Origin of the sequence: Bacterioplanoides pacificum, from assembly GCF_042648445.1 — a bacterium.
GTDB lineage: Bacteria > Pseudomonadota > Gammaproteobacteria > Pseudomonadales > Oceanobacteraceae > Bacterioplanoides > Bacterioplanoides pacificum.
This window is the reverse complement of record NZ_JBHRYB010000005.1, coordinates 747,680-805,350: the sequence shown is the minus strand read 5'-3', so window position 1 is coordinate 805,350 and position 57,671 is coordinate 747,680. Positions and strand designations below refer to the sequence as shown.

The window sequence follows — 57,671 nt, the reverse complement described above, 5'->3', positions numbered from 1 at the left end:
GATTGCCGGTTAATAATGACCATGGAACGACGGAAGCATCCTGATAAGCCTCCAGGGATTCAATCAGTGTTTTCATCCGATACAGGTTTTCCAGCCGAACATCGGTATTTAGTGTTCCAGATGAAATATCAATTTTACTGCCTGAATAGTTGGTATAGATATCTGATAGTGCTTCTCGGTCACTATTAAACAGTGCGGTGAGTCCCACCAGAGCTACGAAGGTCAAAGCACCGCTGATACCAAATGCATAGCGTTCGAATGCTCGGCGTAAGCGAACGGCACTGGGTAAATTTATCAGTAAACTGCGATCTGAGGGCATGATTCGGGTGAAAATGTCGTGCAGGAATAATCCCTCGCGAACGGTTTTCCCCTGATCATCATGCAGGCTGGAGGAAAAATAAAGGCCACGAAATGGCGGTGCTTCCTGGTAAGCGTTTCCTTTTAGTGCCGTTTTGATAAAGGTCTGTAAACCATTGCGCAATTGCTCAAGAGAAGAGGGTAGCATCAGGACCTGATCGCTCAGGTCGCTGTTTTGCTCAAGCATCATTAATCTCAGATCTTTAACCCGCTCTATAACGTTATCCAAAGCAAGATTAGTTATAGCTGAATAGTCGCCTGAGTCTGATTCATTGAGATATCCCATGGCCTGCATTTTGACTTCATCAGGTAAATGGCCTGCCCAATCGGAGAATCCGGGAATGAGGTCAGACTTAGTTACCATCAGATAAACCGGAACCTTAACTTCCAGCTTTTCCATCATACGATTAATGCTATTACGAACCTGACGGCCTTCTTCCAATAATTCGTCATCACCGGCGTTGAGCAGGCGGTCTGCGGCAACAACAAGAATAACGCCATTAATAGGTTCCTTTTGCTTATGGCGTGCAACCATACCCAGTAGCTGAGTCCATTCCTTACGGTCGCGCTCCATGTTGTCCGGAACGGCGTAACGTCCGGCCGTATCAATAACGATACCTTCTTCATGTAGCCACCACTCAATATTAAGTGTTGAGCCTTCATTTTTTTCGGAAAGATCAATGGAAGGTAATAATAAGCGGGCATTCCGTAAGCTGGTGCTTTTTCCTGATGTTGGTCGACCAAAAATCATATACCAGGGAAGAACGTAAAGCGGATCTCCCTGAAATTTCAATTGTGATCTTTTCAGTGCCCGTACCGTGCGGTTCCAACCTGTGCGAAGCGAACGGCTGAGTTCTGCTGGTGTCATTCCAAGGTCGTCCTGGTCTGCTTCACCAGAGCCGGCATTTAGAATGTTCTTAACCTGATTTCGTGCGCGGTAACGAATAAAAAGCTTTCGTATGATGAGAATGCTCAACCATATGCCGAAAATGGCTGAAAGTGCGTAGGCACCTTCAATCATTGGCCTTTCCAAAAGGTAAGTGACACTCATCACAACGGCTGATATGAGCAGGATGATAAATAACCAAAGCAAAATTTTAAGGAATGTTTTCATGTCACTTTACCAGGCCAATAATGTCGGAAATCCAGTTGTCAATCTGGGCTGCATAAAAAACAAACATACTGATGACGGTAATGAAAGGGATGGCCGTGAAAATGGGAAGGAGATTTGTTCGACTTCGCATGAGTTTATTCTCGCGCATATCTTTCTGATAAGCCTGAGAGAAAAGAATGGTCTTATCCAAACGTGAGTGTGAGTCTTCGGGTAATAGAAGGGACAGGTTGTAACCCCTTGCTTCTTCAATTCTTGGCCGGTCTTCGGGCATAAAAAACTTGCCTTTAAAACCCAAGCCAAGGCAGATTAGAAAAACCTCTCGGATATCACTATCTTCTCCTCTGCGATTTAGCAGATTAAGCCGCTCGTAGAATTCGCTGCCTGCACTGGTTGTATTAAAGTAATGACGCTGCAGGGATGCATTTTTCCACTCACTTTTTTCTGGCCATTCTGAAGTGAGAACCAGTTCGTCGATCAGTGCAGCTACCGGGAATAGTGATTTGATGCGTATTTCCTCAGTCACACCTGCTGTTGCTGCATTAGTGTGTGCATTGCTGATCATGCTAATAAACTTACTTTTAAGTTCGTCGGCACTCAGTTTGTCTGTATCGCTTAATTGACCAATTATTTGGCGAATTGACAGAAGATCTTCAAGATAGTAATCGACTAATCGCATAAAAAACTCTTATTTTTTCAGAATAACCAGTTCAATCGAAAGATCATTCGGAGCTTCATCCCACTGTAAGCCAAGGCTTTTCTTGTTAATCACCTGACCCCATTTGTCGTCGTGAATATCGATGCGAGCATAGTTGGCATGAGCTTTTTTGGGTAAACCTGCTGGTGGGCCTGGCATATGTAATACACCGACTCCTGGAAGAGATCGTTCAATAAGCGTTTCCACCATGCTGACTTCTGCAAGTTTTGCTGTTGTGAGAAAGGACTGTGAATGATCGGACCACGGGGATTCTGTATTCAGAATCAGATAGAAATCAACATGGTCTTCAAAGAACTCCGGTGGAATATCAACTTCGAAACGCTGTTCATTACGGGTAAACTCGACCAGAAATTGAGGCCCGATAGAAATTTCATTAAGTAGCTGAGTTATTAATGTCCGCGCAGCACTGAAGCATTCCCATATATTGGAGTGCCGGTACGCTGGTATTAATGCTTCTCCATCTTTATTCTCACCCAGAAAGTTAATTCCTCGAGAAAAAATACTGACTTCACCTACGAGTTCGCGCATATAGCCGTAAACGTCCCATGGCGAAACTGAGGTGGCTTCAGATAGGTGAGTAAAGCGGGGCACATAGCGAGCCAGAGCCTGTAAACCTAATCGATAGCGCATCATATTGGGGTCGAAGCCTTGGGATGAAGCACTGTCAGTCATGCTGTTTAGCTGGAATGCACGTCCACTCAGTTCGTCTTTGAGTTCTTTGACTAGTCGCCTGGCGGTATCCGAGGCCTCAATATTGATTAACGGCGGGATAAAGTTGTGGTCGTACGTCAGTTTCTCGCCATCCAGTACAATACGGGTGACAGGGATGAGGTGGTAATCTGAATGTTCTTTAAGTTCATGAGAAAAAACAATTTTCAGTTTATAGGTCAGGGTTTGAATGTCCGCAGGTTTTTCATTTGCATATCTGTCAGCAGCGGTTTCTGGAGCCGCATGGGTGAAAAAACGCGTCTGAATTGACTCAATCTCGGTATTGTTATGAATAACGCTGACATTAGGGTCGAGTTGACTCAGTTTACGTAGTCCAACATATACAGACAAAGGTTCTTCCGGATCAACCTCAATGCCTTCCAGTGAGCGGCTGTGTATTAATGCATTCTTGTCGATTTCTGCAATAGCACCGTCCTGAAAAATGAAACTACCAGATTCGATTTCTACCTGACGATTGATCAAGGACTCTCTGGCAACAGAAAGTTGTGTAATGCCCCAGAACCAGGGACGGCTTTGTTCGCGAATCTGATTCAGTTTTTCTGCCTGGCAGAGCTCGGCTAACTGGAAATGTTGTGGTTGCAGAAACATTCCCTGACGCCAGAAAATAGGTTTAACCGTTGGCATGCTTTCCTCTTGACTTACCAGATTAGAAAAATTTGGTATCTTCTTGGCTGACCAAGTTGATTTCCCGGGTGCTCTTTCGGCCCAGAGCAATATCAATATACATTTCATCAGGGATTGCTTTTGCCTCATCAGCAATTAACCCCAGATTGGCCAGTACCAGGTCAACCGCACCTCGTTTTGCGGCTTTTACCGGAATGTTGAATATATGGACATCCAGTTCTGTATTCAGTCCGAAGTAACCGGATATTAATCCGACATACATGGCACTTTGTGCGCGATCAATGGAGATAACTTTTTCTTCACCAGACTGAATAATAAGGCGATCAAATTGCGCGACAGTGTCATCAACCCGGCCTTCATTAAGTAACTTCACCGCACCTTCGCGAGTAGCTGATAACCCCTGAAAAGTATTTGGGTCATTGAGTTGGAAAACCCCGATCATCAATGTGTGTGGCCGGCCACTGATGGAGTTCAAATCTGTTGGCGCCGTCGTGTGTACATGAATGGCCCTGTCATGATAGGTCCAGTCTTCTGGCGCAACTTCCAGGATGGTTTTACTGGCACATGACGCTAATAAAAAAGACAGTATTAGTGTAAAAAATTTCACAATGCATCCTGCGATAAATTAAAACCTGCGCCTTATGGCGCAGGTCTGAGGCACAGCAATTAAGCAGTGGTAGAACCGAAGCGGTATGCGCCTTCGGTACCAGCAGCTTCGTGTGTCCAGGTAATAGAACCCGGGTTGATGTGCAGCACTTCCATGTGACCCAGGTGAGCCTGAGTCGGATCGCCAATGCTTGGCAGAACAGTTTCAATATCGATCAGTACGGCATTTTCCATTTCCATCACGTAGTACAGCTCTTCTTCGCCGCTGGCGGAAATACGGTACCAGTTGATAGTAATGTTCAGCTGCTCACCTGAGGTCAGGGCATTGTGCAGCAGAGGGGTTGCTTTATCGATCATTTTTGTGATCTGCATTGGGCGCATCGAAGGCATGCTGGTGATCTGACCGTTTTGCTCATTCGTGCCACGCGGTACATGGTGATGGAAAGCCTGAACCATGATTTCATCTTCGTGGCCATCCTGAGTAGCCGTACCTACGGAATCTTCACTCAGTGCACCAGAGCTGATTTCGCCTTGGTTCTGTCCTTCAATCATCATATAAGCAGGAATTGCCATGTATTATCTCCTAGATAATGTTGTAGATAGCTTTATATAGAGAAACAACAGATCGAATTAATACCCGACCAAAGCTGTACTCCTTCACTCTTTATCCAGTTTCCCGGCCAGAGAGAGCGTAAAACTTGATCCCATATATTTGAAATGCGGTCTTACGTTCATCTCGACACGGTAAAATCCTGGATTTCCTTCATCGTCGGTCACAACGATACTTGCTTCACGCAGAGGTTTACGACTACGGACCTCTGGCGGCGGGTTGTCCTGATCGGCAACATATTGGCGGACCCATTGATTTAATTCACGATCGAGATCGTTTCGGGTTTTCCAGCTGCCGATGTGCTCCCGCTGTAGAACTTTGATGTAGTGGGCCAGGCGATCGATCATAAACAGATAGGGCAGTTCGGTACCCAGTTTATAATTGGTTTCTGCCTGTTTGGCTTCCGGACTGTTGCCAAAAAACTTGGGCTTCTGGCAGCTGTTGGCGGAAAAGAAGGTTGCGTTGTCTGTACCTTTTCTGGCGACCAGGCCTACAAATCCTTGCTCGGCCAGTTCAAATTCCTGACGGTCAGATACCATGACTTCACTTGGTGTGTAAATACGGGTTTCACCGTTTTCTTCGTATTTGTAAACCGGTAAATCCAGAACTTCACCGCCGCTCTGTGGGCCGATAATATTAGGGCACCAACGGTACTCAGCGAAGGAGCGAGACATGTTGGCGGCAAAGGCATAAGAGGCACTACCCCAGCATAATTTTCGGAAGTCCTTATTGATACCTTCCTGGTAATCAAACTCTTTGACCTTATTATCTTCACCATAAGGTGAGCGCAGCATAAATCTTGGAACTGTCAGGGCAACATTGCGTGCATCATCAGACTCACGGAACCCTTGCCACTTAACGTATTGTGGTCCTTCGAAAATAGATTCGAGATCCTTGAGGGCAGGTAAGCCAGAGAAATCTTCCAGGCCAAAAAACTTAGGGCCAGCCGAAGCAATAAAGGGAGCATGCGACATTGCCCCAATTGATGCCAGATCCTGTAACAGTTTCATATCTTGCGCATTCGGATCGATCGAATAGCCGGAAATGATGGCACCGTAAGGTTTGCCGCCGAATTGACCGTACTCTGCTGAATAAACATGTTTATACAGGCCTGACCGGGTAACATCCGGTGAATCTTCGAAGTCTTCAATCAGTTCGTCTTTACTGGCACTGATCATTTCAATCAGAATGTTTTGCTTAAAATCCGTGCGGTTTACAAGAAAATGCAGCCCCCGCCATGCTGATTCAACCTTTTTGAATGCATCGGCATGAATAATTTCATCAAGTTGATCACTGATTTTTGTGTCAATGGCACTGATCATATCGTCGACCAGTTTTTTTTCTATTTTGTCGACGTGACGGTTGTTCTTAACCAGGTCTGAAATAAATGCTTCAACTCCCTGGCGAGCCGTATCAAAACCGTCATCATCAGGAGACATGCGGGTCTCCAGCATTACTTGCTCCAGTAATGAATTGCCTGCCTCTGCAAGTTCGGGGACGGTATTATTTTCTACGGATGTGGTCATGGCCTGTTACTCCTCATTCAGACCCAGTTCGCTCATGATCTGAGCGCGGGTTTCTGAATTTTCCAGGATGGATTGAATGGTTTTCCGGAAGGCTGGGACATTACCCAGGGGGCCTTTCAGTGCCTGAAGTGCCCGACGTAGCTCGAGTAAACTGGCCAGCTCAGGAACCTGTTCAGCTACCTTCGACGGGCCGAAATCCTGTAGGCTATCCATCTTCAGTTCGACGCTGATGTCGTCGTCAGATTGCTCACGCAGTTTATTCGGTACGCTGAAGCTCATAGACAGGTTGTGACTCTTAATAACATCATTAAAGTTGTCTTTATTGACGTTAACCGGCTCACGATCTTCAATGACTTCATCGCTTTCGCGTCCAGTAAAATCATCCATTACCAATAATTTAAGTGGCAATTCAACGCTCTCTGACGCACCGCCAGTATTAGATTTGTAAGAAATGTTGATGCGCTCTTTAGGCGCGACGCTGCCATTTCCAGCCATATTGCTCTCCCTTTATTACTCGTTTGGAACTTAATTAAACACTGGTTGCCAGAATCGGATTTAACCAGCATAAACGGCTGAAAGCCTGGCTTCGGGCTTCCTGACTGTCGTTATCTTCTGTGCGTCCGTATGCTTTAACTAACAAATCGTAAGCACGTGCTACAAAATCAGGTTCCCAGTCACTCACTTGAGTGGTATCAATGTTTTCAACTAACTGCTGTAGTAATGGGATAGCCACTTCGGTATGGCCGGCATTAGCAATCAGCTCTGCTTTTGCGAGCCTGACACGGAATTGATCGCGCATATTAGCCGGAACAAAACCGGCCTTTAAACGTCCGAGAGCTTCCTGAAGCTTTCCCGAGGCTGTAAGTTTCTCGGCCTCTTTGATAATTTCCGACAGCGTGTCAGCGGCGGCTTTCGGCACCGGAGTGTCCTGCTTGTCAGCGGCTAGTGTTGATAGCCAGAATCGTGTCTGATCATCAGCGAATGGAGTACCGTCGCTGTAGTGCAGTTCGATTATCTTAGGCACGCGACGTAAAAACTGAGTCAGTTCTTCGAGTAAAGCATCCCTGGCTTTCTGGTATTCGGCGCCCAGTGCTTCCAGAGCACTGACGATTAAGCGTGTTCCATCAAACCAATAAGGCATTTTGCAGGCAGAGGTTTCAGCCTGCTGAATGACTTCTAAATAGTCACCTTGCTGCAGTAGTTCCTTCAGCTTTTTTAACTTATCCGTAGGTGGTTTTGGTAACTGAGTTTTGCCATCTTTATTGGGTGGCAGTTTATCAATGGAATCCCACAATGCGGAGCGGGAGAGGCGGTAACGGCGAGGGTCGGAAGGTTTTTGCTGGGCATGGAAGTCAGCCAGCTTACGCATGCCTTCCTGGATTTGTTTATAAGCCTTGCGTGCATCGGCATCACTTGATATATCACTGACAATGTCCTGTGTCAGTGCTGTCCTGCCGGGTTTTGGTGGCTGCTCTTTTTTTTCTGGCAGGCTGTGGGCCGTTGCCGATTGGATTGGGGTTGTGTCCGCTACTGACTCTGTGACTGGTTGATTAGGCACTGGTGTGCTGGAGTCTGTTGTTTGTTGCTGGCTACCGGGGACAGATTGAACCGGCTTATTGGTCGGGCCTTCCTGTACTTTGTTTTTAAGTTCGAATTCAGCTGCCTGCCTGGCTTGTTTGAGGGCTCGGCTGAGGTCAGTGATAGCTGGTGCCGAATCCCCCATCTTTTCTGCTAATGAATAATCCAGATCCTTTAGTAGCTTAGCGCAATCGATAATGTGCTGTTGATCGTTAACGCCGACAGGATTATTTGACAGGTAGTGGTTTGCTTTTTCGGCAAACCATTCAATTGCAGTTTTTCGTCCACGCAGGCGTTTCACTGGGGGAAAAGCGGTTTCCCAGTAGTTCTCATTGAGCTGGGTCAGAATATCTAGGCCATAAAGCAGGCCGGCATAACCCTCAAGCTCCTGCAATGCTACCGCCAGGTAGGCGGCAACTGAAAAATCTTTTGTGGTGTTTTTTAACAGATCTAAGGATAAAGTACGGATGACACTCCAGTCGATCTTGGCAGAACTGATTGATTCAAGCTTGTTTAGCTCACTCATGAGTTCTTCGTAGGTGTGTTCGTATTTTGCGTTAATGCCAGCTGGATTTTCGGCATTAATGGGAGCGCGGCCCAATTCCGAGTAAGGATGAGAAATATCAGCCATTTTAATCTTCCGTGTTGGCTATGGTCCTGAAATTCAGTCGGGCTACGACCGTATTTGCGAGGCGGAGTATCTGGAGTTTGGACTGCTTTGTCAACCGTTTGTCATGACGATAGGCTGTTGAAATTTGTATTCATAATTGATGGAAAAAAAATCGGGAGTCGATATAATCGCCGCCGAAAAGGAATGCTGTGTAATAAAGGGATTTTGTCATGTCTTGGCCGTGCCGTGAAAAACTGTTACTGCTTTGGATGATGGTAATTTTATTACCATCCTGTGGTGGTTCCGGTTCGGGACGGGTTACGGATGATCCGGCTGTCATCAGTAATGGCCACTCTGAGGTTGTCGAAGGAAACCAGAATTCAGCGGAAATTGTATTAACTTTTGTCGCTCAGCGCAGCGGTAAAATTTCTTATCAAACGTTTGATCTTGAAGCGGTCGAGGATAGTGATTTTTTGCCATTGTCCGGTAGTTATTCCGTTCAGGCCGGTAAAGAATATGCTGTTGTAGTTGAGGTTTTAGCTGATACGCGTGTTGAAGCGGACGAACGCTTTGGTGTGCTTTTGTCAGATGAAAATGGCAGTGAAATTGCCACGCTGTACGGTAAGATTTTGAATGATGACTTTCCCCGGTTCAGTGTGGCTGATGCTGAAACGACGGAGGTCGACTTTGGCAGTTCAAAATTAATCTTTACGGTCACCTTATCCGAAAATACTATCGACGATTTTCCACTGCATGTTTCAACCCTTGCACAGCAAGGGATTGGTGTCGCTGAGGCGGATCAGGACTATACGGTAGTTGATAGTCAGATTACTTTTACCCGTAACATGCTGTCACAGGATGTTGTGGTAATGGTCGTGGGTGATTCCCTGGTTGAACCTGATGAAGTTATGACGCTTCAGGTGAGTCATTCTTCGCTGGTGCGTGAGGCGTCGGGTCTGATTCGAACAGATGATGTACCCGGTCAAGACGGATATCCTACCTTTGAAATTAATGGTGGAAAATCTCAGACTGTAGCCGAGTCAGCTGAAGAAAAAGATGCGCAAGGCTATTCGGTCTATCAGATTCCATTCGTCGTTGATAATAATTTTTCTGGTGAAGTCAGTGAACCATTTGAGTTGTTTTACCAGTTACGACAGGCGGAAAATAGAAGTGAACATGAAGCGGCAGGAGTTAGTTTGGCTGGTGCGGAGGATTATGATGATACACCCCGCGGTGTCATTATTACGCCAGGTACATCGGTCTATCAGGCTACTGTTCGCATTAAAGATGATAATGAATTAGAAGGAACTGAAGTTGTTCAGCTACAACTGCTGAATGATCAGGGCGCAGAGTTCGGTGCAACATCGTTGTATATCCGCGATAACGAATCACCTAGATTTCAGGTGTCCAGTGCCGACGATATTTCTGATGACCTCGCATTCTGGGAAGGCACAGGCACAAACCGTAATCTGGAGGTTAATATTGCCTACCAAGAGCAGACCAACGGTGCTGAGGCTGATTATTTTTATGTGTTATATACCGATGGTAAAAAATCGGATTTTAATGATTTTGATTCCCCTGCGTCTGAAACAGAAATTTCCCGCGAAAGAATCACTATCAGTTCTGAGATGGCTGCCAGCATTCATTTGCCTATCAGTGCCGATTCGGATGTCGAAGCTAATGAAGTATTTTATCTGCAGTTGCTTGATGAATTTCAGAATGAGCTGGTCGATGAAAACGGTTTGCCACTGATTTATGAACTGACTATTGTGAATGATGACTTGCCGCGGGTGAGTTGGTATCAACGGGGTATTGAAGACGTATCTCAACCCATTTCAGAACTTGTGATTTCTGAAGGAGAGGCCGCAGTAACGCTGTACCTGCAGCTTGAAGATGACTCTGGTCAATATGCTTCAGCATTGCAGCATTTTGATGTAGTCATAGCTGCACAGGTACCTGACAGTGATCAGCTCAATAACTGTAGTTGGGTCAGTAAGACGGTGTTGACCCTGGATGAAGATTTTTCACTCAGTAATAACGATGCGTTGGCAAAAGGTGAATCTCGGATCGCTGTTACTTTTGATATTAATGATGATGAGTTAGTTGAGTGTGATGAACGCAGCATTGTTTCAGCGTCATTGCAGTCGCGTTATGGTGCCTTAAACAGTACGGCCGGACATGCAGACTTATTGTTGACGGTGCAGAATAACGATACAGCTCAAGTTACCGTTAATGGTTTTAGTGAAATAGAAGATGCTGCCAGCCACGCCTTTGACTTGTCGCTGAATGCCGGGGTTACCGTTAAGCTGAAGTATAAGCTGCTATTTAATGGTACGGATGACAACGACTTCAGTGACGTTCAGGTGCCAAAGCCCGAGCTAGATGCCAGTGCGGGAGAGTGGCATGAACTGATTCTGGCTCCTCAAAATTCAGGTTTGCCACAGGCTGAGGTAGCGCTGGCAGTTGAACGTGATTCTCTGGTAGAGCTGAATGAAGAGGTGACTCTGCTGCTGCAGTTTGATCATGTCGCGGAAGACTTTCCGGTTCGCATGAGTATTTGCCCTGTTGGCCAGTCGTGTGTTGATGCTGGCCAGCCAGTTGATGATGACTATGCGTCGGTGGCAGGCACTCTGGTGAATGATGATCGATTAACCATTTGGCGTAACGAGTCGCCTTATATTCGTGATGGCAACCATATTTCTGGCAGCGAGACCAATCTGAGTGGGCTGCAGCCGATGTCGTTTCTGGTTGAGGGAATGCTGGCGGCGAACTTTCCGCCGGTAACCATCTCACCGTCTACAGAAGTCTGTTCAGCCAATAAATGTACGACCAAAGATAAGGACTTTCAGGAGGTTGCTGTTAATCTGGAGCTAAACCCCGATGGCAGTGTGAAGCCTTTTAGTGTTTCTTACTTTATTCAGGATCAGTTGGTTGAGCCGGAAGAAAAGGGGGCGGTATCGCTTCGGTTGGCGATAGACGGAATCGCTGATGATGATCGTGCTTTGTATATTAGCGGCGAAATGGCGGCCCAGGATCTGCGTTTCAGCTATGAGGTCAATGATGATGATGTTATCAGCCCAGATCTGACTCTAACGAATAATGCTGGAGATGAACCTGCATCGTTATCTGTAACAGAGACATTAACACTGAAACTTAACGGACGTATCGCTGATAATGTTGATGATCTGGTGCTGGTGCTATCGGCAGAATGTGACAACTGTGGCAATGAAGGTCAGGATTTTAACTCGGGCTTGGGAAATAGTGGCGATGATTCCGAGGTTGAGCTTTCTGCCAAAGAGGGCGAGTTGGATCGTGAGAACCACTTCTACGATATGGAGATTCTCAGTGACAATGTGGTTGAACCTGATGAAACAATTACATACCGTTTGAGCCTGAAGGCCGGAAGCAATGCGCGCTATTTGAATAGTAAGACCGGCGTTATTGATGAGGTAAGTTATGTCATTCGTAAAAATGGTAAGCTATCTCCTGCTGTTTCACTATCGGAGACTGAAATAGAGGAAGGTCCAGGCAAGGCGTTAACCGTTACAATCGATCTGGGTGGTAATCGTGTCGGCAGTAATATCACAGATATGATTTTTGAATTGACTTCTGTCTGTAGTGGGGGATGTGATAGTCACGCTGGGAGTGGGGAAGATGATTATTCCGATGATGTTCCGATGTCCATTAACCTGGCGGGGATTCCATATAATCCAAGCTATAAAATTACCATTCTGAACGATAACCTCACTGAGCCAACAGAACGGTTTACTTATAAGCTGGCTCTGGCCAGTAATGGTAACGCCAGTTATCTGGCTTCAGATATCGTTGATAAGTTCGCTATTTCCTTTGCCGATTTTACACTGAAAGACGATGATAAACTGAAACCGAGGGTTTATTTTCGTCATCACTCAGCGGCTGCAGAAAACTCAGAAGCTTCACCAGAGCTGATATTTAAACCAGGTGGTTTGATTGCAGACAATGTAGTCAAAGAAGACCTGACGTTTGTTGTTGTCGGAGAATGTTCCGGTTGCGGTAAGAATGTAAACGATGATTATTCTGAGTCTTCGGATGCAGTAAAACGGTTTGATTACACCAGGGAGAAGCCTTTGTTATCCCTGGTTATAAAAGATGACTCGGTTGTCGAACCAGATGAAGAAATAACCTATACCCTCCATCTGGCTGCCGGTTCTGATTCGGATTATCTGCATGAATCCGTTACGGAAGCGGAAATAGCCACAGCCAGTTATACCATTAAAAATAACGACCTGATAAAGCCATTGATTGAATTCAGTAAGAGTAGTGGCCTGGAGTCGGATACTAAGTTAGCACTCAAGCTCAGCCTCAGCGATCAGGAAGATCTGACGATTGGGGATAATGTGGAAAACCTGAAAATGAAACTGGTGCCGAGTTGTGGTAATGGCAGTATTGGTTGTGGCTCCAACTTTGATGATGACGACTCCGATAGCAGTCACGTTGATATTGATTTGAAGGGCGTCGGCCACTCTCATGATATTACTCTGAAGATAGAAGACGACTCGGTTGTCGAACCGGATGAAATAATAACCTATACCCTCCAGCTGGCTGACGCTACTGGTTCGGTTTATCTGGATAAATCCGTTACGGAAACGGAAGTGGAAACGGAAATAGCCACAGCCAGTTATACCATTAAAAATAATGACCTGATAAAGCCATTGATTAAGTTTAGTAAGAGTAGTGGGCCGGAGTCGGATACTGAGTTAGCACTGAGCCTCAGCGATCAGAAAGGTCTGACGATTGGGGATAATGTGAACAATCTGAACATGAAACTGGTGCCGAGTTGTGGTAATGGCAGTATTGGTTGTGGCTCCAACTTTGATGATGACGACTCCGATAGCAGTCACGTTGATATTGATTTGGGCGATGATATTACTCTGAAGATAGCAGACGACTCGGTTGTCGAACCGGATGAAATAATAACCTATACCCTCCAGCTGGCTGACGCTACTGGTTCGGTTTATCTGGATAAATCTGTTACGGAAACGGAAGCGGAAGCGGAAACGGAAATAGCCACAGCCAGTTATACCATTAAAAATAATGACCTGATAAAGCCATTGATTAAGTTTAGTAAGAGTAGTGGGCCGGAGTCGGATACTGAGTTAGCACTGAGCCTCAGCGATCAGAAAGGTCTGACGATTGGGGATAATGTGGAAAACCTGAAAATGAAACTGGTGCCGAGTTGTGATAATGGCAGTATTGGTTGTGGCTCCAACTTTGATGATGACGACTCCGATAGCAGTCACGTTGATATTGATTTGAAGGGCGTCGGCCACTCTCATGATATTACTCTGAAGATAGAAGACGACTCGGTTGTCGAACCGGATGAAAAAATAACCTATACCCTCAAGCTGGCTGACGCTACTGGTTCGGTTTATCTGGATAAATCCGTTACGGAAACGGAAGCGGAAACGGAAACGGAAACGGAAACGGAAGCGGAAATAGCCACAGCCAGTTATACCATTAAAAATAATGACTTTGTTACAATAAGCTACGTCGGTGGTTCTCGGGCAGTACTTGAATCCACTTCAGAAACACAGCCATTAGCTCTTGAAGTTTGTATTCCTGATGAAGGATCGGTCAGCGATGAAGCAAAAGAATCTGATTTTACAGCCAGGGCGCAGGAATTGAGTGTACTAAGTCAGGGAATGGCTTCAGGTGTTGAAGAGCGTTTGTCTTCTGCGACTCTTGGTCAGGACTATTGGCTTAGTGACAGTAATGATACAAGTTCAAATAGTGTTGAGCTTAAACTCCTTAAGTTCGAATTTGGTTCCGATAACTGCTATTTGAAGGAGCTGGTCAATTTTAAAGACGATGCTCTGCTGGAACGAAATGAGTGGTTCAATATTAATGTAACCCAGTCAGATTTGTGTGAGGGTGGAAATTGTTTTGGTTATGGAATGCCAGTGCCTGCGAGCAGCTATGAATCAGGTGATTTCAACGATGAGGGGCTGTTTGTCATTGTTAATGATGACGATGTTATTTCAGCCGTTGATAGTGGTCTTTCCCGGTGCCTGATTATCAATTCTGATGTTGCAGCTGTGGATTGTGATGCCGATGGCAATATTCCCTTGCATGACGCACAAGTGGTGTTTCCGGAACGAAGTTTTACCTTTGTCACCAATGATGGGGAGCCGGTTCCACCGATCCGGCCAGTCGACGACGGTAGCACTCCACCGTCTATTGGTACAGAAGAATACCCATGCCTGCATGATAGTAATACAGGATACATGTGGGCGATCAGCAAAGAAGAGAATGTGCCCATTGAAGTTTGTGGTTATAGGACTGATCCGGAGGGTTACCGCTGGCAGCGTCCATCGGTTGCTGATTTCTTGAATCTTCTTGACTTGTCCACTCCGGATGCCGCTCCGCTTTCATTGAACGGTTATTTTATTACTGCAGATGAATGCCTGGTTGACGGGAAATGGGTCGTTGATGCAGATAACGGACTTACCTATTGTCATAATGAAGCGAGTCCTGGCACTGTACCGTTCGGACCTTCAGATCTGAAGACTATGTATGTGTATCACTGATGGCATAAGACAACATAGTTTGTTAACCAAGAGCTAAATCAGCACATAACAGATTCAATAAATTAATAAGTCAGGGATGTTTGATGAAAATTCCATTTCGGTTGCCAGTGGCAAACTGTGTAATCAGCGGGGAGTAACATGGTGATGAAATTAATGTCACGGCTTTTTGTCAGCCCTTTCGTCTGGCTGCTGGCTGTACTTTCCTTGGAGGTTGCAGCGATGTCAGGAGGGGGAGCTACCTCTCCGGGTGATGCCGAATTCCTGCCGGCGAAAATGATTGCCTGTTCGGCTAGTCAGATTTACAGCGATAATAAGGCGGAGCACTCAAGTCATTATTGCAGTGTGGCCGGCAGGTATGTTGTTAAAGCGCACTGGAACGAAGATGTTGACGTCGTATCCGATGGTATTGTGGAAAATGCGAAAACATTGATCTCGCTGACTGAGTATGCAAACGCAAGAAGTGCGATGTCAGATAAGGGGTATCGTTTACCTACGTTGAAAGAGTTAACGCAGTTGGTGAAATTTAGCGGTGCCAAAAAATTTGATGATGTTATCGACAATTGGTTTCGTAATCGCAATGCGGCCCAGGATGGCGGGAGCCGGCCATATTATACGGGCTATATACCCAGTAGCAGCTTTAAGGACTTAGGCTCGGGCTATAATATCTATGCTTTGGATATTCAATCAATGGTAATCCAGCTTTTGGACCCGGTTGAAGCTTTGGGTGCTGGCAAGCCTTTTTACGTTCTGGGGGTACAGGACTACTTTCAGATTATTAATCGTTCCAGCGGGAAGTGTATTGAGATTAATACTGCAGCGAGAGCTGAGGGCGAAGATGCCCGCGATCTGCTGGCCAGATCATGTAATGCAATATCCGTTGCTCAACGTTGGCGATTTGATAATTCTTCTTCTGGCAGTGGCAGTGGCAGTTGCAGAGATGCGATAAATATTGTTTCTCAGTTCCGGGGCGATAATGACTCCAGATTTTGTATGGATAATGGCAATGATGATGAGACTAAAGCCCAAGCCTACTTGTGTCAGGACAGCCTTAACCTTAAGTGGGATGTATGTCCGCATGGGGATGGTGACGTGAAAATTAAAACGGAAAGAATAAAAAATGATGAAGATCAATACTTTCTGATACAAACAACCGATGGCTTGTCGGATTATACTACGATCGCACCTTCTGATTCAGAGGCCCAGCGTTGGGTGATACAGTATTAACTCGTATCTGTAGGTTATTGATTTATACTTGTTGGTTATTTTTTGAGTGATATTTCCTTATCTTGATATCGCCTTAAATTCCAATGTTGATGCTTATTTTTACAGGGATGTAACATGGCAGAACCGAATTTTTCATTTGTCACCGATAGTTATCCGGGTGAGTTTACGCTGATCGGGTTTAATGGCACTGAAGGGATGTCACAGATGTTTCAGTTCACACTGAAACTGAAAGTGGAGAAGAAGGTGGCACAAGGGATTGATTTTCAGGCAGTGTTGGCCGAAAGTTGCTCACTTGTTGTTGATGATGCTGATAGTTCAAATGGGAAATATGTTATCAGCGGGATGTTACAGTCAATCGATGAAGAATTTCATGGCTCTAATACCCATAAGTACTATACGGCAGTTATGGTGCCAGGTCTTTGGCGGCAGTCTAAAAATAAGTCTTATGACATTTATGTAAAGCAAGCGGCACCACAGATTCTGGAAGCTGAACTGCGCGATGATGTTATGATAAAACATAGCATGAAAACTACCCAGACTTACCCTGAAAAAAATTTCGTGTGTCAGTATGCTGAATCAAATTTTAATTTTGTCAGTCGCCTGGCCAGTCATTGGGGAATTTATTTTTATTTTGATCATCAGCAAAATGGTGAACTGATATTTTCGGATAACACCAGTTACGATCAGGCTGTTATTGCCAGTGCCAAGCTGGATATCAGTAATAATCCAAGCTTCAGCTTTGATACAGTAAGAACCTTACGTCGTAGTTATAATGCAGTGCCGGATGGCGTGGTGATCTCGGAGGTTAATCCTGATCAGGCAACTGAGCATTTCGAAGGTTCGGCGGGTGAGATAGACGGTAAAAACAGTGTTCACCTGGTTAACGAAGGGTGTGACAGCAAAGATGAAGCAGAACTGCTGGCAGAAATCCGTTTGCAGGAATATCAGTGTTATGCTGTCGAGTTTGAGGGTACTACTGGTATTCCTTATTTGGCGCCCGGATTCGTGCTGAATGTTGAAGATGACGCCGGCAATTCGGTTGCTGAAATTCTTATCACTCAAGTTCGTCATAACGGTAGTCATCTGGATAACGGTCATCGTGCTTCTGAGGAAGGTCATAGCGCACCATTCTATGAAGCCAGCTTTGTTGGTATTCCAAAGGGTATTCAGTATCGTCCAGATAGCAGCCGGATTCAAAAGCCAAGAGCGATTTCAGCCACTGCACGTGTCCATGCGGATGGTGATCAACAGGATATTGCTCAGCGCGATAGTATTGGTAAATATCAGGTTGTTTTTGACTTCCTTAAAGACGAAAAGAAGGTATCCAGCTGGATACGTTTGGCACGCCAGACTGCCCGAACTAATCATTTTGATATGCCATTGACTCCGGGAACCGAAGTGCAGGTTGCCTTTATTGATGGTAATCCAGACCGGCCGTATATTCAGAGTGCTTTGGAAAATTCACAGTCGCTAAGACATCCTGTAAATAATGAAAATCCACATCATGCGTCGATTCGTACCGATGGTTTATTGTACACAGAAGCGCTGAAATCCCATCAGACTTTGCACATTAGTGGCTTGTATGATAGCTCTGAGGTTCTGAATAATATTCAGCAATCTCCACTTAAGGTGCTTGGCCCGGATGGAACGGACAGTGGTGAAACACTCGATTACATTGCCGGTAATCATCATATTGATGAGCGTTACGGTGATCGTTATGAAAGGACTTACGGTGCGGATTATATTTACGGTGTTAATGCGCGCTTTCGGTTTGGCTCACTTTATGAAGAAAACCATACCTTTGATGCATCCGTTGGATCAGGTAACAATCAGTTCGATTTGAGCGACAGGTTGTATAGTAACGATGCATCCATGGTTACAACAGATCCGTTCGATGTGCCACTGAACAGTGAGCGTAAGGGTGGCATCGTACGTAAGGACTTTGGCAATACTTATGGTTATCATGCAGGGGTTGCCTCAACCTGGGCACAGGGTGAGGGGTTAACGGGTATCCATCAGACCTATAATTACGGTGGCCGTTTTATTGAAAATAATGTCGATCTTGGTGCTGGTAAGGGGGTGCCGAAGCCGGGACCATCGTTACCAGGAAGTTGGGACGATAACTCACTGGTAACACAAAATATCGGCAACACCTACGAGCATATTGAAGGTGAACATTATGTTGGTCATAAGGGGGATTTCACCTTCCAGCGCGACGGCTCGGCTACCGAAACATTAACCGGTGATATCACGCGGACTATTACCGGTAATGTGACTGAAGATATAACCGGAGATGTCTCTACGACCATCACGGGTGCTGCACAAGAGGTTACAAAAACCCTGAGTGGTGACTATACCGAAACTGTGACAACCGGTGGTAATTACACTGAGAATATTACGGTAACGGGTGAAAATAATATATTGAAAATGAGTGCCGTTAATAAAAGCACAGTGCTTGGTCAGATATCAGATACGATAGTCGATATCACGTCTACAACTAACTGTGGTTTGGTGAGTGAAAACTTTCTAGGCGTAAAAACGTCGTCTTCCTTATCGGCAACAATGGAAATGAAAGCCGGAGCTAGTGTGACTGTGGATAATGTTTCAAAATTATGGGAAGGGAAAGTGTCGATAGCTAACGGTAAAGTCAAGCTTGAGAAATCAACCACAGCCACGGCCAACTATAATGTATACTCTTTAAAGTCTACCTTGGTTATAATTGGATGATAACGCAAAATGAATATTCCTGCTCTTTGGCTGTGGTTAGTTCCTGTGGCGATCACATTGATGGCAATGCTTTATGATCATATTACCTTTGGCGCGCCGTGGCAGGACTCTAAAGAACGGACTCACCGGCTTGCGCCGCTGATTTTTGTATTTGTATTTATATATTATTGGTTGCAGTCACGAAGGTATAAAAAACTATCGATGCGCTGTACTGACGAAGTTTTGGGTACTGTTATTGCCATATCGGATAGCCATTTGGAAGTTAACCGGCGTCGTTATCTTAATGTTGTTGTAGACTGTCTGGGGCGTCAAAGTGAACTTAAAAATTTGGAGCCAGAATTTCGTTATACTTTATCAGTTGGCGGGAAAATCCCCCTTTTATATAATCCGGAAAACTTGGGAGAGATTGCTGTTAATTATGATGCCTTGGCGGTGGGTGGCTGGGAAAATAGTGATGAATCTTAGGAATTTATGCTGTTGGAATATCCGGATTTCTTAGATATAAAGAACCTGCAGCTGTGAATTTTTATAAGACTCATGCTGTATTTTAACTCGAGCAATACATTTGTATCTTTGGTTCTGTTATTACCGGCAACGGTGCTGGCGTACCAGTCGTTTAAGTCGTTCAGTTCTGCTCAGCCGGGGGCGTTTGCGGACGGCATTCTTTTCCTGATTATTTTTTTAGCTCTGATATCCGTTTGGGCGTTTAATATTTTAAAAAATCGTGACAACGCTCGATTGGCTCAGCGTTGTACGGAAGCGGTAACGGGTGTGGTTGTGTCTATGTGGGATTCTAACCTGGCCAGAAACGAACGGCGGTTTGTTAATGTCATTGTTCAGTATCTGGGGCGTGAACGTCAGATTGATTATGTCGATCCGAATTTTAAGTATCACAGCCCGCCGGGAAGCCCGATTGCTTTACGCTACAATCCTGATAACCCCGATGACGTTGTGATTGATTATTCCGCCCTCAGTTAACCGGGCAGAATCAATGCGGTTGTATCTGAGTCTGCTGTGCCAGTTGTAAGGTAAAGTGCAGAGCCTGATCGGCTGTCATCGCTTGCGGATTAAACTGGTTCTGACCGAGTTCACTGAGCAGGCGGTAGAAGTCGTCATTACTGGGCGCAAAGCCCATGCTCCATTGCTGAAATGCCGGTTGTTGTACCTCCTCATAGCTAAGAATCTGGATATCCTGATGACGGCTATCATCGGCAATGTCGAGATACAGGGCGTTGACCGCTGCACGTTCCCCTTCCAGTACCTGTAAAAAATATCGACGTTCAAAACACAACATGCCACCGATGCCCTGTGACGGGTTGTTGCGCCGGGCGGCTGTCAGGATCTGCTGAATGTCGGCCATGGTTAACTCATCCGCAGCGCAGGAAAAATAGATTAATCGGATCATTGGCACAGACGTACTCCTTATCGCTAGTCTGTTTAGTGTAGAAGGTTTGGGAGCCTTGATATGACAGCGAAACAAGCGCCGGTATTGCTGGTATATGATAAGAGGCTGGAAACCCCGGCGCTGGCTGCTGTGTCGGCGCTGGGTGTGGCGAATACAGGCTATGGCGCTGACTTTGCGCGGCAGTTAAAACGGCAACGCGGGCTTCGGGTAGTGATGTTTGTGGCGGCTGATCTGCATCAGCCTCAGTTACTGGAGGCGCTGGCGTTGCTGCGCCAGCGTTATCGTTCAGCTTTGCCGGCCTGTTTGTGTTTTTGTGGCGAAACCCTGTATCAGCAGTTTATGGCGGTATTACAGAGTGGCAGTACCCAGGAGCGCGAGCAACTGCAGCAACAGTTGTTAATGCAACAGCAGGAAGCGGATCTGGATTTTATTCTGGATGATGTGTTTGCTCTGGTGGCGGATTCCCGGGAAGGGCTGGAACGGGTGTGTGATATCGTTAAAAATCTGCGTGCATTTGCCCGTAAGGATGATATTGAGATGGCGCCGGTGAATGTCTGTCAGATACTCACGGCCACTCTTAAGCTGGTTAAACATCAGCTCAACGCTGGTATCGAGGTGGTGAATCATGTGGATGCCGGAGCACAAGTCAGCGGCAGTGCGGGTATGTTGGGGCAGGTGTTTCTGAATCTGATTCAGAATGCCATTCACGTGATGGCCGATGGTGGCCAGCTGGAAATTGCTTCAAGTACCGCGGGGCAACGGTTATTACTCAGTTTCAGCGATCATGGCAGCGGTATGCCGGCGGATGTGGTGACGCGGATATTTGATCCGTTTTTTACTACCAAGGAAGTGGGTAAAGGTACCGGGCCGGGGCTATCCACGGTGTATGGCATCGTTAAAAAACATCAGGGCGATATTCAGGTCAGCAGCGAACCCGGTGTTGGCACCCGGTTCGAGCTGAGTTTGCCGTTGTGCCCTTAATGACTGGCCTGCTGGCTGGTCATGGCGGCTTCCACCTGACCAAAGTGTTCAATCACCTCTTCGAGTTCTGCACGGGCGGCCTGCCAGTGTTGTGCTTCACTGAAACCGCCTTTGGCGATGGCCTGTACCGTGGCCGGGTGTACCAGCAGGTCCTTGGCGTGGTAACAGGCCGCGTTGGTCAGTGGTGGTAATTCGGCATCCGCGTGGTAACCCGTTTCAATGCGTTCCAGTGGCATGTCTGGCAGGGCAGAGCTGGCTTGCTGCAGGGCGTCCAGATAATCACCACACTCCGGGTAGCGGCTGCGGAACTGGCTCAGTATCGGCAGGCTGGCCGCAACCAGAGCGGCTGCGTCCTGCTCAATGGTTTCACTATTCTGTTGTTGCAATTTGCTCAATAACGCTTCGGCTTGTTGCTGGTAACTGGCCAGTGGGCTGCTTTGTGCCTGTAAGACCGAGCTGGTGAGTAATACCGCCAGGCCTGTGAAGGTCTGACGTAACATGCGCTGGAACATAGATACTCCGGAATGAGAATTAAAATCAGTTATATTGTGCCTGAATCTGGTTATGTTTCAAATCGATGACATGGTTTTTTCGTTATACCGTTATCTATTTGGCTGAGAGTGAATTTGCCTAGGTCTTCAAGATCGCTGGATGTCAAAAAGGAGGGGGGATTCAGAAAGTCCCTTCTAGGGCTTGTTATGACATTATGCAATGGCCAACCTTTTTGGTCGGCGTATTTCATGCCGCTGATTTTACAGGCTGCGCATTCTATGGCTCAGATTGCTTCATCGCTTTCGGCTTCGCTGAGGCGCTGTAAACGCTGCTGTTCTTCAGCGAAGGCGGCTTTGATTTCTTCCAGCACGGAATCGACATCCGCGGCGGTGGCGGGATCTTCAAAGCGACCGGTTAATTCGCTGTCCAGGGTTAATTTCCCCGCTTCAAACAGCTCCCACATTTCATCGGCATAACGGCTGTGTTTAAGCTCCGGCGCAAACTGGCCGTAATACAGGCTCATGTTACGCACATCGCGATCGAGCATGGCTTTGGCGTTGTTATTGGCGGCAGCATCAACAGCCTGGGGCAGATCAATGATCACCGGACCATAATCGTCCACCAGCACGTTAAACTCCGATAAATCGCCGTGGACAATACCACTGCACAACATACGGGCGATGTAGTGCATGACAATAACGTGATCTTCACGGGCCTGTTCGGCATCCATCATCACATCATTGAGGCGCGGTGCAACGTCCCCTTCGTCGTCACAAATCAGCTCCATCAGCAGTACGCCATCGAAACAGCCATACGGCTCAGGTACCCGCACGCCGGCCGCCTGCAGCTTGTAGAGGGCATCGATTTCGGCGTTTTGCCACACGTCTTCCTGCTGGGCGCGGCCATACCGGGAGCCTTTCTCCATCGCCCGGGCACGACGTGAATTGCGGACCTTGCGGCCTTCCTGATATTGCGCCGCTTTTTTAAAACTGCGTTTGACGGCGTCTTTGTAGACCTTGGCGCAGCGGATTTGATCGCCAACACGAACACTGTAGACCGTGGCTTCTTTGCCACTCATCAGTTGGCTGAGAACGTCGTCGATAATGCCGTCAGCAATCAGCGGCTGGAGTTGTTTCGGTGTTTTCATGCAGGCGTTATAGCGGAATTGTCCGCTATAAGGAAGGGGAGGGCAGTTAGGTAAGGCCCCGCAGGGCCTTGCAGGAGTTACTTTCTTAAGGTTTCACAGCTGATTAAGGTGTTTTCCAATAACTTGGCGCGGGTCATCGGGCCAACGCCACCCGGAACCGGAGTGATAAAGCTGGCGCGCTCAGCCGCGGGTCCGAAATCTACATCACCAATCAGACGGCCATCTTCCAGCCGGTTAATGCCAACATCGATGACTACGGCGCCGGGTTTGATCCATTCACCTTTGACGATGCCGGGTTTACCAACGGCAACCACAACAATGTCAGCCTGGCTGACGTGATGCTGCAGGTCTTTGGTAAAGCGGTGACAGGTGGTTACGGTGCAACCCTTGATCAGCAGTTCCAGTCCCATTGGCCGGCCAACGATGTTCGAGGCGCCAACGATGACAGCGTGCTGGCCACGAACCGGTTCGCCAGTGCTGTCGAGCAGATCGACAATGCCGGCCGGAGTGCAGGGGCGTAGCAGTGGCATCCGCTGAGCCAGGCGGCCAACGTTAAACGGGTGAAAGCCATCGACGTCTTTTTCAGGTGAAATACGTTCCAGAATTTCCGATGCATCCAGCCCCTGGGGCAGTGGCAGCTGAACCAGGATGCCATCAACTTCATTATCGGTGTTCAGTTCATCAATCAGGTCGAGCAGTTGTTGCTGAGAGGTGCTGTCTGGCAGGTCATAAGCTTTGGATATAATGCCGACCTGTTCGCAGTCTTTGCGCTTGTGGGAAACATAAACTTCTGAGGCCGGGTCATTACCAACCAGTATGACGGCCAGCCCGGGTGCACGCAGACCTTGTTGTAACCGTTGGTCTACGCGGGCTTTAACGGTTTCACGAACAGCAGCAGCTGCCGCTTTACCATCAATTAACTGAGCGGACATAAATAGCGATATCCTGTGACGTATTTTGGAAGGCGGCGATTTTCTCATGAGCGGCCGGTAAAGCAAAGATGCCCGCTTGCGAATGCGGCATAAAAGCCGCTAATCATAAGGAAGCGATTGTTTTTATTAATTTTTTTGAAAAAAGTGTTGACGCCTCAGGGGTGGATCTATACTATGCGCAGCCACTCAAGGGGTGAACGCCCTGAGAGAAGTAGATCGGGGTATAGCGCAGTCTGGTAGCGCGCCTGGTTTGGGACCAGGATGTCGGGAGTTCGAATCTCTCTACCCCGACCATTTAAATTGCAAGATTTAAATGGACATGCGCCCGTAGCTCAATTGGATAGAGCATCGGCCTTCTAAGCCGAGGGTTGCAGGTTCAAGCCCTGCCGGGCGTGCCATTTGGTACGTCAAGAAGACGCTTGACCAAAAATGTGGTGGCCGTAGCTCAGTTGGTAGAGTCCAGGATTGTGATTCCTGTTGTCGCGGGTTCGATCCCCGTCGGCCACCCCACTTCTTCCCCTTCTTTGATTTTCCGTTTTTAAATTACTCTCGCTTAAATACCTGTCTTGCCTGACTAATCGCTGTTTTCTTCTGTAGCTGCGTTGCGCTATAATCCGCGACCTTCTGAATTTGAGATGCTTCATGGGTTTGTGGCATCGGTTTATAAATAGTTGATTGAGAGGCATCTATGCAAGTGTCCATCGAGACCACCAGCGGTCTGGAACAAGTAATGACCATTGGTGTACCGGCTGCGGACGTTGACGCGCAGGTAGTAACTGAATTAAAGCGCATTTCGCAAAGCCAAAAGAACAATCCTGGACCAGGTTTCCGTAAGGGTAAGCCGCTGCCTCCTAAGGTTGCTAAGCAAAAGTACGGTAAGCAGGCTCGCCTGGAAGCGGTATATCAGCAAATGCAGCAGTCTTTCTTCCAGACCGTGCAGGAAAAAGAGATCAAGCTGGCGGGTATGCCAAAGTTTGAGCCGGTTGTGGATGAAGAAGGCAAAGATCTGGAATTTAAAGCCACTTACGAGGTTTACCCTCAGGTTGAGCTGGCTGATTTCTCTGCCATTGAAGTTGAACAGCAGTCGGCTGAAGTCACTGATGCTGATCTGGAAACTATGGTCGACACTCTGCGCAAGCAACAGGCGCAGTGGAATGCTTCCGATGCTGCGGCTGAAGATGGCGATCAGGTGAATATCGACTTCGAAGGCTTTATCGATGGTGAAGCATTTGAAGGTGGCAGTGCAGAGGGTTATGGTCTGACGCTGGGTTCTAACTCTATGATCCCGGGTTTCGAAGGCGCTCTGGTTGGTAGCAAAGCGGGCGAAGAGACCACGCTGGACGTTACTTTCCCGGCCGATTATCAGAAAGAAGACCTGCAGGGTAAGCCAGCTCAGTTCAAAGTGAAGGTTAATGAAGTTAAAAAACCTGAACTGCCAGAGTTAAATGAAGAATTCTTCAAGGCCTTTGGTGTCGAAACCGCCGATGAAGCTGAGTTCCGTAGCGAAATCCGCAAAAACATGGAGCGTGAACTGGCTCGTGCCATTCGCACTCTGACCAAGCAGCAAGTGGTGCAGGGTCTGGTTGGGGCTAACGAAGTTGATGTGCCATCAGCACTGCTGGATCAGGAAATCGACCGTCTGCGTCAGCAGGCTGTGCAGCAGTTTGGTGGTGCTCAGCAGTTCGATCCTAAGCAGTTACCGGCTGAACTGTTCAAAGAGCAGGCAGAAAAACGTGTTGTTATCGGTCTGTTAATGAATGCCGCAATTGAAGCCAATGAACTGACTCCGTCTGACGAGAAAGTGAATGAGCTGATTGAAGAAGTGGCTGCCACTTATCAGGATCCGGATCAGGTGCGTGAGTACTACAGCAGCAACCCGGAGCAGCGTCAGCAGGTTGAAGCGATGGCTCTGGAAGAGCAAGTGGTTGAGAAAGTACTGGCCAGTGCAAAAGTCAGCCAGTCAGAAGCAACTTACGAAGAAATTATTCGTGCGGCGAACCAGCCGGCACAATAAATTTCTGTTGGCAGCACAATAAGTTGTCTGTTGTAACTGACATTTGGCCTATCAATGGCTAAACTTCAAGACAGCCGTTATCCATTGGATGCGGCTGTTTTTGTTAAAGACTATTTTGATTTAACCCGTCACAGATCAGGGAGTGCAGAGTCGGATGATTGACTCCAATAAGCAGCAGTCAGAAATTATTCAGGCAAGTGGCCTGGTGCCAATGGTGGTGGAGCAGTCTGCCCGTGGTGAGCGTTCGTACGACATTTATTCGCGCCTGCTGAAAGAGCGTGTGATTTTCCTGGTGGGTCCGGTTGAAGATCATATGGCCAACCTGGTTGTTGCCCAGTTATTGTTCCTTGAATCTGAAAACCCGGATAAAGACATTCATCTTTATATTAATTCTCCGGGTGGCTCAGTGACTGCCGGTATGTCGATCTACGACACCATGCAGTTCATTAAGCCGGACGTCAGCACCATGGTGATTGGTCAGGCTTGCAGCATGGGGGCTTTTTTACTGGCAGCGGGTGCCGAAGGTAAGCGTTTCAGTGTACCTAATTCGCGTGTCATGATTCACCAGCCAAGCGGTGGTGCTCAGGGTCAGGCAACCGATATTCAGATTCAGGCGCAGAATATTCAGCATACCAAAGAACGTCTTAACCGGATTCTGGCAGACCATACCGGCCAGACTTATGAGACGATTGCCGCCGATACTGAGCGCGATAACTTTATGGATGCTCAACAGGCGATGGAATATGGCCTGATTGATAAGGTTCTTGAAAAGCGCGGGTAACAATTGACACCTTCGCCAGCTTGAAAAATTAAGCAAAAAGAGACATCTTTTTGAAACAAGATATAAAGAATGAGGCAGTCGAATGACCGACGATACAAAAGGCAAGGGTGACGATAGCGGCAAGCTGTTGTACTGCTCTTTTTGCGGTAAAAGTCAGCATGAAGTGCGTAAGCTGATTGCCGGGCCTTCGGTGTTCATCTGTGACGAATGTGTTGACCTGTGTAACGACATTATTCGCGAAGAAGTGCAGGAAGCCGAAAGCAAAAGCACCAATGATACCCTGCCAACGCCACAGGAAATCAAAAACACCCTGGACGAATACGTTATTGGTCAGGATAAGGCCAAGGTTGTGCTCGCTGTTGCGGTTTACAATCATTATAAGCGGCTGCAGTTTGGTGGTAACAAGTCTGAGGTGGAGCTCTCCAAGAGTAATATTCTGCTGATTGGCCCAACCGGTAGCGGTAAAACCCTGCTGGCAGAAACCCTGGCGCGTCTGCTGAATGTGCCATTTACGATTGCTGATGCAACCACCTTAACTGAGGCGGGTTATGTTGGTGAGGATGTTGAAAACATCATTCAGAAGCTGCTGCAGAAGTGTGATTACGACGTCGATAAGGCTCAGCGTGGCATTGTCTACATTGATGAAATCGATAAGATCTCGCGTAAGTCTGACAACCCTTCAATCACCAGGGATGTTTCGGGTGAGGGTGTGCAGCAGGCGTTGCTGAAGCTGATTGAAGGGACTGTGGCATCCGTTCCGCCGCAGGGTGGCCGTAAGCACCCGCAGCAGGAGTTTTTGCAGGTTGATACCTCCAATATCCTGTTTATTTGTGGCGGCGCTTTCGCAGGCCTTGATCAGATCATTCGTGATCGCTCTGAGAAAAGCAGCATTGGTTTCTCGGCCACGGTTAAGGGTAAGGAAGACGAGCGTTCTGTCGGTGATGTGTTGCGCGATATTGAATCCGGAGATCTGGTGAAATACGGCCTGATTCCAGAGTTTATCGGTCGTTTGCCGATGGTGGCAACGCTGGATGAGCTGGATCGTGATGCACTGGTGCGTATTCTGACAGAGCCGAAGAACTCACTGATCCGTCAGTACGAAAAACTGTTCGAGATGGAAGGTGTTGAGCTGGAGTTCCGTGACACCGCATTAGAAGCCGTGGCCGAACTGGCGATGGAGCGCAAAACCGGTGCTCGTGGCTTGCGTTCTATTATGGAGGGGGCGTTGCTCGATAGCATGTATCGTATTCCTTCGGAGGAGCACGTTGCTAAAGTGGTGGTTGAGGAATCGGTCATTAATTCCGATGCTGAGCCGCTGATCATTTATGAAAGCAATGATGTTGGCAAGGTGTCGCCAGACGACGATTGATCGTTTACTGCGCAGTTTGTACGGAGAAAAGGGGCTTTATGCCCCTTTTCTTGTTTTTGTACCTTGTAATCATCCGGTGCTGTCCCCACTATCGTTAACAGACCGATAAAAGATTTAAGTCAGGTGTTTATGTCCACTGAAACCTTACCGTTATTGCCATTGCGTGATGTTGTTGTGTTCCCGGCAATGGTTATCCCGTTGTTTGTTGGCCGGGAGAAATCGATTGCTGCGCTGGAAGAGGCGATGGAATCGGATAAGCGTATTATGCTGGTTGCTCAGACCGATGCGTCGGATGATGAGCCATCGTTTGAAACCATGCATCGTGTGGGGACCGTTGCCACTATTCTGCAGCTGTTGAAACTGCCTGATGGCACCGTAAAAGTGCTGGTTGAAGGCGAGTCACGGGCTCAGCTGACGGCCTTACGGGACGAGGAGGCGTTGTTCCGTGGCGATATCGAACCGGTCGTCGCAGAGGCGTTATCCGAGCGCGAAAACGAGGTGCTGGTGCGCACCCTGACCAGTAATTTTGAGCAATATGTTCAGCTGTCGAAAAAGGTACCGGGAGAGGTGTTGTCAACGATCTCTGGTATCGAAGACGTCAGTCGCCTGGCAGATACCATTGCCGCCCATATTTCTCTGAAGCTGGATGAAAAGCAGAATGTGCTGGAAATGGCTGATGCCAAGCAGCGTTCTGAGCACCTGATGGAGCTGATGGAATCTGAAATCGATTTGCTTAAGGTTGAGAAGCGTATTCGCGGCCGGGTTAAAAAGCAGATGGAGAAAAGCCAGCGTGAGTATTATCTGAACGAGCAGATGAAAGCGATTCAGAAGGAGTTAGGCGAAAGCGAAGATGGCTCGAACGAATTTGATGAGCTGACTCAGAAAATTGAACAGTCGGGTATGAGCAAAGAAGCCCGTGAAAAAGCCGACGCAGAGATGAAAAAGCTGCGCATGATGTCGCCGATGTCTGCAGAGGCATCTGTGGTGCGCGGTTATCTTGATTGGCTGGTCAATCTGCCATGGAAAAAACGCAGTCGTGTCAGTCATGATTTAGCCAAAGCTGAAGAAATTCTGCATGCTGATCATTACGGTCTGGATGAAGTCAAAGAGCGGATTCTGGAATATCTGGCGGTTCAGAACCGGGTGAAAAAGGTGCGGGGTGCGGTGTTGTGCCTGGTAGGTCCTCCGGGTGTAGGTAAAACCTCGCTGGGTAAGTCCATTGCGCGGGCGACTAACCGTAAGTTTGTTCGCATGGCACTGGGTGGCGTGCGTGATGAAGCTGAAATCCGCGGGCATCGGCGCACTTATATTGGCTCGATGCCGGGTAAGCTGGTGCAGAAAATGACCAAGGTGGCAGTGAAGAACCCGCTGTTCCTGTTTGATGAAATTGACAAGATGGGCATGGATCACCGTGGCGATCCGGCGTCGGCTCTGCTTGAAGTGCTGGATCCGGAGCAAAATAACGCCTTTGCTGATCATTATCTGGAAGTGGATTACGATCTGTCGGATGTGATGTTTGTCTGTACCTCCAATAGCATGGATATGCCAGGGCCTTTGCTGGACCGGATGGAAGTGATTCGTATCCCGGGTTACACCGAAGATGAAAAAGTTAATATCGCTAAGCGTTACCTGTTACCAAAACAGATTAAGCAAAACGGTCTACATGACAATGAACTGAAATTATCCGATGAGCGGCTCCGCGATATCATCCGCCACTACACCCGGGAAGCCGGTGTGCGTGGTTTGGAGCGTGAAATCGCGAAGTTGTGCCGGCGGGTTGTTAAGGCAAATATCCTTGAAGCCAATCAGACGACCCGGGAGATCAGTGATTCATTGCTGCAGGAATATCTGGGCGTACATAAGTTCCGCTACGGTCTGGCGGGGGCTCAGAATGAGGTTGGTCAGGTCACTGGTCTGGCCTGGACGTCTGTTGGTGGTGAGTTGCTGACGCTGGAATCAGCAGCAACGCCGGGTAAAGGACGTATCGTTAAAACCGGCTCGCTGGGCGATGTGATGCAGGAGTCGATTCAGGCGGCGCTGACCGTGGTTCGCAGCCGTTCTGCTGGTATGGGTGTGGCTGCAGACTACTTTGAAAAACACGACCTGCACGTGCATGTTCCGGAAGGCGCTACTCCTAAGGATGGTCCGAGTGCCGGGATAGGCATGGCGACGGCGCTGGTATCGGTAATGACGGGCATCCCGGTGCGGGCTGAGGTGGCGATGACCGGCGAAATCACGCTGCGTGGCAAAGTCCTGGCAATTGGCGGACTGAAAGAGAAGTTGCTGGCGGCTCACCGTGGCGGCATCAAAACCGTTATCATTCCGAAAGAAAATGAAAAAGATCTGCGGGATATCCCGGATAACATCAAAGCTGACCTGAATGTGATGGCGGTAGACTGGATTGACGAAGTGCTGGATCTGGCATTGGAGCAAAAGCCCGATGCTATTGGCGAAATATCGACCAATGACGACCCGGCGGCTGCGGCGGATGAAAAAACTAGGCCAAGCACCCATTAAGGCTGCTTGACGCTCTCAGGGCGAGTTGGTATAAATCACCGCTCTTAATAATTTTTTGATTAGCGATCACCCAGTCGCATAACAAGAATTCACAACTGCGCACAGAGTAAGGGGATTAAGTGTGAACAAGTCTGAACTGATCGACGCTATTGCTGCTTCTGCCGATATTCCAAAGGCGGCGGCTGGCCGTGCATTGGATGCCATGATTGACAGTATCGGTGGTGCCCTGAAGGAAGGTGAACAGGTTGCACTGGTTGGCTTTGGTACTTTCCAGGTTAAAGAGCGTGCAGCCCGTACCGGCCGCAACCCTCAAACCGGTGCACCGATTGAAATTAAAGCAGCTAACGTGCCAAGCTTTAAAGCCGGCAAAGCACTGAAAGACGCTGTTAATTAAGATTACGGACCGGTAGTTCAGTTGGTTAGAATACCGGCCTGTCACGCCGGGGGTCGCGGGTTCGAGTCCCGTCCGGTCCGCCAGTTTGAAAGCGCATCACCGATGCGCTTTTTTTGTGTACTGCGGCGCCCAACATCATAATTTCTGGAGGAAACATGTTGCAGACAATGCGCGATAATGCACAAGGCATGATCGCAAAGGTAATTGTATTTTTTATTATTCTGGTTTTTGCACTTTGGGGTGTGGAAAGCATTGTCAGTCTGGGCGGTGGTGAACAACCGGAAGTCTCAGTAGGCGATAAGGAAATCAGTGAAATTGAAATTGTTCGTCTGGTTGAGCAGCAGAAAAATAATCTGCGGCGCCAGTTTGGTGAGCAATATAACGAAGACCTGTTTAACGAAGGCTTTTTGCGTCAATCGGCAGTTGAGCAGCTGATTAACCAGAAAGTGGCTCTGGTTCAGGCAGAAAAGCTGGGACTGCATGCAGCTACTCAGGCAATCGACGAGCAGATTGTCGCGATGCCGGCATTTCAGTTGGATGGTAAATTCAGCAAAGAGCAGTTTCAGAATATTCTGCGTATGAACGGCTGGACACCTTTATCTTTCCGTGCGGATCTGGCAAGTGATCTTAAAGTCACCCAGGCACGTGCCGCTTTTGTGTTAAGTGCGCTGGAGACGCCTTTTAACGTCCAGTTGCAGGAAGCCTTGAATAACGAAGAGCGTACTTTCCGTTTTACTGAAATAACCACGGAAGATCAGAAAGCGAACGTGGAATTGAGTGATGAGGATATTGTTGCTCATTACGATGAAACCAAAGAACGTTACCGTACTGAAGAACAGGTTGCTGTGGAGTATGTCGAACTGAAACGTCGTTCACTGGCAGAAACACAGGAAGTCAGTGATGAAGATATCCAGCTGGCCTACGACGATTATATCGCTGCGGCCCGCGAAGACGAACAGCGCGCCGCCAGTCATATCCTGATTGAAGTGAACGACGAGCGTTCGGACGCCGACGCTGCGGCTCTGGCTGCAGACATCAGACAGCGTCTTGATCAGGGTGAGGAATTTTCCGAATTAGCGAAGCAATATTCAGACGATATCGGAACGAAAAACCAGGGTGGCGATCTGGGGCTGAATACCCGTGGCGCTTTTGTTGAAGAATTTGAGCAGGCTTTGTACGCCTTGCAGCAAGATGAAGTCTCTCAACCGGTTAAAACGGAATTCGGTTACCACCTAATTCGCCTGGATGCGGTTAAGGCGGATGAGGTTGATAGTCTGGAATCAATAAAAGACAAGCTGATTGCAGATATTCAGGATCAGAAAGCCGCGGCGGAATTTGCAGCGCTGCAGCAGGAATTATCTAACGTGGCATTTTCTGCTGAAAATATCACGGAAGTGGCGGAAATGATGTCTTTGCCTGTGGCACAAAGTGCGTTATTCAGTCGCCAGGGTGGCGAAGGTATTGCGGTTAATGCTGATGTCCGCAAGATGGCGTTTGAAGACGATATTCTGCTGGATCGGGAAGTCAGTAAGCTGGTTGAAACGGCTGAGGGTGCTCTGGTGTTTGCAGTGACTCAGCATCAGCCATCCGAAATTAAACCGCTTGAACAGGTTAAAGAGCTGGTAGTGGCATCGTTAACCGAGAAAAAAGCCGCCCAGCAGGCGGAGCAGCTGGCCGAAGCAATTCGCTCGGGTGAGCAGCAGGCTGAATGGCAACAACTGACTGTTAAATTCAGCGATACATCTGAAGCGCCACGTGCGGTGCAACAAAAGGCTTTTGAATTGAATGCTGGTAGTTCGGAGTTGGTTGCCACGCCGGGTGGCTATTCCGTGGTTGAGCTGACCTCGGTTAACAATAAGGCCTGGCAGGATATGCAGCTGAGTGAGGAATTGGTTGAAACTGGCCGGGCACAGCAAAGCCGTGCTGATATGGTGAGTTACCAGTCCTGGGCAAAAAATAATGTTGAGATTAATCGCTCAGGCAGTTGATACCGATTGATGTAACAAAAAAACCGCAGGCCGGAAAGCCTGCGGTTTTTTTATGGCCGTTATTGGGATTGTTATCTCTGGCCGGGGATTTAATCCGGTGATTTAAGCTGAAAATTCTGCTGTATAAAACGCTCGCGGATGGTTGCATAATCGTCATCTTCGACGCTGATGACAATGTCCAGTCCGCGGGCGTGATAATCAATCTGGATGGTGCTGTTATTGAACTGGCTGGCCAGATGGCGAACGCTGTTTTCCTGATGGAAATCGGCACTGAGTGTTAAGTAGCGCGTTTTTTTCAGTTCGTTGAGCTGATGTTGTGCCTCCATAATGGCATTTGAGCACGCCTGGCCGTAAGCGCGCTGTAAGCCACCCATTCCCAGTTTGATGCCACCGAAGTAGCGCGTTACCAGTACCGCACAATTGATCAGCTGATGATGGCGGATAACTTTTAACATCGGCATGCCAGCCGTGCCGGAAGGTTCGCCATCATCACTGAAGCCTTCCTGGACCTGATCGTTAATGTTCAGGCGGAATGCCGAGCAGACATGGCTGGCTTTAGGATGCTGGGTTTTTAGCTGACTGATGCGGTTTTTGATGTCGGCTTCACTGTTGGCCGGCAGCAGCTCGGTGATAAAGCGACTGCGTTTCTCCTCGAAACAGTGTTCTGATACAGCGGTTGGGTATTTCATTGTCGAAGCGGCTCAATTCGGTTTGGCGCAGAGGTAAATAATGAAACGGCTGTCCTGGTGTAACACGTTAACGGAACGGAACAGGCGCTTCAGTGGTGCGCTGTAGGGCAAATGACGGTTAGCAACAATCATCATTTTTCCGCCGCTTGCCAGTTGTTGAGCGCTTTGGCGAAACATAGTAACTGCGGTGTTGGTCAGTTCTTTGTGGCCGTCATGGTAAGGAGGGTTGCAAACGATCCAGTCGGGTCGTTCGTTGATGGCCGCCAGGGCATCGCCGTGCCGTACATCGACCTCGAGCTGATTGCTGCTGGCGTTGTTGCGGGCGGAAAGTACCGCGGCGTAGGAATCATCGGTCAGGATGACGCGGGTTTGCGGTGCTTGTTGTTTGATGCTGAGGCCCAGCAGGCCGTTGCCGCACCCCAGATCACACACCAGGCCTGAACGGATCTGGCTCAGGTGGGGTAATAAGACCTGGCTGCCGATATCAAGTTTTTTTCGTGAAAAAACCCCGGGCAATGACTGCAGTTGTAGCTGCTGGTAGCGGTAACCAAGCTCAGGCTGCGCGTCAAAGGCCGGTTGCTTCAGGCTGATCAGGCGGGCTTTACGGACAATGCGGAACTGCTGATAGTGGCTGCTGTTGGCTTCAAGTGTTTGCAGCCAGTTGACCGGAATATGCTTCGCCATGCCGGCCAGATAGTAACGGGTCGTGTCTGGCAGCAGGGCATGACACTGGCCGAGCCAGTCTTTTAATTGTTCGAAGTTCTTCGGTATTTTTATTACGACCTGGATAATGCCTTCAGGGAGCGGCGCTGTCAGCTGATGCACAACGCTTCCCGCTGGCCGGGCATTACGTTCCAGGTTTTGTCGTCGCGCTTCTGCTGCGCACGCGCTGTCTGTCCAGCTGATGTGATTGTGGAAGGCGCAGGCCAGGCTGCCGTAGCGGTCGTTGATCAGCAGAGTGGGGGCGTCAAGGTCAAGTTGTTCGGCCAGGTAGTCATCGGCTGCATCCCAGGGCCGGGCGACGTGCTCGGGTACGCTGGGATAACACTCCAGTTGCAGACCGGTGGTTTGCCAGTAAGCCATCAATAGATATCGTCGAAATCTTTTGAATCCAGTTGGTCAAGCAGGCCTTTTTCCCGTTCAGGTTTTTTCTCTGCCGGTTTTTCCTGCTTAGCGGTTGCCTGGCGCTTGTTGTCAGCCGCTGCTTTCTGTTGTTCTTGCAGTGCTTGTTCTTTTGCTTCCGGATTTTCAGCCAAAAACTTCTCATAGGCAGAAGGGGTGCGTTTTTTGACCCGTTTGCCGGTTTGTCGGTCGCTGCCGGCGTCTTTCTTGAATTTCGAAATGCTGCCGGTTTTGACGTTGTGAATCCGGCTCAGGGAGCGGGACTTTTTCTTGCGTGTCATAAGGAATTGCTCAAACAGTAGCCGGACATTTTAACCCATGAGGCCTCTGCTTGTAACGGTTTTACAATTGTTGTTGGCTTAGTATTTGTTCTTGTGACATAGGCACTGGTATAGTTGTAATATACTGAGATCAGCCCCTGAGGCTGCAACGAAGGAACCGGTAATCCTCAATGCCAGAACAAAAACATCACCTGGTTTATTTGGCTTCAACAGCACAGGGCCTTGAGTTGGAGCGTTATGAAATCGAGCGCCATATGGCTCGCCATCATATGATTAACTCCGGTTTTGCTTATCTCGAAGATGCTTCCCCTTACGATTGGAGCCTGGTGCGCCAGCAGATTGAAAAGTCCGATCTGTTTATTTTGTTATTGGGTGATGATTACGGTCCGATGGCGCCTACCGGTATCAGCTACCTGCACCGTGAGTTTGTCCATGCGAAGAGTCTCGGCAAGCCGGTACTGGCGTTTATCAAAAATACCCTGCCAGAGAAAAATCTGACGGAGGAGCAGCGCCGGCTGAACGGCTTTCATCGTATCGTAACTCAGCAGGCACCGTACAAGCTGTGGCACCTGCGTGATGAATTAATGACTCATGTTAAAGCAACGCTGGCCAGTCAGAAGCTGGAAGGCGGCTGGCTGCCGGTGACGGCGCCGACGGTCACCACAGTGCCCCAGGTCGCTGAAGAAATTGAGCAGAAGCCCAAGTTAACCGTTAAGCAGCGCTTGTCGCGAGCGCGTCAGGTTGTCAGTCTGCAGATTGCCGCCAAGGTCTATGAAGCAGGTAATCTCAGTCGTGAGGAAGTCTTTTTACCCGTGCGTCTCGATCAGTTGCTGCAGGGTGTTCTGCACTTGTTACGCACCGGCGCGAGTGAGGATCGTCTGCGCAGCCAGCTGGAGTCAGTGATCAGTAAAAGTGTGTCTGAGCAGCTGCTCAAGCGCCATCCCAAGGCCCATGCTGTGGATGATGTACGTATCAGTCGCGGTCAGTTTCAGCAGATTCTGAAAAGCTGGGAGTCGTTGGGATTGGTGAATGCAGAGGGAAATCCCGGACGCTCTGTATGGAAGGTTGCAGAGCTGACCGGGGTAAGCTGAGTCTCAGGCGTTACCCATCTGACCCAATAGGTTTTGCTTCTGTTCCCATTCACTTTTCATGCTGTCGCACACAGTGTTGCAGACATCAAAAATAAACGGTGCGCCGATACTGAAAAACGCCATGTTGCCTTCCTGGCGACGCTTAACTAATCCATGGCTGCGCAAGGTGGACAAATGCTTGGACACATTTGGCTGTGACGCGCCGGTTGCCTGTACCAGTTCCGTGACAGAGCGCTCTCCATGCTGCAGCTGATGCAGTATTTTCAGGCGCATTGGGTCAGCCAGCAGGCGGAAGCGTTGTGAAATCAGCTCCAACATTTCGTCGGACATTACTTCTTGCATTCAATTAATCTCCACTCAGAGTGGTGAATTCTACGTGATAATTGTTTGCAACCCAATCTTATTTTAGCAAAGTCTTAAAAGCTATAAATGATTTATTTATCATTAATGGGTCGCAACCTGCCTGGCTTTCTTGCTGCCAGAATGAACGTTTTGTCAGAAGTTAGCCATCAGGATAGTGTAAATCGATGGGCAAACCGTCTTGTTTGTTCACTCAGTCAGTTCCGTCTGTCAGAAATACCCGGGCCGGATTGTTGCTTTGCCGCAGCAATGTGTTTTTTATTGCGGCCGTATCGGCCACTGGGGTGCATGGTTTATACTGCCGCCAACTTGTTGGGGGCATCATGTTGAAATCCTTTTTGCCAGTTCTGGCGTTAATTTTCCTTCTTGCTGGCTGTGGTCAGTCTGAGCGTGTTGTTAAAATTTCAGGTCCGACCATGGGCACCTGGTATCACATCAGCTGGGTTGCCAGTGATGATGATTCGGCCGAGTTGCAGCAGCAGGTTGATGAACGCCTGGCGGAAATCAACCGCATCATGTCGACCTATGATCCGGAGTCTGAGTTATCACGCATCAATCAGAGTCAGCACTGGCCACTGAACCGCACGGTATCGGCCGATCTTTATGAAGTGTTGCAGATTTCGCAGCAGATCTACCGGCAGTCCGGTGGTGCATTTGATATTACTGTTGGGCCGCTGGTCAATCTGTGGGGCTTTGGTCCGGATGGCAATATCAGCCAGGCTCCGGAACAGCAACAAATTACACAAAAACTGGCCCGGACGGGCAGCGACGTACTCAGCCTTAAGCAGGGGCAGCTGAGCCTGGCTGAACCCCGTTATCTGGATTTGTCAGCGGTGGCAAAGGGGTGGGCGGTTGACGATATTGCGTCATTGGTTGAAGCTCACGGATACCATAATTTCCTGGTTGAAATTGGGGGTGAAATTAAACTGGGTGGCAGCAAACCCGGTGGTAAACCCTGGCATATCGCTATTGAGCGGCCTCAGCTGGCGATGCAGGCCGACCCCCAGCTTATCATTGCGCCGGGAAATCGGGCTGTTGCCACGTCGGGTGACTACCGCAACTTTTTTGAGGATGATGGCGTGCGCTATTCGCATACCATCGACAGCCATACCGGCCGGCCGGTACGACATAATCTGGCGTCGGTTACTGTCATTGATGCCAGTTCGGCCCGGGCAGATGCCTGGGCAACTGCGCTGACTGTCGCTGGGCCGGAAAAAGGTATGCTTCTGGCAGAGCAGCAAAAGCTGGCGGTGTATATGATATTGCGCGAGGAGGATGGCTTCAGTGAACGCACCTCGTCGCAGTTTAAACGCTGGTTTCCTGAGGCGGCTCAGCAAACCAATAATCAACACAGGTAACTATTATGTCGACATTATTAATCGTATTTGCAGCCATGCTGTTGTTTGTTATTGCCATGGCGGTTGGGGTGCTGATGGGACGTAAACCGATATCCGGCTCTTGTGGCGGGATGGCGGCCATTGGTATGGAAAGCGCTTGTGATGTGTGTGGTGGCGATAAGCAAAAGTGTGAAAAAGAAAGCAAAAAGGCAGCAACAGCATCAGCGGACGCTGAGTTTTATGATGCGACTAAACGCTAATCCTTTGACTTCCGCCTAGGCACGTACAATGAATAGCGCCTACAATGACAGGTGTCTAACAAAAAATTGAATGAATGATGGAGTAACCGCATGGCAGATTATCATTACGACGTAGTCATCATTGGCGCCGGCCCGGCAGGGGAAGGTGCTGCGATGAACGCCGCCAAAAAAGGCAAAAAGGTTGCCGTCGTAGAAGATAAAAATATGGTCGGAGGAAACTGTACCCACTGGGGGACAATTCCGTCTAAGGCTTTACGTCATGCGGTGAAGCAGATTATTTCGTTCAATACCAATCCGATGTTTCGAGAAATTGGTGAGCCGCGCTGGTTTTCTTTTCCGCAGGTGCTGAAAAATGCTGAGCGGGTCATCGCCAAGCAAGTGAAGCTGCGTACTGAGTTTTACGGCCGCAACCGTATCAGTGTGTATACCGGTCAGGCGCGGTTTGCCGATGCCAATACGATCGATGTCTTTAATGGTACGGTCACCAATACCCGGCTGCATGCCAAAGAGGTCGTGATTGCAACCGGTTCCAGCCCGTGGCGGCCGGATAACATCGACTTCAGCCATCCACGGGTCTATGACTCGGATACTGTGCTGCAGCTGGAGCATACGCCGCGTACCATTATTATTTACGGTGCTGGTGTGATTGGTTGTGAATACGCCTCTATTTTTTCTGGGCTTGGTGTAAAAGTGGATCTGATACACCCAGGTGACCGCTTGCTGAACTTCCTGGATGACGAAATATCCGATGCGTTAAGTTATCACCTGCGCGATAAAGGCGCGCTGATTCGTCATAACGAACAGTTTGACTCTCTTGAAATTAATGATCGCTACGTCACCATGCGGATGGCATCCGGTAAAAAGGTGAAAGCCGATGCCTTCCTCTGGGCGGCTGGCCGCAGTGGTAATACCAAGGGGCTGGGGCTGGAAAATATCGGTCTGGAAACCAATAGCAGGGGTCAGCTGGAGGTGGACAATGAGTACCGTACCGCGGTAGAAAATATTTACGCCGTTGGCGATGTGATCGGCTGGCCTGCGCTGGCCTCTGCTGCTTACGACCAGGGGCGTGCGGCCGCCGCAAAAATTGCGTCTCCGGAAGATTTTCGTTTTGTTGGTTCAGTGCCAACCGGTATTTATACCATTCCGGAAATCAGCTCCGTGGGTAAAACCGAACATCAACTGACGGAAGAAAAGGTACCTTATGAAGTTGGGCAGGCATTCTTTAAAAATATTGCCCGTGCTCAGATTACAGCAGAAGGTGTTGGTATGCTGAAAATTCTGTTCCACCGGGAAACGCTGGAAATTCTGGGGATTCACTGTTTTGGTGACCAGGCCGCCGAAATTGTTCATATCGGCCAGGCGATTATGGAGCAGAAAGGTGAGGGTAATACCCTGAAGTATTTTGTTAATACCACCTTTAACTATCCGACTATGGCGGAAGCGTATCGGGTAGCCGCATTAAACGGTCTGAACCGGCTGTAGGATTATTTGCCGCTGGCTGGCGCCGGCGGTTATTTCCAAGCACAAAAAAACCGCTCCATCCGGAGCGGTTTTTTTTGTGCGAATGGCTCAGCGATTAAGCCGGGAACAGTTCGCCCAGTTTGGTTGCCAGCATCATGTCGCCTTCAACGCGCAGTTGACCGGACATGAAAGCCTGCATGCCGTCAGTTTCGCCAGACGCAATGCCAGCGAACGTTTCGGTGTTCATGATCAGGGTAACGTTTGCATCGTCGTTTTCGCCAGCAGCGACAGAGCAAGTGCCGTCTTTAACGATCAGGTGGTAAGTGTCACCGTCTTCGATGTTAAATTGGAAGATCAGGTCCAGGCCAGCAGCAGCGTCGGCGTTGAACTTGCTGTTCATGGTTTCAATGATTTCTGCAACAGATGCCATAACGGTTTCCTTTTTATTGCTTGAGTAAAACAGGTATTCAGCTGAGATGTTACGGTTCAGCGTCCTGTTCTTGAACGTGTCGTTAAATGGACGTCGGTCACTCTATGGTTACATTGATCGGGTGTCAATCGAATTTCATACGTTTGTTTGAATCTGTCTTTATGCGCCATAACTGATCGGCTTGCCGGGTAGCAATCCACCGGTTTGTCCGGCCCGCAGTTTGCGCTATGCTTGGCCGCTTACATATTTGTTTATAAGGAACCCTGAGTGGAATTTCTGACTGAATACGGCGCCTTCTTGCTGAAGGCAATAACGATTGTAATCGCAATACTGATCGTGGTGGGTGGAATTGTTTCTATCGGTGCCCGCCAGAAGAGCAGTAATGAAGGCGAACTCAGTATTAAAAAGCTCAATGATGAACTGGAAGAGCACAAAGAGCAGCTTGAAGATGCACTGCTGGATAAGCAGCTGTTGAAACAGATGGCGAAAGAAAAGAAAAAAGAAGACAAAGAGAAAGAAAAAACAGCGAAAAAAGCCGCTAAAAATAAAGCAGAAGACAGCCCGGCTGCAGCGGCTAAGCGAGTATTTGTACTGGATTTTGATGGTGATATTAAAGCCTCCGATGTCGACTTGCTGCGTCAGGAAATCACCGCGGTATTGACCCTGGCCCAAGCCAGCGATGAAGTGGTTGTAACCCTGGAAAGCGGTGGCGGCATGGTGCACAGCTATGGTCTGGCAGCCTCTCAGCTGCAGCGTATCCGCGATAAAGGCATCCCGCTGACCGTCTGCGTGGATAGGGTGGCGGCCAGTGGTGGTTATATGATGGCGTGTCTGGCGGATAAAATTGTTGCTGCACCGTTCGCCATTATTGGTTCGATTGGTGTTGTGGCGCAGTTGCCTAACTTTAACCGCCTGTTGAAGAAGCATGATGTGGATTTTGAGTTGTTCACCGCGGGTGAATATAAGCGCACAGTAACCATGTTTGGTCACAACAGTGCCAAAGCAAAAGACAAATTTCAGTCTGACCTGGAAGATACTCATGAGTTGTTTAAAGGGCATGTGGCACGTTACCGCAAGACGCTGAACGTTGAAGCGGTGGCAACCGGGGATATCTGGTATGGCCAGCAGGCACTGGAGAATGGTCTTATTGATCAGATCGGTACCAGCGACGATTATCTGGTGGCTGCATGTGAAAATGCCGAGGTGTTTTCAGTGCGCTATGAATATCGTAAAACCTTGCAGGAAAAACTGGGTATGGCTGTGCAGGGTGGGGTTGAAGCGGCCCTGACCCGGATGTTAACCGCGGCTCAGAATCGAATGCAAAGTAAAGGCTGATCAGGAGAAGGTGATGACATTTCAGGCGTATCGGGTGAGTGAAACCGAACAGGGGATGACGGCTTCATGGCAGAGTCAGGAAGCTGCTCAGCTGCCAGCGGGTGATGTGTTAATCGATGTTGAATATTCATCGATCAATTACAAAGATGCATTATCGGCCAGTGGCAATAAAGGGGTCACCCGTGAATATCCGCATACGCCGGGTATCGATGTCGCCGGTGTTGTTGCGGATAGCTGTGATGCCGGTTTTGCTGCAGGCGATCGGGTGGTGGTATTTGGTTATGACTTAGGGATGAACACCGCAGGCGGTTTTGCACAACAGGTGCGGGTGCCGGCTTCCTGGGTGTTGCGCTTGCCGGAATCGTTAACCACGGCAGCAGCCATGTCCTGGGGGACGGCGGGTTTTACCGCGGCATTGAGCGTGCAGAAACTTGAGCGTAATGGTATTTGCCCGGCAAACGGGCCGGTGGTTGTGACCGGTGCAACCGGTGGCGTGGGTTCTGTAGCGGTGGCGTTGCTGGCCAGGCTGGGTTATGAGGTGTTGGCAGTAACCGGTAAGCCGGAGCAGCAGTCCTTTCTGCAAGCGCTGGGGGCCAGTGGCTTCCTGACCCGGGACGAGATATTGGCGGCCAAGGGCAAGGCGATGGCTAAGCCGTTGTACCAGGCTGCTGTTGATACGGTCGGAGGTGATCTGGTATCGGGGCTGATTCCACAGATTCAGCCTGAAGGGGCCGTCACTACTTGCGGTATGATTGCCGGCATTAAGGTTGAGGCCAGTGTCTTTCCGTTTATTTTGCGGGGAGTCAGCTTATTGGGAGTGGACTCAGTAGAAATTCCCAGAGAGCAGAAGCAGGCGGTGCTGGATAAGGCGGCTGATGCCTGGTGTTTGCCTGAGCTGGAACAAATGACTACCGAAATAGGACGTTCGCAGCTGAGTGAGGTTCTCGACAAGGTGTTGGCGGGCCAGGGCGTTGGACGCTATCGGTTGAATCTGAATGCGGAATAACCGATAACACCAGACATAAAAAAGCAGCCATCAGGCTGCTTTTTTATGTCTGGCAGATAATGCGAGTTTCGCTGGCAGGTTGCCAGCGCAACGCAGCGGTTATTCCCCGCTGTTTGCCTCAGTCACCGCCTTGTTGCGCGGATCATTGGGGGCTCTGCCCGGTGCGCGGCGACGTGAACGACGACGTCCTGAAGCTGCTGCCTTACTCTCTTTGCTATCAGATGCTGTGGCTTCTTCGGCCGGTGCGTCTTCTGCGTCGGTTTTGGATTCTGGCGCAGGTTGGGCTTCAGCTTTGATCTCAGTTGCCGGTTGCTCCGGTTGCTGCCCGGCTGATTCAGTCGTGGCTTCCGGTTGTGGCGCTTCCGTTTCTGCCGCTACCTTTTCAGCTACTGCTTCGCTTACCGGTTTGGTGTCAACGGATGCAGCTTCGTTTGTGTCTGCCTGGCTGTTCGCCTGAGGCTCAGTAGCCGGTTTTTCTTCCGCAGGAGCTGCCTGAGCAGCGTCTTTTGCTACGGCGTCAGTCGCAGGTGTCGCATCGGCGTTGCTGCGTTTGCGGCTGTTGCTGTTGCGGCGGCGAGGTTGCTGTTCGCTGCTGGCGTCGGCTTTGTCGCTGGTCTTGGCCGCTGCTGTTTCAGTGGTTTCAGGCTGAGCGTCCGGCGCCGGCGTTTGTGCTGCGCTTTCGTTGTTGTTATCCGCTGCTGTCGCTTCCTTGTTTGGTTTGTTGCGACGGCGACTGCGGCGTTCACGACGTGGCTTACGCTCTTCGTTATTCTGCTCTGTGCTGGTGTTTTCCAGCAGCGAAGAACCCGCATCGTTCTGCTTGTCACTTTCGGTTTTGGTTTCTCCTGCTGCGGTTACCACAATTTCTGTTGGGCCTTCCGCTTTTTCCCGCGGCTGACGGCGACGACGCGGATTGCTGTCCTTATTGCGATCACGACGCTGCGCTTTGTTGCCTTCGCTGCGTCTGTCTTTTTCGCTGCCGGTGTTGGCGCTTTCCGCTTTACGGGGCTTATCCTCACAGGTGCTGTCGTTGCGCTTATCGTCACGGCGGCTTTCTTCACGACGTGTATCATCGCGACGGTTATCGCTGCGTTTATTGCGGTTGTCGTTGCGGTTGTCGTTACGCTTGTTGCGATTATCACTGCGGCCGCTGTCGTTTTCTGAACGATTGTCGGAGCGTTCATTGCGCTTGTTGCGGCTGTCGTCGCGACGGTTGTCATTATTGCGGCGCTGATTCTGATTGCGCTCGTTGTTACGGCCACGGTTACCACTCTCTTTACGGTTCTGGTTGTTACGTGACGGTTGTTTTTCTTTGTTGCTGTCTGTTTTGCTTTCTTCTTCGTTGCTATCAAACAGTGTGGAGAGTGCCTTGCTCAGTTTGCCAAAGAAGCCGGTTTTTTCACTTACAGGCTCTGCTTTGGGAGCAGGTGCTTTACGTTGTACACCTTTAACCGCCGCTGTTTGTTGTGGCCGGCTGGTGTCGATCGGAGCCAGGTCGACGCCGTATTCAACTTCACTGCTTTGTGGCTCCTGTTCGTAACTGGCTTCGCCGATCAGGCTGTCATCCGGGCGCAGACGCAGGACTTCGTAGTGCGGGGTTTCCATGTGTGGATTCGGTAATACCAACACTTTGGTGTTGTGACGCTGTTCGATGCCGGCGATCAGATTACGTTTCTCGTTCAGCAGGAAGCTGGCAACCGGTACCGGTACAATGGCACGGATCTGCCCCGTGTTTTCTTTGGCAGCTTCTTCTTCGATCAGGCGCAGAATAGACAGGCCTGATGACTGGATGTCGCGGATAACCCCGGTGCCGGAGCAGCGCGGGCACACATGGCCACTGGTTTCGCCGAGAGAAGGGCGCAGGCGCTGGCGAGACATTTCGACCAGGCCAAAACGTGAGATACGGCCAACCTGAACCCGGGCACGGTCCATTTCCAGAGCCTTTTTCAGGCGACCTTCAACTTCGCGCTGATTTTTGTTGGCCATCATGTCGATAAAGTCGATCACGATCAGGCCACCCATATCACGCAGGCGCAGTTGGCGGGCGATTTCGTCGGCTGCTTCCAGGTTGGTGTTCAGAGCAGTTTCTTCAATGTCTGAACCCTTGGTGGCGCGCGCCGAGTTGATATCGATAGATACCAGGGCTTCTGTCGGGTCGATCACGATGGAACCACCGGATGGCAGTTTCACTTCGCGCTGGAAGGCGCTTTCGATCTGGCTTTCGATCTGATAACGATTAAACAGCGGTACGCTGTCCTGATACAGCTTGAACTTGTTTTCGTAGTGCGGCATTACCTGCTGCACAAAGCTCAGAGCTTCGTTGTAGGCTGCTTCGGTATCGATTAAAACTTCACCGATGTCCTGGCGCAGGTAGTCACGAATAGCGCGGATAATGACGTTGCTTTCCTGCAGCAGCAGGCAAGGGGCTGCCTGCTCATCGGTGGCACGTTTGATGGCATCCCACAGCTGGGTCAGGTAGTCGAGGTCGGCCTGTAACTCTTCCGAGCTGCGACCAATGCCTGCGGTGCGTACGATAACACCCATTTTGTCCGGCACGCTGACGCCTTTCATGGCTTCGCGCAGCTGGGTGCGTTCATCACCTTCGATGCGGCGCGAGATGCCACCGGCACGGGCGTTGTTTGGCATTAATACCAGATAACGGCCAGCCAGGCTGACCTGGGTGGTCAGTGCGGCGCCTTTATTGCCACGTTCTTCTTTGTCGACCTGGATGATCACTTCCTGACCTTCACGGATCACATCTTTAATATTGATGCGGCCCGGGCCCGGGTCTTTAACAAAGTATTCGCGTGCGATCTCTTTCAGCGGCAAAAAGCCGTGACGTTCCGCGCCGAAATCTACAAACGCTGCTTCCAGACTGGGTTCGATGCGAGTGATTTTACCTTTATAGATATTGGCCTTTTTCTGCTCTCGGGAGCCTGGTTCAATATCGAGGTCGTAGAGTTTCTGGCCGTCTACGAGGGCTACGCGCAACTCTTCAGACTGAGTTGCGTTAATTAGCATTCTTTTCATGCTGTACGTTGTGCTCTATTGGGGCAACGTACTCGCTGGCAATGCCGCCGCTTTACCGGTTCGGCCATTACCAAAATATTTATGGGTGCTTTGCTTTTACGTCAGTGCCAATCGGGTCACTGATCCTGATCTGCATTGGTGCTGTTGATTTTCGGAGCACCGACACTGTCCATAATTTGATAATCAGAGATGCCGGCGAGGTCGCCTGGTTTATCTCATAAAGGGGCGCAACTGGCGCTCGCCTTCTTTAAATTCCCGGGAAGAGTTTTAACCGTTTACTATCTTCCCTATACTGTGCCGCTTTCCGGCTTTGTGCTGCTGCTCCGTGTTTCGTTCGCGGTGGAGGCTGACGCAGACCGAGCGAATATAGCAGCAAAGAGGTATGGCGGCAAACCAGCATCTTTGCTGGACAGCCCTTATATGATGGTCCGGCCAGTTTTTCATGTCTCAGAAACACCCTGATACCAGTAAAGTATCCTTTGTCACCGTAACCGCCGATAATTCCGGTCAGCGGCTCGATAACTTTTTATTATCCCTGTTGAAGGGGGTGCCTAAGGCGCTGATTTATCGGGTTATTCGAAAAGGGGAAGTACGGCTGAATAAAAAACGCGCCAAGGCCGATAGTCGTATTCAGGCCGGGGATGTGGTGCGCATACCGCCAATGCGAATCGCCCAGCGCGATGCGCCGCCTCCGGTTTCGAGTGTGCTGCAACAGCTGTTGGCGGATGCGATTGTGCACGAAGATGAGGGCCTGCTGGTTGTTAATAAGCCCAGTGGACTGGCGGTTCATGGCGGTTCCGGGGTGAATCTTGGGCTGATTGAAGCATTGCGGCAGATGCGCCCGGAACATACCTTTCTTGAACTGGTTCATCGGCTTGATCGCGACACCTCCGGACTGATTCTGGTAGCGAAAAAACGGTCGGTGTTGACGGCGCTGCAGCGCATGCTGGCGAATAAATCCGGGATTTCCAAACACTATCTAGCGCTGGTGCATGGTTGCTGGGATGCTGCTGTTGGTCAGGTTAAACAACCTCTGTTGCGGATTGAGCGTCAGTCGGGTGAGCGCATGGTTGTGGTGGATGAGCAGGGCAAAACAGCCCATACCCGCATGCATCGTCTGGCGCAGGGGAGGCATTATTCTCTGATTGATGCAGAGCCGGTAACCGGACGTACACATCAGATTCGGGTTCACTGTCAGTACCAGGGGCATGTCATTGCCGGAGATCAGAAATACCGTGATCAGGTTGCTACGGATATCGACACTAAAGCCGGAATAAAACGGCTGTATTTACATGCCTGGCGGCTGGCATTTCGCCATCCATTGACGGGTGAGCAGTTACGTCTGCAGGCACTGCCGGATGACGCCTTTATGAATACATTGCAACAGGTCGGGTGTGACTTTGAAGTATAAATTGGTGATTTTTGACTGGGACGGCACGCTGGTAGATTCAACCGGACGAATCGTAGACAGTATGCAGCAGGCGGCGGCAGAAGTTGGTCTGGAGGTTGTGCCGGATGCGGCGGTGCAGAATATTATCGGCCTCGGTCTGCCGGAAGCGTTGCGCACGGTGTGGCCGGCGATCAACGATGATCAGCTGGAGACGATGACCCGGGTGTATGCCCGCAACTTTGTATACGACAGTAAAGTGGCTATGGACTTTTTTACGGGTGTTGCAGGATTATTCGCCCAATTACGTGGCGATGGCCGCTTATTGGCGGTAGCGACCGGTAAAAGCCGCCGCGGCCTGAACCGCATGCTGGATGAGCTGCAGGTTGATGGCCGGCCGGTTGCTGAGCAGTTTGTCGCGACCCGTTGTGCCGATGAGACCCGCTCCAAGCCCCACCCGCAGATGTTACAGGAGTTGCTGCAGCAGCTGGATCTGACCGCGCAGCAGGCATTGATGGTGGGTGATACCAGTTACGATCTGGAGATGGCCGCCGCACTGGGGATGGATTCGGTGGCAATGAGTCACGGCGCTCATGATGATGCTGTGCTGCTGGCTTGTGGGCCCCAGGCTTTGTGCCACAACATTGAAGAACTTAATCAGTGGATAAAACAATATGGATAACGAACATCTGAATCAGTCCGCGGCCAGTCAGCGCCCGGCGGATGACAGCAAAGAATGGAAGTTGATCGAAAAGGTCCTGCTGGAAGTGCAGGGTGAGCAGCGTCGCACGCGGCGCTGGGGTGTCTTTTTTAAACTGGCATTTCTGGTGTATCTGTTCAGTCTGTTGTGGCTGGTGCGTATGCCGGCCGATGGTCTTGATAAGGCCGCACCCGCAGATCATTATGCCGCCATTATTGAAGTAAATGGTGTGATTGCAGCGGATCAGGATGCCAGTGCTGATGCGATCGTATCGGCGTTACGTGACGCCTTTGAAGATGATAAAGCGGTTGGTGTCATTTTGCGCATTAACAGTCCGGGCGGCAGTCCGGTGCAGTCCGGTTATGTGTACGACGAAATTAAGCGGCTGAAACAGACCCGCGAAGATTTCCCGGTATATGCAGTTATTATGGATCTGGGGGCCTCGGGTGCCTACTATATTGCGGCGGCGGCGGATGAGATTTATGCCGATAAAGCCAGCCTGGTAGGATCGATTGGCGTTGTTGGTTCCGGCTTTGGCTTTGTTGAAGCAATGGAGAAGCTGGGTGTGGAGCGGCGCCAGTATACCGCAGGTGAACATAAGGGTTTCCTTGATCCTTTTACTCCGGAAAAGCCGGAAGAAAAAGCGTTCTGGGAGAGTGTGCTGAAAGTGACACACAAACAGTTTATTGAGCAGGTGCGTCAGGGGCGTGGTGAGCGGCTTAAAGAGTCCCCGGAGCTGTTTTCCGGTCTGGTCTGGTCTGGTGAGCAGGCGCTGGAAATGGGGCTGATTGATGGCCTGGCTTCCAGCAGCCAGTTAGCACGAGACAAACTGAACACCGAAGATCTGGTAAACTTCACTTATCAGCCGAATCCATGGGATGAGTTAATCAGTCGCCTGGGTACGAGTATCGGCAGTGGTATTGCCGGTCAGGTGATGCAGCAGATGCAGCTGAATAATCAGGCGCCAGTGCTGCGCTAAGCGCGGTTGCTGGATTTTATCGGGAGGATCATCCTCCCGTTAGTAAATATTTTTGACACAGGAGCTTTGCATACCTATCATGTCGCGCACTATGGCAGAGGCTAGGCTACCCCAACGGGTTGATGCTGCAAAATTAGTTGAAGTAAATCAACGATTTACCGCAGATATCGACAGTAAAGAATTATCCAGATTATCAGACGCAGTGGAAAGCTGCGATGCTCCTGTTTCCTGTGATATCGAATTTGATCGGGATGAAGAGCGTAATCGGATATTAACCGGTAGCTGTAAAACACAGGTTGTTATGATATGTCAGCGTTGTCTGGGACCGGTAACGATCCCCGTCGAAAGTGACTTTCAGCTTGGACTTGTGTTTGATGACGAACAGGCGAAACAGTTGCCAAGGCGACTGGAGCCGGTTGAGCTGGATGAGGATGCTCGTCTGGATCTCTGGGAAACACTGGAAGACGAAGTGCTTCTGGCGCTGCCCAGCTTTCCGACTCACCCAGAGAGCGAATGTCAGATTAAACAGCCAACGCCGGAAACAACGGCAACAGATGATTCGGACGTGAAACGGCCAAACCCGTTTGACGTTCTAGCTCAGCTTAAACAGAAATAGCGATAGTTAGGAGCCAAACATGGCGGTTCAAAAAAACAAAGTAACTCGTTCCAAGCGCGGCATGCGTCGTTCTCACGATGCTCTGGACAACGGTGCTGCACTGACCGTAGATCCAACCACAGGTGAAACTCACCGTCGTCACCACGTGACTGCAGACGGTTTCTACCGTGGTAAAAAAGTCGTGGAGACTGGCAACGACTGATATGTTTACCATCGCGGTAGATGTAATGGGCGGGGACTTAGGTCCCCGCGTTGCGTTTAAAGCCTGCAAAAAGATTCTGAAGTCCCAGCCGGATCTCAGTCTTATTCTTACCCTGACGGCCGATGTCGAACCCGACGCGCGCCTGTATCTGTCTCGCTATCAGAACCGAATCGATTTTCTGGTTTGCGACTCCTTTATTTCAATGGAAGACCCGCCGGCTCAGGTATTGCGCCGTGGCAAAACCTCGACCATGGCAATGGCGGTGCAACAAGTGCAGCAAGGGGCTGCTCAGGGAGTTATTTCCGTGGGTAATACCGGTGCTCTGATGGTGTTGTCGCGTTCTATGCTGGGGACGCTGGATGGCATCAGCCGGCCTGCACTGGCAACCGAAATTCCGACCCGGGATAAGCCTCTGCTGATGCTGGACCTGGGGGCTAACCTGGCCTCCAGTGCTGACCAGTTGTGTGAATTCGCCCGCCTGGGAGCGGCCTGGAGCCGGACGCATGGTGTCAGTACGCCCAAGGTGGGGCTGTTGAACATCGGCCAGGAGCCCTGCAAGGGTACCGAAGAGGTGCAGCGTGCAGGACAACAGCTGCATACGTCAATGGCACCGTATTATGTCGGGTTTCGTGAAGGTGACAGCATTTACAGTGGTGAGCTGGATGTATTGGCGTGTGATGGCTTCTCCGGCAATGTGGCGCTGAAAACCAGTGAGGGGCTGGCGGGCTGGGTGGCGATTGAATTATCCCGGGTCTTTGATCGCTCCAGATGGTCATGGTTGTTGCGGCCGTTGTGGGCCGGGCTGTTTAAAGGCGTGTTGCGGCGTTTCACATCCGCCAGTTACGCTGGTGCTTTATTGCTGGGTGTCAATGGCCTGGTGGTAAAAACCCACGGAAAATCCGATGATGTCGCTTTTTATGCGGCAATGAAATACCTCATTGATCAGCTGCGGGTGGTGGATCTGAACCTGCTGCGCGCCGAGCTGGTGCGGCTGAAGCCGGATTCCTGCCATTAACGGGGCCTGCCTGAATTGATTGACGAAAATGATTCAATAATCTTGTGCATTCTTGACCATTTATTGTAACAATTCGAATCCCATAATATGTGCCCCATGATTCGGGGGCATCTTTCCGAGTGAGAAACAGAACAGGTTAAGGCAGATAAATGACTGATGTAATTGCATATTTCCCAGGGCAGGGGGCGCAGCAGGTAGGTATGCTGAGCGAACTGGCTGAGCAATACAGCCAGGTTAAGGAAACCTTTGAGGAGGCATCCGATGCTATCGGTCTGGATCTGTGGCAGATGGTGAACCAGGGGCCGGCTGAAACACTGAATCTGACTTATAACACTCAACCAGCGCTGCTGACTGCCAGCACGGCTGTGTGGCGGGTTCTGGCTGCAGAATGCCCGCAGCTGAACACCGTGGCTGCCGCTGGCCATTCTCTGGGTGAATATTCAGCTCTGGTTGCCGCGGATTCCATCGATTTTACCGCTGCAGTTAAACTGGTTAAGAAACGCGGCGAGCTGATGGATCAGGCAGTGCCTGCCGGTGAAGGTGGTATGGCTGCCATTCTGAATCTGGATGAAGCTCAGATTCGTGATGTGTGTCAGCAAGCCTCAGCTCATGGCGTGGTCGAACCGGCCAATTTTAATGCGCCGGGGCAAATTGTTATCGCCGGTGCTATGCCAGCCGTTGAGGCGGCTATTCCTCTGGCTAAAGAGGCGGGTGCTAAGCGGGCTATGAAACTGGTGGTCAGTGGTCCTTTCCACTCAAGCCTGATGAAAGCCGCAGCCGAGGAGCTGGGTGAAGCACTGAATGCCATTCACTGGCGCGCGCCCCGATTCCCGGTATTTCATAATGTGGATAATCAAACCGCCACGCTGGAGGAAATTCCGGCCAGGTTGCTGGCTCAGCTGTACAGTCCGGTTAACTGGACCGGAGCTGTGCAGGCGTCAAGACCAAAGGCGGATGTCGCGATTGAAGTTGGCCCGGGTAAAGTATTAGCTGGGTTAAATAAACGCATCGACAAAACGCTGACCACGCTGGCAAGTGGTGACCCGGCTGCGATCGCGGCCATCGTAGAACAGAGTCAAGGAAACTAATATGTCTGAACAGCAACTGGCACTGGTGACCGGCGCCAGCCGTGGTATTGGCGCCGCCATCGCAGCGCGTCTGGCGGCTGACGGTTACCGGGTGATCGGAACCGCTACCAGTGACTCCGGCGCTGAAGCCATTCGCACCAGCTTGCAGCAGGTATCAGCCGTTAATGATGCGCTGGTGCTGAATATTGCTGACGGCGAACAAACAGCGACCGCGATTAAACAATTGCTGGCCGATTACGGCACACCACAGGTGGTGGTAAATAATGCCGGTATTACCCGTGATAACCTGTTTCTGCGGTTGTCAGATGATGACTGGGAAGCGGTGATTAATACCAATCTGAACGGTGTTTTCCGGGTCTGTAAGGCGCTGGCAAAACCCATGATCAAACAAAAAAGCGGCAGTATTATTAATATCAGTTCAATTATCGGCACCACAGGTAATGCGGGCCAGGCGAACTATGCGGCAGCAAAGGCAGGGCTTGAGGGCTTTAGCCGGTCGCTGGCACAGGAAATAGCCAGCCGTAACGTGCGGGTTAATTGTGTCTCTCCAGGATTTATTCAAACGGATATGACGGATGTCTTGCCTGAAGGGCAAAAAGAGGCCATCCTAGCGTCGATTCCGGGTAAGCGTTTCGGACAAGTAGAAGATATCGCTGGAACGGTGGCCTTTTTGGCAAGTGACGATTCAAAATACATTACAGGTCAGACCATTCATGTGAATGGCGGCATGAATATGGGATAAGGGTCAGTTACTGGCCATTAGAGTTAACAAACGGTAGGAAAAAACCATGAGTAACATTGAAGAACGTGTAAAAAAAATCGTATGTGAGCAACTGGGTGTTAAAGAGGAAGATGTAAAAGCAGCGTCTTCTTTTGTTGATGACCTGGGTGCTGACTCTCTGGATACAGTTGAGCTGGTTATGGCTCTGGAAGAGGAATTTGAGACTGAAATTCCTGATGAAGATGCAGAGAAGCTGACTACCGTTCAGGAAGCCATCGACTACATCATTGCCAATCTGTAAGATTCGCAATGTCTGAAAGCCGCCTCTTCGGACGCGGCTTTTTTTGTGCCTATGGTTTTTCGGCAAGCCAGAATTTAAGTGAACAGGACTATGAGCAAACGACGCGTTGTAATTACCGGGATGGGTACGGTTAACCCATTGGCTCTGAATGTAACGGATAGCTGGGCGGCGATTTGTGCCGGCAAAAGCGGGATCGGCAAAGTGGAGCATTTTGATGCCGAAGGTTATGCCACACAAATTGTCGGCGCGGTAAAAGATTTTGATGTCAGCGCGGTAATGACCGCCAAAGAAGCCCGCAAAATAGACCTTTTCTTGCAATATGCCATGGTCGCTGCGGAGGAAGCTATCAATGATGCGGCTTTCCCTGAATCGCTCGATAAGACCCGTGTTGGGGTGGCTGTTGGCTCCGGCATTGGTGGCCTGCAGATGATCGAAAATAATCATGCCCAGTTGAGTAAAAGCGGACCACGACGTGTGTCGCCGTTTCTGGTTCCCGGCTCAGTTGTGAATATGGCGGCTGGCAATATTGCCATTCGTCATGGTTTGCAAGGGCCAAACTTTGCTATCACCACCGCCTGCACCACAGGGACACATAATATTGGTTATGCAGCCCGGACTATCGCTTATGGCGACGCCGATGTCATGGTAGCCGGTGGTGCTGAATGTGGCTCTTCGCCGCTGGGTATGGCCGGATTTGCGGCGGCCCGGGCGATGAGTACCCGTAATGATGAGCCGCAGAAGGCCAGCCGCCCCTGGGATAAAGACCGTGATGGCTTTGTGCTGGGAGACGGTGCTGCGATTCTGGTGCTGGAGTCGCTGGAGCACGCACAGGCCCGCGGTGCAACCATTTACGCTGAAGTGGCCGGACTGGGAATGTCCGACGATGCCCACCATATCACCTCGCCACCGGAAGACGGCAGTGGCGCTCAGGTTGCGATGGCAAATGCGATTCGTGATGCCGGGCTGACGGCGGAAGAAATTGGTTATATCAACGCCCACGGTACATCAACGCAGGTGGGAGATATCGCCGAAACCAATGCCATTAAGGCGGTGTTTGGTGACCACGCACAGTCGCTGTTAGTGTCGTCGACAAAATCCATGACCGGCCATTTATTAGGTGCTGCCGGTGCACTGGAGGCGATGATTACGGTGCTGGCGTTGCGTGATGGCATCGTACCGCCAACGATTAACCTCGATAACCCGGACGAAGGCTGCGATCTGGATTACGTGCCTCATCAGGCCCGTAAAGTATCGCTGAAGGCCGCGATTTCTAACTCGTTTGGGTTTGGCGGTACTAATGGCAGTCTGGTGCTGACCCGCTTTGATGGCTGAGCCGGTAGTACGCTGGTACTGGCAGGAAACGGGCTGGCAACAACAACCGCCGGTGCCGGATCGTGGTGCGGAATTTGGTGATGGCTTATTTGAAACCATCCGGCTGAACCGGGATTTGCAGGCACCACTGTTAGCTCTGCACTGGCAACGTTTGCTGCGGGGTCTGGTACAACTGGACTTCCCGATTGATACGTTTCAGCGCTGCCAGCAGGCCTGGCACGATTTGATGGACTTGTCAGCGCTACAGCAGCTGGCTGAACAGCCAGCCTACGCTGATGGAGTGCAGCTGAAACTGTTAATCAGCCGTTGTGCTAATGATCTGGCGGGATCGAATATCGCCCGCGGTTATGCAAAACAGCCACAGCAGCCCGCCAATTTCACGGTTTTGTTGCGACCGGCGCCAGTCTGGCTGAGTCCGGAGCAGCCGGTAACGGCGGGTATTAATCCTGTCCGCCTGGCATCACAGCCGCTGCTGGCCGGTATTAAACACCTGAACCGGCTGGAGCAGGTGCTGGCTCGCGCTCAGTTTCAGCCTGGCTGGCAAGAAAGTCTGATGCTGAGTAGTGACGGTGATGTTGTCGAAGGCTGCATGTCGAATCTCTACCTGCTGGAAGATCAGACGCTGGTGACTCCTTTGCTGGAGGTTGCCGGAGTGAATGGCGTGGTGCGGCGCTGGTTGTTTAACGAAGCTGCGGCACTGGGGGTTAGGGTGACGGAAGGACAGATAGACTTGCCGCGGCTTTACCGGGCGGATGGGTTGTTATTCAGCAATACGCTGAATGGTTTCAGTGTTTGTGGTCAGCTGGATCAGCATACCTTCAGTGGCCCGGGACAGGTGGCCACACAGTTATTATGTCAACGCCTGCAACATCGGCTGCAGAGTGTTTTTGTTAACGCGTCAGGGAATATTGCATGAAAAAGACCGCAGCATTGTTGTTGGTTCTGTTAACACTGCTGGGCGCCGGGTATCTCTGGACGTTACCCAGCCACAATGAACAAGCGGTGCGGGTTGATATTCGCCCGGGTGCCAGTCTGACCGCTATGGCGCAACGCTGGCAGGCCGATGGCTGGTTGCCTTCGGCCTTGTTGTTAAAAGTTCAGGCCCGTTTGCTCGGTAAGCAGCAGGTGTTGCGGGTCGGCGAATTTGATATCCCGCCGCGCCTTACGGGCCCGCAGTTGTTGGCTTTTCTGGCAGAGGCACGGCCAGTCAGTTATCGCCTGAGTTTTATCGAAGGCACGACTCTGCGTGAGGCTATTCAAACGTTACAACAGGCGCCTCGCCTGAAGCAGGATGTGGCACCACTGACTCGCAACCAGATTGCCAGGGTGCTGGGAATTCACGGCAATCCGGAAGGCTGGTTGTACCCGGACACCTATATTTACCACAGTGGTGAGTCGGTCAGCCGTATTCTGAAACAGGCGCATCAGCGTATGCAGGACAATCTGCAGCAAGCCTGGCAACAGCGCCAGCATAAGCTGCCGTATCAGACGCCCTACGAGGCTCTGATTATGGCTTCCATCGTCGAAAAAGAGACCGGTGTTGGTCATGAGCGGCCGAAAATTGCAGGCGTCTTTGTGCGCCGGCTGGAGCGTAATATGCGGATGGAGACCGACCCGACAGTGATTTATGGCCTGGGCGATTCGTTTGACGGCAATCTGCGTAAGAAGCACCTGCGCGACCGCAGTAACCGCTATAACACCTATCGCCACAAGGGTCTGCCACCGAGTCCGATTGCGTTTGCCGGTCGTGCAGCCATCGATGCGGCATTACACCCGCAGGACGGGGAAGAACTGTATTTTGTCGCCAAAGGGGATGGCAGTCATTATTTTTCCTCCACTCTGAAAGAACACAATAAAGCGGTACGCCAATATCAGATCAACCGTCGTAAAGAAACGTACCGTTCAGCACCTCCAGAGAATTGATAAGAGACAACTATGAATCAGTATTGCGGCCGCTTTATCACCTTTGAAGGCGGCGAAGGTGTTGGCAAATCGACCAATATCCGTTTTGTGGCAGAGTGGCTGCAACAGCAGGGTGTCGATGTGCTGGTCACCCGTGAGCCGGGCGGTACCGATATTGCCGAAACCATTCGCAATCAGTTACTGAAGGCACATCATCAGGAAACGATGTCGGATATGACCGAGTTATTGCTGGTGTTTGCTGCCCGGGCGCAGCACCTGGAGGCGTTGATCAAGCCCGCCCTCGCGCAAGGCCAGTGGGTATTGTGTGATCGTTTTACCGACTCAACCATTGCCTATCAGGGGTTTGGCCGTGGCTTATCGCTGGAGCTGATTCAGCAGCTGAAAACTCTGGTGCAGCAACAGCTGGAACCGGATTGCACCTTCTGGCTGGATGCCCCGGTGAGTGTCGGAATGGCGCGTGCGCGTGGCCGGGCAGCGACGGCCGGTGAAGCCATCGATCGTTTTGAAACCGAACAGCAGGCCTTTTTTGAGCGGGTGTATCGGGGTTTTGCACAGCTGGCCGCCAGTGAATCGAGGTTCCGCCGGATTGATGCCTCGGTGTCACTCGATCAGGTGCAGTCGGCGCTGTTAGCCGCGTTAACGCCGTTGTTGCCGGAGCTGTCATGAGCGCGCTGTTACCCTGGCAGCAGCCTGTGTGGGATGAACTGGTTAAGCGCCAGCAACAGCAGGGATTGCCACATGCACTGATGTTCACCGGTATCGCTGGTATTGGCAAGCACCAGCTCAGTCGCTCTGTGGCTCAGTGGTTGTTGTGCACTGAGGCCGAGACTAACGACAGCCCGGTGGCTTGCGGTCAGTGTCACTCCTGCCAGTTGTGGCAGGCGGGCAGCCATCCGGACTTTATGCTGTGTCAGCCGCAAGACAACAGCCGGCAGATACGCATTGACAGTATCCGCCAAGTGAATGATTTTCTGGCGCAAACACCTCAAATTAGCCGCTGTCAGCTGGTCATTATCCGCCCGGTTGAAGTGATGAATACCAACGCCGCCAATGCCTTGCTGAAAACACTGGAAGAACCGGCCGGAGAAAGCTTTTTATTGCTTGAGGCGGAACGATTTGGCTCAGTGTTGCCCACTATACGCAGTCGTTGCCAGCGTTTGCAGCTGCAGCCCCCGGATGCGGCTCAGGCTTTGGCCTGGTTGCAGCAGCAGGGGATTGCGACCGACCAGGCACAGCTGGCGCTGCGCTTTAATCCCGGAGCGCCGCTCAGAGCGCGGACCTGGCTGGAACAGCAGCTGGGGCAGCAGCAACAGCAATGGCTGGAGCAATTCCGCCAGTGGAGTATGGCGCTTATGCCATTGGAAACACTGGTTGCTGGCTGGAGTAAACTCGAAATTACCGATGTGATCAGCTGGCTGGATCTGGTGCTGAGCGATGCGCTTAAGGTCAGTCTGGGGGTTGACGAGCAACAGTTGCGCTATGGCAATCTGCTGCCTCAGGTATTGGCTGGTGCTACCCTGGATCGGTCAAAGCTGATAACCTTGCAGCGCAAAGTGATGGAGGTGCAGGGCAATCTGTTCTCTGGTGTATCTCATTATAATAAGCAGCTGTTGATAGAGTCTCTGATGCTCGACTGGCGCCAGGCGCTGATACCATCAAAGACCCAGGCGCAATAACAATGTTCAGGAGTAAACATGAACCCGATGGGTGGTCGTAGCGGTATTCTGTCGCTGACAATTAAAGACAAATCCGTGCTGTACGCAGCCTATATGCCGTTTATTACCGACGGTGGCCTGTTTATCCCAACCAATAAGCAATATCAGTTAGGCGATGAAGTGTTTATGTTGCTGAAACTGATGGATGAGCCGGAAAAGATCCCGGTGGCCGGTAAAGTCATCTGGGTCACGCCCAAAGGGGCTCAGGGGAATAAAGTGGCGGGCATTGGTGTGCAATTCACCGGCGATGACAATATTGCCCGCAACAAAATCGAAACCTTTCT

50 protein-coding genes, 4 tRNA genes and 1 pseudogene (2 of these 55 running past the window's edge) are annotated in these 57,671 nt (G+C 50.0%); 37 read left to right on the top strand and 18 right to left on the bottom strand.

The genetic code is table 11. The annotated features are described in order from the left end of the window. The 8 genes from ACFOMG_RS08305 to tssA all read right to left on the bottom strand — a co-directional run. On the bottom strand, nt 1-1,471 hold the 5' end (the start) of the coding sequence (locus ACFOMG_RS08305) for a type VI secretion protein IcmF/TssM N-terminal domain-containing protein (RefSeq protein WP_376865953.1). Its footprint begins 1,964 nt before the window's first position; the window shows 1,471 of its 3,435 coding nt (coding positions 1-1,471); the start codon lies at nt 1,469-1,471; its stop codon lies off the left edge, out of view. A gap of 1 nt (nt 1,472) precedes the next feature. Further along, nucleotides 1,473-2,147: a DotU family type IV/VI secretion system protein gene (locus ACFOMG_RS08300; RefSeq protein WP_376865952.1), complete on the bottom strand. Its 675-nt coding sequence runs from the start codon at nt 2,145-2,147 to the stop codon at nt 1,473-1,475. A 9-nt stretch (nt 2,148-2,156) separates the two neighbouring features. Beyond that, complete coding sequence (gene tssK, locus ACFOMG_RS08295) at nt 2,157-3,539, bottom strand: type VI secretion system baseplate subunit TssK (RefSeq protein ID WP_376865951.1); 1,383 nt, start codon at nt 3,537-3,539, stop codon at nt 2,157-2,159. A gap of 22 nt (nt 3,540-3,561) precedes the next feature. After that, nucleotides 3,562-4,146, bottom strand: coding sequence for a type VI secretion lipoprotein TssJ (locus ACFOMG_RS08290; RefSeq protein ID WP_376865950.1), 585 nt, complete (start codon nt 4,144-4,146; stop codon nt 3,562-3,564). Between the two features lie 59 nt (nt 4,147-4,205). After that, entirely contained in the window at nt 4,206-4,718 is a 513-nt protein-coding gene (locus ACFOMG_RS08285; protein ID WP_376865949.1) for an Hcp family type VI secretion system effector, read from the bottom strand. A gap of 84 nt (nt 4,719-4,802) precedes the next feature. Continuing rightward, complete coding sequence (gene tssC, locus ACFOMG_RS08280) at nt 4,803-6,281, bottom strand: type VI secretion system contractile sheath large subunit (protein ID WP_376865948.1); 1,479 nt, start codon at nt 6,279-6,281, stop codon at nt 4,803-4,805. Between the two features lie 6 nt (nt 6,282-6,287). Continuing rightward, nucleotides 6,288-6,776 (bottom strand): type VI secretion system contractile sheath small subunit, encoded by a 489-nt coding sequence (tssB, locus tag ACFOMG_RS08275; protein ID WP_376865947.1) that lies wholly within the window; start codon nt 6,774-6,776, stop codon nt 6,288-6,290. A gap of 34 nt (nt 6,777-6,810) precedes the next feature. Continuing rightward, nucleotides 6,811-8,490, bottom strand: coding sequence for a type VI secretion system protein TssA (tssA, locus tag ACFOMG_RS08270; protein ID WP_376865945.1), 1,680 nt, complete (start codon nt 8,488-8,490; stop codon nt 6,811-6,813). 209 nt (nt 8,491-8,699) lie between these two features. On the opposite strand from tssA, the gene ACFOMG_RS08265 reads away from it, so the two are divergent. From ACFOMG_RS08265 to ACFOMG_RS17770, 5 genes are all read left to right on the top strand, one after another. Continuing rightward, the gene (locus tag ACFOMG_RS08265) at nt 8,700-15,035 is read left to right on the top strand and encodes a Calx-beta domain-containing protein (RefSeq protein WP_376865944.1); all 6,336 of its coding nucleotides are present in this window, start codon (nt 8,700-8,702) and stop codon (nt 15,033-15,035) included. A gap of 138 nt (nt 15,036-15,173) precedes the next feature. Continuing rightward, nucleotides 15,174-16,259 carry an RICIN domain-containing protein gene (locus tag ACFOMG_RS08260; protein ID WP_376865943.1) on the top strand — a complete coding sequence of 362 codons (1,086 nt, stop codon included), beginning with the start codon at nt 15,174-15,176 and terminating at the stop codon, nt 16,257-16,259. Between the two features lie 114 nt (nt 16,260-16,373). Beyond that, nucleotides 16,374-18,986 (top strand): type VI secretion system tip protein TssI/VgrG, encoded by a 2,613-nt coding sequence (gene tssI / locus ACFOMG_RS08255; RefSeq protein WP_376865941.1) that lies wholly within the window; start codon nt 16,374-16,376, stop codon nt 18,984-18,986. 9 nt (nt 18,987-18,995) lie between these two features. Further along, nucleotides 18,996-19,451, top strand: coding sequence for a hypothetical protein (locus tag ACFOMG_RS08250; protein ID WP_376865939.1), 456 nt, complete (start codon nt 18,996-18,998; stop codon nt 19,449-19,451). Between the two features lie 318 nt (nt 19,452-19,769). After that, on the top strand, nt 19,770-19,964 hold the full coding sequence (locus ACFOMG_RS17770; protein ID WP_449237026.1) for a hypothetical protein: 195 nt from the start codon (nt 19,770-19,772) through the stop codon (nt 19,962-19,964). 10 nt (nt 19,965-19,974) lie between these two features. On the opposite strand, the gene ACFOMG_RS08240 is transcribed toward ACFOMG_RS17770, so the two are convergent. Then, a complete protein-coding gene (locus ACFOMG_RS08240; RefSeq protein ID WP_376865937.1) occupies nt 19,975-20,391 on the bottom strand; it encodes a BLUF domain-containing protein in 417 nt (138 codons plus the stop codon). Between the two features lie 60 nt (nt 20,392-20,451). Here ACFOMG_RS08240 and ACFOMG_RS08235 point away from each other — a divergent pair, with 60 nt between their 5' ends. Then, the gene (locus ACFOMG_RS08235; protein ID WP_376865936.1) at nt 20,452-21,372 is read left to right on the top strand and encodes a sensor histidine kinase; all 921 of its coding nucleotides are present in this window, start codon (nt 20,452-20,454) and stop codon (nt 21,370-21,372) included. Here the strand turns inward: ACFOMG_RS08235 and ACFOMG_RS08230 are convergent. The 3 genes from ACFOMG_RS08230 to folD all read right to left on the bottom strand — a co-directional run bounded on the left by ACFOMG_RS08230 (nt 21,369) and on the right by folD (nt 23,943). Beyond that, nucleotides 21,369-21,884, bottom strand: a complete 516-nt coding sequence (locus tag ACFOMG_RS08230) for a hypothetical protein (protein ID WP_376865935.1) — start codon at nt 21,882-21,884, stop codon at nt 21,369-21,371. The two genes, ACFOMG_RS08235 and ACFOMG_RS08230, sit on opposite strands and share 4 nt — an antisense overlap. Before the next feature lie 263 nt (nt 21,885-22,147). Further along, complete coding sequence (locus tag ACFOMG_RS08225) at nt 22,148-23,011, bottom strand: PA4780 family RIO1-like protein kinase (protein ID WP_376865934.1); 864 nt, start codon at nt 23,009-23,011, stop codon at nt 22,148-22,150. A gap of 77 nt (nt 23,012-23,088) precedes the next feature. Continuing rightward, nucleotides 23,089-23,943 carry a bifunctional methylenetetrahydrofolate dehydrogenase/methenyltetrahydrofolate cyclohydrolase FolD gene (gene folD, locus ACFOMG_RS08220; protein WP_376865933.1) on the bottom strand — a complete coding sequence of 285 codons (855 nt, stop codon included), beginning with the start codon at nt 23,941-23,943 and terminating at the stop codon, nt 23,089-23,091. Nucleotides 23,944-24,160: 217 nt separating this feature from the next. On the opposite strand from folD, the gene ACFOMG_RS08215 reads away from it, so the two are divergent. The 10 genes and pseudogenes from ACFOMG_RS08215 to ACFOMG_RS08170 all read left to right on the top strand — a co-directional run bounded on the left by ACFOMG_RS08215 (nt 24,161) and on the right by ACFOMG_RS08170 (nt 33,006). Beyond that, a tRNA-Pro gene (locus tag ACFOMG_RS08215) sits at nt 24,161-24,237 on the top strand. 27 nt (nt 24,238-24,264) lie between these two features. Next, nucleotides 24,265-24,341, top strand: a tRNA-Arg gene (locus ACFOMG_RS08210). 36 nt (nt 24,342-24,377) lie between these two features. Further along, nucleotides 24,378-24,453, top strand: a tRNA-His gene (locus ACFOMG_RS08205). A gap of 178 nt (nt 24,454-24,631) precedes the next feature. Beyond that, complete coding sequence (gene tig, locus ACFOMG_RS08200; RefSeq protein WP_376865930.1) at nt 24,632-25,957, top strand: trigger factor; 1,326 nt, start codon at nt 24,632-24,634, stop codon at nt 25,955-25,957. Nucleotides 25,958-26,111: 154 nt separating this feature from the next. Further along, complete coding sequence (gene clpP, locus ACFOMG_RS08195; RefSeq protein WP_376865929.1) at nt 26,112-26,738, top strand: ATP-dependent Clp endopeptidase proteolytic subunit ClpP; 627 nt, start codon at nt 26,112-26,114, stop codon at nt 26,736-26,738. Between the two features lie 82 nt (nt 26,739-26,820). Continuing rightward, the gene (clpX, locus tag ACFOMG_RS08190; RefSeq protein WP_376865928.1) at nt 26,821-28,107 is read left to right on the top strand and encodes an ATP-dependent Clp protease ATP-binding subunit ClpX; all 1,287 of its coding nucleotides are present in this window, start codon (nt 26,821-26,823) and stop codon (nt 28,105-28,107) included. A gap of 129 nt (nt 28,108-28,236) precedes the next feature. Further along, the gene (gene lon, locus ACFOMG_RS08185) at nt 28,237-30,624 is read left to right on the top strand and encodes an endopeptidase La (RefSeq protein ID WP_376865927.1); all 2,388 of its coding nucleotides are present in this window, start codon (nt 28,237-28,239) and stop codon (nt 30,622-30,624) included. A 109-nt stretch (nt 30,625-30,733) separates the two neighbouring features. Then, nucleotides 30,734-31,018: pseudogene (locus ACFOMG_RS08180) on the top strand (HU family DNA-binding protein); the annotation flags it as partial. Nucleotides 31,019-31,024: 6 nt separating this feature from the next. Further along, a tRNA-Asp gene (locus tag ACFOMG_RS08175) sits at nt 31,025-31,101 on the top strand. Nucleotides 31,102-31,173: 72 nt separating this feature from the next. Further along, a complete protein-coding gene (locus tag ACFOMG_RS08170) occupies nt 31,174-33,006 on the top strand; it encodes a SurA N-terminal domain-containing protein (protein WP_376865926.1) in 1,833 nt (610 codons plus the stop codon). Nucleotides 33,007-33,095: 89 nt separating this feature from the next. Here ACFOMG_RS08170 and ACFOMG_RS08165 read toward each other — a convergent pair whose 3' ends face one another. The 3 genes from ACFOMG_RS08165 to ACFOMG_RS08155 are packed head-to-tail and all read right to left on the bottom strand — an operon-like array spanning nt 33,096 to nt 35,098. Then, nucleotides 33,096-33,695, bottom strand: a complete 600-nt coding sequence (locus ACFOMG_RS08165) for a YigZ family protein (protein WP_376865925.1) — start codon at nt 33,693-33,695, stop codon at nt 33,096-33,098. Between the two features lie 12 nt (nt 33,696-33,707). Further along, entirely contained in the window at nt 33,708-34,778 is a 1,071-nt protein-coding gene (locus tag ACFOMG_RS08160) for a class I SAM-dependent methyltransferase (RefSeq protein WP_376865923.1), read from the bottom strand. After that, nucleotides 34,778-35,098, bottom strand: coding sequence for a hypothetical protein (locus ACFOMG_RS08155; RefSeq protein ID WP_376865922.1), 321 nt, complete (start codon nt 35,096-35,098; stop codon nt 34,778-34,780). The genes ACFOMG_RS08160 and ACFOMG_RS08155 overlap by 1 nt, the downstream gene beginning before the upstream one ends. Before the next feature lie 170 nt (nt 35,099-35,268). Between ACFOMG_RS08155 and ACFOMG_RS08150 the strand changes: the two genes are divergently transcribed. Then, nucleotides 35,269-36,189, top strand: a complete 921-nt coding sequence (locus ACFOMG_RS08150) for a DUF4062 domain-containing protein (RefSeq protein ID WP_376865921.1) — start codon at nt 35,269-35,271, stop codon at nt 36,187-36,189. A gap of 3 nt (nt 36,190-36,192) precedes the next feature. On the opposite strand, the gene ACFOMG_RS08145 is transcribed toward ACFOMG_RS08150, so the two are convergent. After that, complete coding sequence (locus ACFOMG_RS08145) at nt 36,193-36,531, bottom strand: ArsR/SmtB family transcription factor (RefSeq protein WP_376865920.1); 339 nt, start codon at nt 36,529-36,531, stop codon at nt 36,193-36,195. A 341-nt stretch (nt 36,532-36,872) separates the two neighbouring features. On the opposite strand from ACFOMG_RS08145, the gene ACFOMG_RS08140 reads away from it, so the two are divergent. The 3 genes from ACFOMG_RS08140 (at nt 36,873) to sthA (ending at nt 39,628) form a co-directional block, all read left to right on the top strand. After that, nucleotides 36,873-37,907, top strand: a complete 1,035-nt coding sequence (locus tag ACFOMG_RS08140; protein ID WP_376865919.1) for an FAD:protein FMN transferase — start codon at nt 36,873-36,875, stop codon at nt 37,905-37,907. A gap of 5 nt (nt 37,908-37,912) precedes the next feature. Further along, nucleotides 37,913-38,146: a (Na+)-NQR maturation NqrM gene (gene nqrM, locus ACFOMG_RS08135; RefSeq protein WP_376865918.1), complete on the top strand. Its 234-nt coding sequence runs from the start codon at nt 37,913-37,915 to the stop codon at nt 38,144-38,146. A 90-nt stretch (nt 38,147-38,236) separates the two neighbouring features. Then, nucleotides 38,237-39,628 carry a Si-specific NAD(P)(+) transhydrogenase gene (gene sthA, locus ACFOMG_RS08130; protein WP_376865917.1) on the top strand — a complete coding sequence of 464 codons (1,392 nt, stop codon included), beginning with the start codon at nt 38,237-38,239 and terminating at the stop codon, nt 39,626-39,628. Nucleotides 39,629-39,722: 94 nt separating this feature from the next. Here sthA and ACFOMG_RS08125 read toward each other — a convergent pair whose 3' ends face one another. Next, a complete protein-coding gene (locus ACFOMG_RS08125; RefSeq protein ID WP_376865916.1) occupies nt 39,723-40,037 on the bottom strand; it encodes an SCP2 sterol-binding domain-containing protein in 315 nt (104 codons plus the stop codon). Between the two features lie 267 nt (nt 40,038-40,304). On the opposite strand from ACFOMG_RS08125, the gene sohB reads away from it, so the two are divergent. Together sohB and ACFOMG_RS08115 are read left to right on the top strand one after the other, a co-directional pair. Then, entirely contained in the window at nt 40,305-41,372 is a 1,068-nt protein-coding gene (gene sohB, locus ACFOMG_RS08120) for a protease SohB (RefSeq protein ID WP_376865915.1), read from the top strand. 13 nt (nt 41,373-41,385) lie between these two features. After that, nucleotides 41,386-42,378 (top strand): YhdH/YhfP family quinone oxidoreductase, encoded by a 993-nt coding sequence (locus ACFOMG_RS08115; protein ID WP_376865914.1) that lies wholly within the window; start codon nt 41,386-41,388, stop codon nt 42,376-42,378. A gap of 99 nt (nt 42,379-42,477) precedes the next feature. Here ACFOMG_RS08115 and rne read toward each other — a convergent pair whose 3' ends face one another. Continuing rightward, complete coding sequence (gene rne, locus ACFOMG_RS08110) at nt 42,478-45,408, bottom strand: ribonuclease E (protein ID WP_376865913.1); 2,931 nt, start codon at nt 45,406-45,408, stop codon at nt 42,478-42,480. A 442-nt stretch (nt 45,409-45,850) separates the two neighbouring features. Between rne and rluC the strand changes: the two genes are divergently transcribed. The 15 genes from rluC to ACFOMG_RS08035 all read left to right on the top strand — a co-directional run. Further along, on the top strand, nt 45,851-46,819 hold the full coding sequence (gene rluC, locus ACFOMG_RS08105; RefSeq protein ID WP_376865912.1) for a 23S rRNA pseudouridine(955/2504/2580) synthase RluC: 969 nt from the start codon (nt 45,851-45,853) through the stop codon (nt 46,817-46,819). Beyond that, a complete protein-coding gene (locus ACFOMG_RS08100) occupies nt 46,809-47,477 on the top strand; it encodes an HAD-IA family hydrolase (protein WP_376865911.1) in 669 nt (222 codons plus the stop codon). The genes rluC and ACFOMG_RS08100 overlap by 11 nt, the downstream gene beginning before the upstream one ends. Then, nucleotides 47,470-48,474 (top strand): S49 family peptidase, encoded by a 1,005-nt coding sequence (locus ACFOMG_RS08095; protein WP_376865909.1) that lies wholly within the window; start codon nt 47,470-47,472, stop codon nt 48,472-48,474. Before ACFOMG_RS08100 ends, ACFOMG_RS08095 begins: the two co-directional genes overlap by 8 nt. Nucleotides 48,475-48,565: 91 nt before the next feature. Next, complete coding sequence (locus tag ACFOMG_RS08090; RefSeq protein WP_376865908.1) at nt 48,566-49,090, top strand: YceD family protein; 525 nt, start codon at nt 48,566-48,568, stop codon at nt 49,088-49,090. A 19-nt stretch (nt 49,091-49,109) separates the two neighbouring features. Continuing rightward, entirely contained in the window at nt 49,110-49,292 is a 183-nt protein-coding gene (gene rpmF / locus ACFOMG_RS08085; protein WP_376865907.1) for a 50S ribosomal protein L32, read from the top strand. 1 nt (nt 49,293) lies between these two features. Next, nucleotides 49,294-50,307, top strand: coding sequence for a phosphate acyltransferase PlsX (gene plsX, locus ACFOMG_RS08080; RefSeq protein ID WP_376865906.1), 1,014 nt, complete (start codon nt 49,294-49,296; stop codon nt 50,305-50,307). A 149-nt stretch (nt 50,308-50,456) separates the two neighbouring features. Next, nucleotides 50,457-51,395, top strand: coding sequence for an ACP S-malonyltransferase (gene fabD, locus ACFOMG_RS08075; RefSeq protein WP_376865905.1), 939 nt, complete (start codon nt 50,457-50,459; stop codon nt 51,393-51,395). Between the two features lies 1 nt (nt 51,396). After that, nucleotides 51,397-52,137, top strand: a complete 741-nt coding sequence (fabG, locus tag ACFOMG_RS08070; protein WP_376865904.1) for a 3-oxoacyl-ACP reductase FabG — start codon at nt 51,397-51,399, stop codon at nt 52,135-52,137. A 46-nt stretch (nt 52,138-52,183) separates the two neighbouring features. Further along, nucleotides 52,184-52,417, top strand: coding sequence for an acyl carrier protein (gene acpP / locus ACFOMG_RS08065; RefSeq protein ID WP_189387644.1), 234 nt, complete (start codon nt 52,184-52,186; stop codon nt 52,415-52,417). Nucleotides 52,418-52,507: 90 nt separating this feature from the next. Then, nucleotides 52,508-53,749, top strand: coding sequence for a beta-ketoacyl-ACP synthase II (gene fabF, locus ACFOMG_RS08060; RefSeq protein ID WP_376865903.1), 1,242 nt, complete (start codon nt 52,508-52,510; stop codon nt 53,747-53,749). Then, nucleotides 53,742-54,665, top strand: a complete 924-nt coding sequence (locus tag ACFOMG_RS08055; protein WP_376865902.1) for an aminotransferase class IV — start codon at nt 53,742-53,744, stop codon at nt 54,663-54,665. The genes fabF and ACFOMG_RS08055 overlap by 8 nt, the downstream gene beginning before the upstream one ends. Then, entirely contained in the window at nt 54,662-55,672 is a 1,011-nt protein-coding gene (mltG, locus tag ACFOMG_RS08050; RefSeq protein ID WP_376865901.1) for an endolytic transglycosylase MltG, read from the top strand. The genes ACFOMG_RS08055 and mltG overlap by 4 nt, the downstream gene beginning before the upstream one ends. A 12-nt stretch (nt 55,673-55,684) precedes the next feature. Further along, nucleotides 55,685-56,338: a dTMP kinase gene (gene tmk / locus ACFOMG_RS08045; RefSeq protein ID WP_376865900.1), complete on the top strand. Its 654-nt coding sequence runs from the start codon at nt 55,685-55,687 to the stop codon at nt 56,336-56,338. Then, on the top strand, nt 56,335-57,348 hold the full coding sequence (gene holB / locus ACFOMG_RS08040; RefSeq protein ID WP_376865898.1) for a DNA polymerase III subunit delta': 1,014 nt from the start codon (nt 56,335-56,337) through the stop codon (nt 57,346-57,348). The genes tmk and holB overlap by 4 nt, the downstream gene beginning before the upstream one ends. Nucleotides 57,349-57,366: 18 nt before the next feature. Then, nucleotides 57,367-57,671, top strand: partial view of a PilZ domain-containing protein gene (locus tag ACFOMG_RS08035; protein WP_376865897.1) — the 5' portion only. It continues 43 nt past the right edge of the window; 305 of the gene's 348 nt are visible here — the first part of the coding sequence; it begins with the start codon at nt 57,367-57,369; its stop codon lies off the right edge, out of view.

Coding starts and splice junctions, on each gene's coding strand:
- rpmF (WP_376865907.1), top strand. CDS start 49,110: ATGGCGGTTCAAAAAAACAAAGTAACTCGTTCCAAGCGCGGCATGCGT.
- ACFOMG_RS08095 (WP_376865909.1), top strand. CDS start 47,470: ATGGATAACGAACATCTGAATCAGTCCGCGGCCAGTCAGCGCCCGGCG.
- ACFOMG_RS08165 (WP_376865925.1), bottom strand. CDS start 33,695: ATGAAATACCCAACCGCTGTATCAGAACACTGTTTCGAGGAGAAACGC.
- tssI (WP_376865941.1), top strand. CDS start 16,374: ATGGCAGAACCGAATTTTTCATTTGTCACCGATAGTTATCCGGGTGAG.
- lon (WP_376865927.1), top strand. CDS start 28,237: ATGTCCACTGAAACCTTACCGTTATTGCCATTGCGTGATGTTGTTGTG.
- ACFOMG_RS08240 (WP_376865937.1), bottom strand. CDS start 20,391: ATGATCCGATTAATCTATTTTTCCTGCGCTGCGGATGAGTTAACCATG.
- ACFOMG_RS08225 (WP_376865934.1), bottom strand. CDS start 23,011: ATGAAAACACCGAAACAACTCCAGCCGCTGATTGCTGACGGCATTATC.
- ACFOMG_RS08155 (WP_376865922.1), bottom strand. CDS start 35,098: ATGACACGCAAGAAAAAGTCCCGCTCCCTGAGCCGGATTCACAACGTC.
- fabD (WP_376865905.1), top strand. CDS start 50,457: ATGACTGATGTAATTGCATATTTCCCAGGGCAGGGGGCGCAGCAGGTA.
- tssK (WP_376865951.1), bottom strand. CDS start 3,539: ATGCCAACGGTTAAACCTATTTTCTGGCGTCAGGGAATGTTTCTGCAA.
- tssA (WP_376865945.1), bottom strand. CDS start 8,490: ATGGCTGATATTTCTCATCCTTACTCGGAATTGGGCCGCGCTCCCATT.
- fabF (WP_376865903.1), top strand. CDS start 52,508: ATGAGCAAACGACGCGTTGTAATTACCGGGATGGGTACGGTTAACCCA.
- folD (WP_376865933.1), bottom strand. CDS start 23,943: ATGTCCGCTCAGTTAATTGATGGTAAAGCGGCAGCTGCTGCTGTTCGT.
- ACFOMG_RS08265 (WP_376865944.1), top strand. CDS start 8,700: ATGTCTTGGCCGTGCCGTGAAAAACTGTTACTGCTTTGGATGATGGTA.
- ACFOMG_RS08160 (WP_376865923.1), bottom strand. CDS start 34,778: ATGGCTTACTGGCAAACCACCGGTCTGCAACTGGAGTGTTATCCCAGC.
- ACFOMG_RS08170 (WP_376865926.1), top strand. CDS start 31,174: ATGTTGCAGACAATGCGCGATAATGCACAAGGCATGATCGCAAAGGTA.
- ACFOMG_RS08055 (WP_376865902.1), top strand. CDS start 53,742: ATGGCTGAGCCGGTAGTACGCTGGTACTGGCAGGAAACGGGCTGGCAA.
- plsX (WP_376865906.1), top strand. CDS start 49,294: ATGTTTACCATCGCGGTAGATGTAATGGGCGGGGACTTAGGTCCCCGC.
- tig (WP_376865930.1), top strand. CDS start 24,632: ATGCAAGTGTCCATCGAGACCACCAGCGGTCTGGAACAAGTAATGACC.
- fabG (WP_376865904.1), top strand. CDS start 51,397: ATGTCTGAACAGCAACTGGCACTGGTGACCGGCGCCAGCCGTGGTATT.
- ACFOMG_RS08115 (WP_376865914.1), top strand. CDS start 41,386: ATGACATTTCAGGCGTATCGGGTGAGTGAAACCGAACAGGGGATGACG.
- ACFOMG_RS08150 (WP_376865921.1), top strand. CDS start 35,269: ATGCCAGAACAAAAACATCACCTGGTTTATTTGGCTTCAACAGCACAG.
- tssC (WP_376865948.1), bottom strand. CDS start 6,281: ATGACCACATCCGTAGAAAATAATACCGTCCCCGAACTTGCAGAGGCA.
- ACFOMG_RS08125 (WP_376865916.1), bottom strand. CDS start 40,037: ATGGCATCTGTTGCAGAAATCATTGAAACCATGAACAGCAAGTTCAAC.
- ACFOMG_RS08090 (WP_376865908.1), top strand. CDS start 48,566: ATGGCAGAGGCTAGGCTACCCCAACGGGTTGATGCTGCAAAATTAGTT.
- ACFOMG_RS08250 (WP_376865939.1), top strand. CDS start 18,996: ATGAATATTCCTGCTCTTTGGCTGTGGTTAGTTCCTGTGGCGATCACA.
- ACFOMG_RS08145 (WP_376865920.1), bottom strand. CDS start 36,531: ATGCAAGAAGTAATGTCCGACGAAATGTTGGAGCTGATTTCACAACGC.
- ACFOMG_RS08140 (WP_376865919.1), top strand. CDS start 36,873: ATGTTGAAATCCTTTTTGCCAGTTCTGGCGTTAATTTTCCTTCTTGCT.
- ACFOMG_RS08235 (WP_376865936.1), top strand. CDS start 20,452: ATGACAGCGAAACAAGCGCCGGTATTGCTGGTATATGATAAGAGGCTG.
- clpP (WP_376865929.1), top strand. CDS start 26,112: ATGATTGACTCCAATAAGCAGCAGTCAGAAATTATTCAGGCAAGTGGC.
- ACFOMG_RS08230 (WP_376865935.1), bottom strand. CDS start 21,884: ATGTTCCAGCGCATGTTACGTCAGACCTTCACAGGCCTGGCGGTATTA.
- rne (WP_376865913.1), bottom strand. CDS start 45,408: ATGAAAAGAATGCTAATTAACGCAACTCAGTCTGAAGAGTTGCGCGTA.
- rluC (WP_376865912.1), top strand. CDS start 45,851: ATGTCTCAGAAACACCCTGATACCAGTAAAGTATCCTTTGTCACCGTA.
- nqrM (WP_376865918.1), top strand. CDS start 37,913: ATGTCGACATTATTAATCGTATTTGCAGCCATGCTGTTGTTTGTTATT.
- holB (WP_376865898.1), top strand. CDS start 56,335: ATGAGCGCGCTGTTACCCTGGCAGCAGCCTGTGTGGGATGAACTGGTT.
- ACFOMG_RS17770 (WP_449237026.1), top strand. CDS start 19,770: ATGTGGGATTCTAACCTGGCCAGAAACGAACGGCGGTTTGTTAATGTC.
- tmk (WP_376865900.1), top strand. CDS start 55,685: ATGAATCAGTATTGCGGCCGCTTTATCACCTTTGAAGGCGGCGAAGGT.
- mltG (WP_376865901.1), top strand. CDS start 54,662: ATGAAAAAGACCGCAGCATTGTTGTTGGTTCTGTTAACACTGCTGGGC.
- tssB (WP_376865947.1), bottom strand. CDS start 6,776: ATGGCTGGAAATGGCAGCGTCGCGCCTAAAGAGCGCATCAACATTTCT.
- ACFOMG_RS08300 (WP_376865952.1), bottom strand. CDS start 2,147: ATGCGATTAGTCGATTACTATCTTGAAGATCTTCTGTCAATTCGCCAA.
- clpX (WP_376865928.1), top strand. CDS start 26,821: ATGACCGACGATACAAAAGGCAAGGGTGACGATAGCGGCAAGCTGTTG.
- acpP (WP_189387644.1), top strand. CDS start 52,184: ATGAGTAACATTGAAGAACGTGTAAAAAAAATCGTATGTGAGCAACTG.
- ACFOMG_RS08260 (WP_376865943.1), top strand. CDS start 15,174: ATGGTGATGAAATTAATGTCACGGCTTTTTGTCAGCCCTTTCGTCTGG.
- sthA (WP_376865917.1), top strand. CDS start 38,237: ATGGCAGATTATCATTACGACGTAGTCATCATTGGCGCCGGCCCGGCA.
- ACFOMG_RS08285 (WP_376865949.1), bottom strand. CDS start 4,718: ATGGCAATTCCTGCTTATATGATGATTGAAGGACAGAACCAAGGCGAA.